This is a genomic window from Marinobacter koreensis, from assembly GCF_023156285.1.
Classification (GTDB): Bacteria; Pseudomonadota; Gammaproteobacteria; order Pseudomonadales; family Oleiphilaceae; genus Marinobacter; species Marinobacter koreensis.
The window spans coordinates 801338-856210 of record NZ_JAKZAJ010000001.1 but is presented as its reverse complement, the minus strand read 5'-3'; the positions used below and the strand labels follow the sequence as shown (position 1 = coordinate 856210).

The window sequence follows — 54873 nt, the reverse complement described above, 5'->3', positions numbered from 1 at the left end:
AGCGCCTTGAGGCCCTCAACGCGGAAGGGCGATTGCTGATTGCGGGCCCTCACCCTGCGATTGACTCTCCGGATCCCGGAGAAGCAGGCTTCACTGGTAGCCTGGTGGTTGCCGAGTTCGACTCCCTGGAGTCGGCTCAGACCTGGGCAGACCAGGATCCCTACGTCGAAGCAGGAGTTTATCAGAACGTCACTGTGAAGCCGTTCAAGCTGGTTTTGCCGTGACCTCTGGAGAATGAGCGTATTGTAATGGTGGCCAGCTTGATTGGCCGGTCATCTGTGACAAAATTGCGGCCTTAAAATCTGATCATCTTTTAATCGTCAAACGCAGGGAACGTAATCCGTGACGCCTTTTCGACTGCTCATTGGTCTGTTACTTATCATCACCAGCATTCAAGCCGCGCAAGCCCGGACAGTCTGGGTGGACGACAAGCTCTACCTCCCGGTGCGTTCTGGAGCGGGAACCCAATACCGCATCATCGAGAACGCATTGCCAAGCGGAACCGCACTGGAGGTCCTCCAGGAGGGCGACAGTTTCACCAAGGTCCGGACGCCCAAAGGCACCGAGGGCTGGGTTTCAAGCCAATATCTGAGCAATACCCCCATTGCTGCGGATCGCCTGAAGCAGGCCAACCGGCAGCTGGAGCAGACCCGAAACGAGCTCTCCCAGGTCAAGGAACAGCTGACCAAGGTAACGGATGAGAGGGACAAGCTCGAGAGTGCTGAATCCAATCTCTCCGACCGGTCCCAGGAGCTCCAGAAGGAACTCACGCGGATCAAGAAAGTGGCCGCAGACTCCATTAATCTGGACCGTAGGAACCGCGAGTTGAGCCAGGAAAACCAGAAGCTCCGAAACGATCTGGAAGTGCTCACCGCTGAAAAGGAACGGCTTGAAGCCAGTAAAGAATCTGACTTCATGCTTCTGGGAGCCGGACTGGTTTTCGGTGGCGTACTCCTGGCCCTGATCATTCCGATGCTCAAACCGACAAGGAAAACCGACAACTGGGCATAAACGATGAAGGACTATTCCGAAAAGCGTGACTTCCACCGCATGCAGGTGAACAGCTCTATCGAGATCACGGACAGCTCCGGGAACACCATTTCCGGAACCTGTCGCGACCTGAGCGCCACCGGCATGCAACTGTTTGTGCAGCAACAGATCGCCATCGGTGAGGAACTGAACACGGTTCTCAAGCCATCCAGCGATCAGTTCCCACCCCTGGAGGCTGTTTGCGAGGTGGTTCGCTGCGAACCGGAGGGGGACGGATTCCTTCTCGGCACGAATATCATCGAAGTTACCCGGTAATAAAAAAGGCGGCCAGTTGGCCGCCTTTTTGTCAGAGCGCGTCAGACCGTGCGGTTACACCAACGGCTTTTCAGAGACCACAATGCCGTTATTATCCGCATAGACGTACTGCCCCGGATAGAAGGTGACGCCATGGAAGGTCACCGGCACATTCAGGTCGCCGATACCCCGCTTTTCGGTCTTCCGGGGAATGGTACCCAGAGCCTGGACGCCCAACTGGGTCTGGCCGATCTCGTCGACATCACGGATGCAACCGTAAATAATCAGGCCTGCCCAGCCATTGCTGGCTGCCTTCTCAGCCAGCATATCCCCAAGAAGCGCGTTACGGCGTGACGCACCGCCGTCGACCACCATGACCCGCCCGTTTCCGGGCTGTCCCACCTGCTCCTTAACGACGGAATTGTCTTCGAAGCACTTGACGGTGACAATCTCACCGCCAAATGCCTTGATACCACCGTAGTTATTGAAGCCAGGCTCAACCACCTGCACTTCCGGAAATTCGTCGCACAGGTCCGGAGTTATGATATCAGCCACTGCGTTACTCTCCATTTTCCTCAAGTGAATTCAGTCGATCTTCTCATCAGCCAGGAAGAACCAGGTATCGAGGACCGAATCCGGGTTCAGAGACACAGAATCAATCCCGTGGTCCATCAGCCACTTCGCCAGATCCGGATGGTCAGACGGTCCCTGGCCACAGATACCGATGTACTTGCCAGCCTTCCGGCACGCCTGAATCGCATTGGAAAGCAGAGCTTTGACCGCTTCATTCCGCTCATCGAACAGGTGGGCAATGATGCCGGAATCCCGATCCAGCCCCAGGGTCAGCTGGGTCAGGTCATTGGAGCCGATGGAGAAGCCATCGAAGTGTTCGAGGAACTGGTCTGCAAGCAACGCATTGGCCGGAAGCTCACACATCATGATAACCCGAAGTCCGTTGTCGCCCCGCTTCAGGCCATTCTCTGCCAGCAGGTTCACCACCTGCTCGGCCTCGCCTACAGTCCGGACGAACGGCACCATCACCTCCACGTTGGTCAGGCCCATGTCGTTACGCACCTTCTTGAGGGCACGACATTCGAGCTCGAAACAATCGCGGAAGGTATCGGAAATGTAGCGAGATGCGCCGCGGAAGCCCAGCATCGGGTTTTCCTCGTCCGGCTCGTACAGGGTTCCGCCGATCAGGTTGGCATACTCGTTGGACTTGAAGTCCGACAGACGCACGATGACCTTCTTCGGTGCAAACGCAGCAGCCAGCGTGGAGATACCTTCCACCAGCTTGTCCACGTAGAAGTCGACGGGCGATGAGTAACCAGCAATCCGCTTTTCGACGGTTTGCTTGATATCCCGCGGCAGTCCGTCGAAGTTGAGCAGCGCTTTCGGGTGAACACCGATCATCCGGTTGATGATGAACTCCAGACGGGCAAGACCAACGCCTTCGTTGGGCAGCGCCTGAAAATCGAAGGCCCGGTCCGGGTTACCCACGTTCATCATGATCTTGAACGGGATGTTCGGCATGGAATCCACGGTGTTTTCACGCAGCTCGAAGTCCAGCGCGCCCTCATAAATCATGCCGGTATCGCCCTCGGCACAGGACACGGTGACCTGCTGGCCATCCTTCAGAATTTCGGTGGCATCACCGCAACCGACAACCGCCGGAATACCCAGCTCACGGGCTATGATGGCCGCGTGGCAGGTCCGGCCACCACGATCGGTGACAATCGCAGAAGCCCGCTTCATAACCGGCTCCCAATCCGGGTCGGTCATGTCCGTCACCAGCACATCACCGGGCTGGACCCGGTCCATTTCATTGATACTGGTAATGATCTTGACCGGGCCGCTGCCGATCTTATGGCCGATACTACGCCCTTCCACCAGGACCTTACCGGTCTCTTTGAGCAGGTAACGTTCCATGACGTTGGCAGAGGCACGGCTCTTCACCGTTTCCGGACGGGCCTGAACGATGTAGATCCGGCCATCATCACCGTCTTTGGCCCACTCGATATCCATCGGACGGTTGTAGTGTTTCTCGATGATCATGGCCTGCTTGGCCAGCTCTTCCACTTCCGCATCGGTAATGGAGAAACGGTCACGATCTTCGTGGGCAACCTTCACGGTCTCGACGAACTCGCCTTCATCCGGATTGGAATGGTAGACCATCTTGATCGCCTTGCTGCCCAGATTCCGGCGCAGCACGGCCGGCCGGCCCGCTTCCAGGGTCGGCTTGTGTACATAGAATTCATCCGGGTTAACGGCACCCTGAACGACGGTTTCACCCAGCCCGTAGGAGGCTGTAATGAACACCACATCCCGGAAACCGGACTCGGTGTCCAGCGTGAACATTACGCCACTGGCGGCCGTTTCACTGCGCACCATTTTCTGGATGCCGGCAGACAGGGCCACAAGCTTGTGATCAAACCCGTGATGCACCCGATAGGAAATGGCGCGATCATTGAACAGTGAGGCAAACACCTCCTTGACCGAACGCCGCACCTGCTGCAGACCAACCACGTTCAGGAACGTCTCCTGCTGGCCGGCAAATGAGGCATCCGGCAGGTCTTCTGCCGTTGCAGATGAACGAACGGCAACCGCCATATGCTCGTTACCGTTTTGCAGCTTGGCGTAAGCCTCTTTGAGCGACTGATCCAGAACTTCGGGGAAATCGGTGTCGATAATCCACTGGCGAATCTGGGAGCCAACGCGGGCCAGCTCGTTCACATCGTTTACATCAAGCTTGTCCAGTGCCTCGTCGATCTTGTCCTTGAGCCCGTCGGTGGCCAGAAATTCGCGGTAGGCATGAGCCGTCGTGGCAAAACCACCAGGTACAGTAACACCGGCATTGGCGAGATTACTGATCATTTCGCCCAGAGAGGCATTCTTTCCGCCGACCCGGTCGACATCCGACATTCCGAGGTGGTCAAACCAGATGATGTAATCTTCCAAAGCACGTCTCCCTTGAGTCTGTGAAGCAAAGAGCATAACCGGTCCAGCGATATTCAGCGGCAAATGCGGGCAATATCCACTGCGGAGTCTCGAACTTGGCGTGTATGATACTTTAACCTGCGGAAATTACCTAGGGACCTTGCGGCCTCACCGGAAAATTTGAACTGGGATACAACAGCATGAAACGCACTGCCTTCTTTATATCCGACGGCACCGGCCTGACCGCGGAAGCGCTCGGGCACGCCCTTCTGGCCCAATTCGAGAAGATTGATTTCGAGCGGGTCACGGTGCCCTACATCGACGATGAAGAGAAAGCCCGGGAAATGGTAACCCGCATCAACAAGGCCGCCGAGATCGACGGCGATCGTCCGCTGGTCTTCGACACCATCGTGGACAGCCAGATCCGGGACATCATATCCCGGGCCGACGGATTCATGGTGGATATCTTCGGGACCTTCCTGAATCCGCTGGAGCAGGAGCTGCAATCGTCTTCGTCCTACAGCGTGGGAAAGAGCCATGCGATCAACCATTCGGGCAGCTATGAACGTCGTATCAATGCGGTGAATTTCGCGCTGGACAACGACGACGGTGCCCGGACCCGGTATTACGACGAGGCGGACCTGATCCTGATCGGTGCCTCGCGCAGCGGCAAAACACCGACCTGTCTCTACCTGGCACTTCAGTACGGCATCAAGGCCGCCAACTATCCGATCACCGAGGAAGATCTGGCCGACCAGCGCATGCCGGGCACCCTGAGACCCCATCGGGAAAAACTCTTCGGCCTGACCATTGACCCGGAACGCCTCGCGGTCATCCGCAACGAACGACGACCCAACTCCCGTTACTCGTCCATCCAGCAGTGCATGCACGAAGTGGAAGAGATCGAATTGATGTATCGACGGGAGCGAATTCCCTACCTGAATACCACGGCCTACTCGGTGGAGGAGATTTCCACCCGGATCATGGTCACCACCGGGCTGAAACGCCACCGCTAGGCCTGACGGACTGGATGAGGCCCCACATCGGGGCCTCGCCATACGCCAACCGGCGTCAGAGTTCCTGAATCGCCAGTCCCAGCGACTCCACCTTGTCACGGTTATCGGTACTGGTCACCACGGCGGTATTCGCCTGTTCCGGCTTCAGCCAGGTACTGGCCACCCGCTTGAGATCGTCCAGCGTCACCGAAAGAACGCGCTCGCGGAAACGGGCTCGCTGTTCAGGTGTGCGACCGAACAGCTTGTTGTGAAACGCGTGGCGGGCCGCTCCAGCGGGTGACCGGGGCCGATCCAGCTGGCCGATAACGCCCAGTATGGATTCTTCCAGTTCCTGATACTCGTGGTCGGTTTCCTGAAGCCAGTCCAGAGCCTTGTCGAAGTCCGCCAGGGTTTCCCCGAGACGGGGATCCCGGTAGGAGAAGAACCGGAACACGCCGTTCACGCTGTCCTGACCCGCGCCACCACCATAGGCACCACCTTTTTCACGAATCGCGCGATGGAGGTAGCCGTTGCGCAGGAAGCCACCCAGCACCGTCAAGGCAGCCGAATCCGGATGATCAACCGGAACCGTCCGATAGGCCTTGGCGCAGAAATTCACCTGCGTCGAGGTGAGCCAGGCTTCGCGGGTCGTGTAGTCCACCGGATCCATTGCCCAGCGTTCGTCACTTCCCGTCTGCTCGCCTTGCCAGCAGGACTTCAGGTCGTCGACCATTGGCCCCAGCTCGTTTTCCTCGCCAATGACCAGGAACTGCCGCTGCTGATTCCGGATCCTGTCGTGCAGCGCAGCCAGCCTGTTGCAGAATGCTTCCAGCTCAGCAGGATCGTTGAGGGCCTCATCAAGGGTCTTGGTTCCCCGGATACCGGCCAGACCACCTAGCCGGTAGGCGAGCCACGCCCCGGCACTCACACCCTGAGAAGCCGCCCCCATGGCCAGGGCATGGCCACTGCCGGTAACCGCCTGGACCCGGCGCGCTCGAATCTGGGCGATGATTTCCCGGACACGGTCATGCTCGTCAAAACGGGCGCTGGTGTAGACGTCATGCAGCAACCGGGTCAGTTGGTTGCGGTTACGTGCGAGCGCCTTGCCGCTGAAGATGATGTATCCGGACACATCCTGGATGTCGTCAATTCGACCCTTGGCGCTGAATGCGGCACTGATGCCACCGGATTCCGCCGAGATACGGTCCTGCATCTGAAGGTAATCCAGGTCACCACATCCCACCTCCGATATCAGCGTGGTGTAGTAAGGCAGAATCAGCAGCTCCTCTTCGGAGAGCGCAGGAACCGGCAGTACAACCTGCTCGTACACCAATCCATTCGTGCCCCGAGCAAAAACGGTCGCGGCAATGTCACCGTCGTAACGGCTCTCCGGTTCGGGCAGCTGCAGCGGCACGTCGGTAAGATCGACCTTGGGCAGGATCGAATCGTCATCCTTGCGCATCTGGCGCTCTTCCAGCGCCCGGGCCCGCTCCACGATCTGCCGGGTTTCTTCCTCAGACAGCGCCGCCTTGCGCTTCGCCAGCGCCTCCCGAATCGCCTGCTGCCGACGGGATTCCAGTTTCTCGTCCGGACGCAGGGTCAGGGTGACCCGATGCGGATTATCCAACAGCTTGCGGCGGACGAGATCCGGCACATACCCCGGGTCCTTGATTTTCTCACGCAGGGTCGCCAGCACCGGCTCAAGATCCAGCAATTCCACCGGATCGCCTCCGTGAACCATCGGGGCGATCGCGCTCATGATCAACTGGAGGCCATACGGGAACTGGTCTCCCGCGATTTCCCGCTGATGCAATTCCAGCTGATGCAGAATGGCTTCCAACCGTTCCTCACTGACACCGTCGTCGGCCACCCGCTGAAGCGTGGTCTCAATAAGGGTTTCCAGCTCCTGGACCTTCTCCGGTTCGCTCCCCTCGATGCCGCAGACAAACGTCATCTCGCGATTGGAATCTTCCAGCCCGCACATGGGCGAAGGTGCGTGCCCGATCTCAGTGGTTTCCAGTGCCCGCATCAGGGGTGAGGCACTGTTCTCCAGCAATACCGCCGACAGGAGCTGCCCTTCCATGTTCTCCAGGAGATCAAAGCTGTGGCCCAGCAACCAGCCCATGACGATATGGGTCTTGTTCGCCGTTCCCTCGCCTTCGTTGACGGCATAGCCCTGTTCGACACGCACGGGAGAGAACATCCGCTTTTCGTCACGGACGGGCAGTTCGATGTCCAGTCGGTCAAAACGTTTCAGCGCCAGTTCTTCGAAGCGCTCGTGATGTTCGTGGGCCGGAATATTGCCGTAGGTACAGAAAATGGCATTACTGGGATGGTAATGATGTCGGTAGAAACGCACCAGATCGTCATAGCTCAGATCAACGATATGGTCCGGTTCACCACCGCTGTTGTAGTGGTAGGTGGTGGTCGGGAACAGGTTGCTGCTCAGGTTCTGCCAGAGCTGGGACGTCGGCGAACTCATGGCGCCTTTCATCTCGTTGTAGACGACACCGCGATAGACCAGATCGGTGGACGGGTCCTCCGGCTTCTCGAATTCCAGTCGGTGACCTTCCTGGGCAAAATCCAGAGGATCGAGTGAGGAGAAAAAGACCGAATCAAGATAGACGGACAACAGGTTGTCGAAATCCTTCCGGTTCATGCTCGCAAACGGGTACGCCGTCCAGTCACTGCTGGTGAACGCGTTCATGAAGGTGTTGAGCGAGCGGCGAATCATCATGAAGAACGGATCGCGCACGGGGAACTTCTCACTGCCGCACAGAGCCGTGTGCTCAAGGATATGCGCCACCCCGGTGGAGTCCATCGGGAAGGTACGCAGAGCCACGAAAAACACGTTTTCGTCATTATCTGCCGCAAGATGCAGGTGTCGCGCCCCCGTTTTTCTATGGCGATATTCCTCGACCTCAAGATTCAGGGTGCCGATCCGGTGACTGCGAAGCTTTTCAAAGGCCGGATGCGTTGCGTTCTCGATCACTGCAGCCATTCAATCTATCCTGTCATTAAACAAATGGAGACTTGTAGGGTAACACGTAGTATCGATTATCATGCACAGTCCAGAAGCGATAAGGCAGTTCCCCGATCCATGACCGAATCCACCTCACAGACCCACCACATTGAAGCACCAGAGGTGGCCGCCTACTGGTCCGAACGCCGCCGTTACCTTGAGCAGATCCGCAGGGTACCGGAGGTCCGTCACCGGTTCTGGCGGGAAGCGGGCATCTACCTTCTGAGACGGCTTCTGTGGTCCTTCGGTTTTTTCCCGGTCTTCATAGCCTTCTGGCTACCTTTTGTCATGGCGAGCTTCAACCCGGTCGCCATGGCTGCCGATCTGATACCCCTGCTGGAAAACTTCGTGAACGCGAATCCAGAAGTCCAGGCCACCACCATCAGTACGCTGGCTATTGCCTGGGCGTCCATTGGTTTCTTCTTCCTGGTGTTCGATTTTGTCCTGACGCCGTTCCGGTCACCCTATGAATATGAAGCCGATGTGTACATGAGATCCTGGGAACAACTCAATCATGACAAGCTTCCGGACAAAGTGTGATTTGGCCAGCATTCTCATAAACTTCAGTCACTTTCTGTTACATAAGGTTGCAAGCACTGGTTAAGATGAAGAGGTAACACACGATTCGGGAATAAAGGATCAAGGGGTTCCTCCATGGTCGATTTCAGACCACTTCTGTTCATCAATGCCCTGGCGCTGATGCTGCTTGTGACCGCCGGCTTCGCGTCGATGCGGGATGAACAGGCAGCCTCCGACCTGCCCGCCCCTTCTGACCAGATAGCACGGGTACAGCCTGCCCCCGAGCCAGAACACAAAGCCGACGCCACCAGTTCCGCCGCCCGAACGCAGACCGTCGCCCCGGAGCAGCCGGACCAGGTGGCAGAACAACCGGCCCGGCCAGCCCCGGAACCGGAGCCTGCACCGGCGCCTGACAAACCCATCGCCGAGCCGTTCAGCATCCCGGATGCGGGTGCCGACAACCAGACCCTCGCCATCGCAGAACCGGCCGACACGCTTCTTCCTGATGCCACCGAAGACCCGGCACCAACCGAACCCGAACCGACAACAGGACTGCTTGTATTGCGATCCAACGTCTATGGCGATCAGGTCACCATCAATGGCAAGGATTATGGAACGACGCGCCTTGATCTTGAGCTGGAACCGGGCACCTACGACGTTGCCATTGCCAAGCCTGGCTATCGTCCGTGGGAGCAGACAGTGACGCTCTCCGCCGGCGACGAGACAACCCTCGTCGGTGAATTGGAGAAATACACCCGGGTCAATTACCAGAATGGCAGTTGGATAGGCGGCGTCAAAACCGGCGATGGCCGATACCAGGGTAACGACGGGCTGCACTACGAGGGACACTTTGTCGACGGCAAATTCGAGGGCAAAGGGGTCGCCGAGTACCCGGACGGCAGTCGTTACGACGGCGACTGGGTCAAGGGCCAGTGGCAGGGCGAAGGCGTGTGGCACGGTGCCGACGGCTCCGAATACACTGGCGAGTTCGTGGCCGGCCAATTTGATGGCAAAGGCACCCTGACCCGGGCCAATGGCGACATTCTGACCGGTCACTGGCAGGGGGGCGAACTGAACGGACAGGGCTCGCTCACCACAGCGGACGGCATGCTCTACGTGGGCGGCTTCCGAAACAACCGCTTCCACGGCCAGGGCACGCTCACCTATCCCAACGGCCGCCATTACGAGGGCGAATTTTCCGACGGTGCCTACAATGGCACAGGCACCGAGATTTTCGCGGACGGCAAGAAGTACGAAGGGCAATTCATCGAGGGCAAGTTCCATGGCAAGGGAACGCTGAGCAATCCCAATGGCAGTTCCATCGAGGCGACCTTCAAAAACGGCGAACCCTACGGACAGGTTCGGCTGACCACGGCGGCGGGAGAGATCTTCACCGCACGCACCACGGAACCCGGCGTGTGTTACCGGGATAAAAGCTATCGGGCGACCCAATGCCCGAAACTGGAGGGCTGGTGACCCCAGGCCCGGTAACCCACGCGTTTGCAGTAACAGGTTGAGGTAGTGACATGGCCATCAAAAATGCGCTTTTGGTCGACGATTCCAAGGTTGCCCGGTTTGCATTGAGCAAACTGCTCGAGGGGCGCGACATGGAGGTCAACATGGCGGGATCGGCAGAGGAAGCACTGGACTTCCTCAACAGCCACGAACGCCCCGACGTGATATTCATGGATCACCTCATGCCCGGCATGAACGGCGTGGAAGCGACCAAAGCCATCAAGGGCAACCCGGACACCGCGGCTATCCCCATCATCATGTGCACGTCAAAGAAATCGTCGTCATTCATGGAAGAGGCCAGAAATTTCGGGGTCTACAACATCCTGACCAAACCGCCCCACACGGAAGGCCTCAGCCTGGTGCTGGACCAGCTTGCCACTGACGTCGAGGAGGGCAATCTTCCAACGGCCGTCATGACCGACTTTGCATCAGAACCGGATACCGACTCCGCCGATCTTGCCACGGATGCGTCTGTGGAGCTGTCGCCGAAAAATGAGACCGACACCATGACCGGACACAATGGGCAGAATGTGGTTCCGCTGACCAGCGATCTGATCGAGCAGATCGCCCGTTCTGCGGTCAAAACCCACATCAACAATCGCCTGCACGAATTGCTGAGTGACCTGTTTGACGAGCAGTACGATCACCTCAAGCGAGCCCTGGACGAAACCCGGAGCAAACAGGAGACGGCTTTCGAAACCAGGCTGGCCGAACTCGGGGAACTCGTGGATCAGCGTACACGGCATCTCAGGGACGAAGTCGCGGCGGAAGTGAACCTGAATGTCGCCCGCGAGCTCGCGGAGCTCACCAAGGAATTCAAACGCAATTCCGGATTTACTCCAGAGCACATGGCCGAACTCAAGGACCACATCACCAGCGTTCAGACCATCGATACCGAGTTTTGGCAGACCCTTCAGTCCGAGGCGATCCAGCAGGCGCACGAAATCTCCCGGGAAACCGCCGAAGACATCGCACAGCGGACCATTGACCAGTTCGTTGCCCAGCAGCGAGCAGCCAACTCCAAAGCCTATACCGTAGGACTTGCCATCAGCCTGGGCGTGTTCAGCGTCGGAATTGCCTGGCTATCGGGGCTGTTTGGTTAAACTGCTGCCGGATCCGACGCCAGTCTTCGTCGGTATCGACATCGTCATGGACCCCCGGCATGTCACAAAGTCCGGCGCGCCACTCAGATAACAGGCGCCCGGCACCACGGTCGCCTTCCAGCCCGAACACCCGGCCCCACAAAGAACGGGGAATAAACGCCGGAACACCGGGATTGCCGCCATAATCGGCCGCCCATGGCAGGCCCGGATTGCGACGGACCCGTTCCGCAAACGCCTGCAATGCCGCCGGATCCAGCAAGGGCTGATCCACCACCAGCACGTAAACACCAATCGGACGCGGCCCGAAGCTTCGCAGACCGGCCTTGAGGGAAGCCGACATCCCCTCCTCCCACTGCCGGCAGACAACCCACCGCGAAGGCTGCGCACCGGACCGAAACCGTACCCGGGGATACCGCGCGCCCACGACAACCCGAACCTCAGGCGTCAGCAGTCGGGCCTGTGCGACGGCAGACGCCATCAGCGTGCCTTCCCGACCCGGCAGACCCAGCAGCGCCTTGGGGCGCCCCAGTCGCGCTGAGGCGCCGGCCGCGAGCACCAGTGCCGGGATCGTGGCAATACAGGGTTTTCTGGTAACGATAGTCGGCCACCCAAATACGTTGAAAAATGAGACAGGAAGGATGCTCACTGCCCAATACCCGGATTTTTGCTAGAATCCGCCCATCAATCAATCACCCCCTGCCGGATTTCCAATGGACCACCTGTTTGTTGACAACCTGACCGTCATCGATTTTGCCTATCTGGACGGCCAACGCGGCCTTGTCGGCGAAAGCTGGATTACCGACGTTGTGCTCGGCGGAGAACTTGATGAGCAAGGCATGGTGTTCGACTTCAGCAACGTCAAGCGCACGATCAAACGCGTTATTGACGAACGGGTAGACCACCGTCTGGTGGTGCCGAGGGAGTACGAGGGTTTTGTTCCGTCGGAAGATCATCCGGATACCTTCTACTGGACCCTGAAAGACGGTCGACGAATCGTTCACCGTTCACCGGAGGAGGCGGTGGTCTGGCTACCGACACGACAGGTTGTCCCCTCCGCCGTTGCCGCTCTGCTCGAGCAGGAATTGATGGCGGTCCTGCCCTCCAATGTCACCTCCGTCTCCATCAACCTTCGGGAAGAGGTGATCGAGGGCGCCTACTACCATTATGTCCACGGCCTGAAGAAGCACCTGGGAAACTGTCAGCGGATTGCCCATGGCCATCGCTCTCCCATCCGGATCGACCGCAATGGTCACCGGGACTACGACCTGGAGCGGCAGTGGGCAAAGCGCTGGCAGGACATCTACGTGGGCTCGGAAGAGGATGTGGTGCAACGGAAGGTAGAGGCCGATGGCACCCACTACGTCACCTTCGAATACGAAGCGAATCAGGGAGAATTCGCTCTGACGCTACCGGAAGACCGGGTTTATATGCTCGACACCGACACCACGGTGGAGTTTATTGCCGCCCACATCGCCAACGCCCTTAAACAGGAGTCTCCCGACGACACCTTCCGGGTGAAAGCCTACGAGGGCGTGGGTAAAGGCGCCATCGCTGAACGGTAACAACGGGAAGCTGGGGTCAGATGAACGTTTCATCTGACCCCGATTTCAGACACAAAAAAACCGCCCGAAGGCGGTTTTTTTGATGGCGTTCCGGCGGACTAACCGAAAAGCCGTATTGGCGTCCCCTAGGGGGTTCGAACCCCTGTTGCCGCCGTGAAAGGGCGGAGTCCTAGGCCACTAGACGAAGGGGACTAGAAATTGGTGGAGCCAAGCGGGATCGAACCGCTGACCTCAACACTGCCAGTGTTGCGCTCTCCCAGCTGAGCTATGGCCCCTCAACGGCTGCGTATATTAAGGATCCGCCGGGGGGGCGTCAACACTTAAAACAGACTTTTTTGCAGTTTTCTGAACATCCCTGTCCAGATCGATCAATTCCTCGCCAAAGCGGTCATTCCGCGTTCAGAGCCGCGTATTCCTTCTCCACTTTCTTGGTTTCTTTCTTGGAGAAACCGCCCAGAACCTGAAGGGCATGGCGCAAACGGGAGCGGGTCATATCCGGCCCGAGCAATGCCATGGAATCCATCACCGACCAGGAGTTTGGCGTTCCGGCAATGGCTACGAAGATGGCGAACATGAAATCGCCCATCTTCAGTTCCATCGCCTTGGCAAGCGCCTTGATGTCGGCAAAGATGTTTTCCTTGCTCCAGTGGCGCTGGGCTTCCAGCCGCCACAGAGTGAACTGCAGCACTCGTTTGATCTGCGCCTCTTCCAGCTTGTTGTGGGCGAAATCATCGGGCGTCAGGTTAAGCATGCCGGAAAACATGAACTGGGCCATGGGCGCCACATCGGAAAATACGTCCGCCCTGCCCTTGATATGCGGCACCAGAGCGGCCAGCGCGTCCTCATTGAACCACCATTGCCGCATCCGCTCCATGAACTGCGCGTCGCTCAGTTCCTCCCGCAGCCACTGGCCATTCAGCCAGCGCAATTTTTCGACATCGAACACCGGGCCACCCAGCGACACGCGCTGGATGTCGAAGTTCTCGATCATCTCATCCAGGGTGAACTTCTCCCGCTCGTCCGGCATGGACCAACCCATCCGCCCCAGGTAATTGGTCACCGCTTCCGGCAGAAACCCCATTCTCTCGTAGAAATTGATACTGGTCGGGTTCTTGCGCTTGGACAACTTGCTCTTGTCCGGGTTACGCAACAATGGCAGATGACACAGTACCGGCATATCCCAACCGAAGTACTGGTACAGGAGCTTGTGCTTGGGTGCGGAATTGATCCACTCCTCACCCCGCAGCACATGGGTAATACCCATCAGGTGATCATCCACGATATTGGCAAGGTGGTAAGTCGGCATGCCATCCGATTTCAGCAGAATCTGGCAGTCCACCTGGCCCCAATCAATTTCTATGGTGCCACGAAGCATGTCATCAATTTCACAGACGCCCTCGTCGGGGACCTTCATCCGGATCACATAGGATTCACCGGCATCAAGACGACGCTTCACTTCTTCCTGGGACAGTTCCAGGTCGCCCTTGATACCGGGGTTAAGGCCATTGGCCTTGCGTTCTTCACGGATCGCATCCAGCTCTTCCGGGGTCCGGAAGCAATAGAACGCGTGCCCCGCCGTGACCAGGTCCTCCGCATACTGACGGTACATATCCTTGCGCTCGGATTGCCGATACGGGCCATGAGGACCACCGACGTCCGGGCCTTCATCCCAGTTGAGCCCCAGCCAACGCAGGGCCTGGAGGATGTCCCGTTCCGACTCGGCCGTACTGCGCACCTGGTCGGTGTCTTCAATCCGCAGAATGAACTGACCGCCGTGCTGGCGCGCAAAACAGAGGTTGAACAGGGCCACGTAGGCGGTACCGACGTGAGGATCTCCGGTCGGGGATGGCGCAATTCGGGTACGTACTGTCATGAAACCTTCCTGAAAACTGAGTGACCGTGGATGAAAGCCGGCATTATAACGATCTGGCCATGTTTTCGCATGACGATATCCGGTGGCAGCCTTTCGCTTTATGTTATATTATAACATTTCAAATTTACCGCTAAGGAACATCCATGCGCCTTTTCCCTGGGCTTCGATTCGTCTGCACGCTGCTGATCAGCCTTGCCGTTGCTGGCCCGACAACCGCCAACGCGGAAACCGTCATCGTCACCTCCATCAAACCACTCGAGCTTCTGGTTCGGGCCGTGGCGACCGATGACACCCGGATCGTCACGCTGGTTCCGCCGGGAGCCAGCCCCCACAGCTACAGCATCCGGCCGTCCCAGCGCCGTGAACTGTCCAGGGCCGATGTCATATTCTGGGTCGGCCCGGACATGGAAACCTTCCTCACGCGCCTGCTGACCGGCCTGGATTTCAGCGACCGAACGGTTGCCCTGGGCCACGGGCCCGACGCCATGGGCGGACACGACACAAAGCACAAAGTTGAACCCAAAGAAGCCGTCGGACACGACCACCAACACGGTAACGGCGAGGACCCCCATATCTGGGTCGATCCCGCTCTGGCCGTCGATATGGCGAGAAAGATCGTTGCGGCGCTCTCCGAGCTACCCGATCAGGATAGTGCGCAACTCGACCGGAACCTGACCCGCTTTGAAAACGCCGTCAAACAGAGAGAAGCGGCGATTTCGGAGCAATTGGAACCGACACACGACATCAGCCTCTTTGCCTACCATTCCGCGCTGACCCGGTTTGCCGACCATTACGGCTTGCACATAGAGGATGTGCTCACACTCAATCCGGAGCTGTCGCCGGGCGCCCGGCATGTGGCAGAGATCCGGAATAAACTTGGCCAGGCCAAACACCCCTGCGTGCTCACCGAACCTCAGTTCAATCGGCAATGGTGGCACACAGCAACAGAGGGAATGGATGTAACCATCAGCACCTGGGACCCCCTGGCGACAGACATCAAACCCACGGCGTCAGGCTACCTCGAATTTCAGCAGTCCATCGCCGACGCCGTGCTCCGCTGCCTACCAGAGCAGACTGAGCATTAAGGGAATGGACACCATGGCCAGCAGTGTCTGGCCGCTGATGATCCCGGCCATCAAGGGCGCATCGCCGCCCAGTTGGCGGGCCAGGATGTAGGCCGATGTGGCCGTGGGCAGAGAGGCAAGAAGCACCGCCACCTGGACCATCAGGCCACTGAGTCCCAGAAGACTCGCCAGACCAAGGGTCATCAGAGGGAAACCCACCAGTTTCAATACCGACGATACCAGGAAAGGACCGGAAGCTCCCCGCAGGGCCGCCAGCTTCAGCCCTGCGCCAACGGTCATCAGGCCCATCGGCAAGGCCAGGTTACTGAGCGGTTCCAGGATGCCCGCCAGCAAGGGGTGAAAGCCGATCTTGAAATAGCTCCAGATAACGCCCACGACCGATCCCACGATCAGGGGGTTGGTCGCAATCGCCCGCAACACCTGACTCAGACGGATGGCCTCCTGCCCCGCAACCAGACTGAACATCAGAATGCACAACAGATTCAGCAGCGGCACCATCACCGCCACGGAGATGGCGGTCAGTGACAGCCCCTCGTCCCCGAGCAACATTCCGCCCGCCGCGAGGCCAACGTAGGAATTGAACCGGATCGCACCCTGGAAAACGGATGAAAACACCGGGCCATTCCAGCGCCAGATCTTCTGGGCGAGCATCAGCGCCACGGTCATCGCAAGCAGCATCGTCGAGATCAGAATCGCGATATCGCCGTATGCCGATGGTGCCAGACGCGCCTGGCCGAGCTTGAAAACCAGCATGGCCGGGAACAGGACGTAATAGGTAAATCTTTCCGCCTGGGGCCAGAAATCGGCACCGGGGAAATTCAGCCGACGCAAGACGTGGCCCAGCATGATAAGGACAAACACAGGCACCAGGGCCTGAACCATTACCGGCATAACAATAAGCTCCAGCGGCAGGTGGCATCACCGGATCCGATCCGAAGAACACTCAGGAAAGTCGTGCAGGATAACAGACGGCCATCATCCCGTCCTGAGCGTCTGTCCGACCGTCCCCACCAAAGCAGAACTTGCGCTGAGGGGAAAAACCGTCAACACTCTGAACAGGTACCCCCGTGGCAGATCGAGAGTTCCATTGACCGACACTCATAACGCCGACGTTTCCAGAAACGGCTCCGGCCCGGAGCCGTCTTCCAGGCCGAGAACCTTGCCAACAGACGCACGCATTTACCGACTGACCCAGATTTACCGGGCGCTCAGCGAGATCAATCAGGCAATCATTCGCATGAGTGATGAGCGGGAACTCTTCCCGTTAGTTTGCCGGATTGCGGTTGAATACGGTGGAGCCAATATGGCCTGGATTGGCGTGGCCGACGAGGAATCGGAACAGATCATTCCGGTACAACACTTTGGCCTGGGTACGGATTATCTCGACACCCTCCGCATATCCACCCGGGACGACTGTCCTGAAGGAAGGGGCCCCTCGGCCACCGCCTACCGGGAAAACCATTCTGTCGTGGTCAACCACTTTGTCGACAACCCGATCACCCGACCCTGGCACGAGCGGGCCCGGCGTTTTGGCTGGGGTAGCAGCGGATGTTTTCCCATTCAACGGAACGGCCTCCCCTACGCCGTTCTATCGGTCTACCAACAGGCAGATGACTTCTTTGACGGCGAGACTATCGCCCTGCTTGAGGAGATGGCCCAGGACATCAGCTTCGCGCTCGACAACTTCGATCGGGAAAGAGAACGCCGCGATACTCTCGAGGCCCTTCGAGCCAAAGAACAGCACTTCCGCGCCTATTTCGAGCGATCCATGCTCGGTATGGCCGCGACGCGCCCGGACCGAAGCTGGCTGGAAGCCAACCAGGCCCTCTGCGACATGCTCGGGTATTCCATGGCGGAGCTGTGTACCAGAACCTGGGAGGAACTCACCTACCCCGAGGACCTGGCTTGCAACAATGAACTGTTCGGTCAACTACTCAACGGCCACCTCAATGAATTCGTCATTGAGAAACGGTTTATCCGTAAATCCGGTGAACTGATCGACGCGCACCTGGCCGTCCGTGCCGTTCGCAACGAGGACGGAAGCCTGGCGTATGCGGTGTCACTTATCGAAGACATCACACCCCGGAAGCAGGCGGAACGGCGAGAGACCATGCGGCGACGCATTCTCGAGCAAGTCGCCCGAGGTGGAAGTCTGGAAGACATCATGCTCCAGGTCACCCGTGAAGCCGAAGCGATCTACCCCGGATCCCGGTGCGCCATCATGCTTGCCGACGAGCAGGGCGAACGGCTGCTGAGCGGCGCCGCCCCAAGCCTGCCGGATTTCTTCAATAAGGCCGTTAACGGTATCCCCATTGGAGAAGGGGTGGGCTCCTGCGGCACTGCCGCTTACACCCGCGACCGGGTGATTGTAGAAGACATCGCCTCGCACCCTTATTGGGAAGACTACAAAGAGCTTGCAGCTGAGGCCGGAGTGGCATCCTGCTGGTCAGAGCCGGTGATTTCCGCATCGGGCGAAGTCCTCGGTACCTTCGGGATCTATCGCCAGGTCCCCGGCCTGCCCGATGATCAGGAGATTGCCCTGATCAAGAGCGCCGCCAATCTGGTTGGTATCGCCATTGAGCGACAACGTGCCGAGAAGGAGCTGCATCTCGCCTCTTCCATCTACAGCCACAGCGCGGAAGCGGTGCTGGTAACCGACGCCGACAATAAAATCGTTGCCCTGAATCCGGCCTTCACCCGAATCACCGGGTACACCCTGGACGATGTTCGCGGCAAAGATCCCTCAGTGCTTCGCTCCGACCGACACGACGAAGACTTCTATCGAGGCATCTGGCGAGACATCCATGAACACGGTGGCTGGCAAGGCGAAATCTGGAACCGTCGGAAAAACGGAGAGAGTTTCCCGGCCTGGCTCACCATCAATGTTGTCCGGAATGAAAGGGATGAAATCCAGCGTTATGTCGCGCTCAGTTCCGACATCAGTAACAAGATTCGCTCCGATGAGCTGATCTGGCGGCAGGCCAATTACGACTTCCTGACCGACCTGCCGAACCGACACATGTTTCAGGACCGGCTGGAACAGGAGCTGAGAAAAGCGCGTCGGCACAAGTCCATGCTGGCACTGCTGTTCGTGGATCTCGACCGATTCAAGGACGTAAACGACACGCTGGGACACACATCCGGTGACCAACTCCTGATTAACGCCGCGGAGCGGATTTCCGGATGCCTCAGGGAATCCGACACCGTTGCACGGATGGGAGGCGACGAATTTACGGTTATCCTGCCGGATATTGGATCCTCCGCCGACGCTGAAAAGGTTGGCTCGCACATCATCACTGCCCTGGCAGAACCCTATGTGATCAACGACCAGACACTCTACCTGTCCGCCAGCATCGGGATCACCTTTTATCCAGAGGATTCAACAGAAGCCGACCAGCTTTTGCGCAATGCGGACCAGGCCATGTATGCAGCCAAGCACGCCGGCAGGAACTGCCTCCGCTACTTTACGAAGTCGTTGCACGACTCCGCGCAGAACCGCCTCACGCTGATCAACGACATGCGTGGCGCCATCGGTAAACAGCAGTTCGAGCTGCACTTCCAGCCCATCGTGGATCTTGTTACCGGCCGGATTGTGAAGGCAGAAGCCCTGATCCGCTGGCACCATCCCGATCGCGGTCTGATCAGTCCGGCGGACTTCATTCCCCTGGCCGAAGAGACCGGACTGATCGTCGACATCGGTGACTGGGCATTCCGGGAAGCCGCAACCTGGACAAAGCGATGGAATGACCGGTTCGACAACGACCTCCAGATCTCTGTCAACACCTCTCCGATCCAGTTCCAGAGCGATGCCTTCAATGTGCCCGCCTGGCTAGCCTACCTGCAAACCCTCGGGCTGGACCAGAAGTACCTGAGCATCGAGATCACCGAGGGACTGCTGATGAATGCCGGAGAGGCGGTCACCGACAAACTGCTTGGATTCCGGGATGCCGGTGTCCAGGTCGCCATTGATGACTTCGGTGTGGGTTACTCGGCCCTCTCCTACCTCAAACGGTTTGATATCGACTACCTGAAAATCGATCAGTCCTTCATTCGAAACCTGGGGACGGCAGAAAACGACCTGGTGCTCTCAGAGGCCATTGTCGTCATGGCGCACAAACTGGGCCTGAAGGTCATCGCCGAAGGAGTAGAAACCGAAGTCCACCGCCGCCTTCTTCTTGATATCGGATGTGACTATGGCCAGGGCTACCTGTTCTCTCGCCCCCTGCCCCCCGAGGCGTTCGAAGGCTTTCTTGGCGAACAGGGCACTACCGGGCGGCCAGGAAGCTCGCAAGCCAACGGGTAAAACTACCGGGGAGTAACCGATTGGTCAGGGACAGCATGCGCGCCCGCTTCCCCGGAATGATCATGAACCGGCGCTGGTCGATACCGCGACGAATCTGTGCAACCGCGTAGTCCACCGGGAGGGTGCCGGCCATCTTCTTCATGGTCGCGGTCTGTTTCGGTCGGTTCTTGCGCTCTTCCTCGATCATGGGCGTCTCCACCTCCGGGGGACACACCACCGACACCGCCACACCGCGGGGTGCCAGCTCGATCCGTAACACCTCCGCCAGGCCCACCACGCCGTACTTGGACGCACAATACGCGGAGTACCCATAACAACCCACCAGCCCCGCCATGGACGCAATCAGCGCCAGCTGAGATCCCGCCCGGAGGTGAGGCAGCGCAGCCGCTGCAACATGGCGGGAGCCCAGCAGGTTGATCTCGATAATCCGGGCGTAAGCCTCATCGTCGGTTGCCTCGAATGGAGCAGCCAGACAAATACCCGCACAATTGACGACCAGATCCGGAGCCTCTGCTGCCGCAGCTTCGGAAAACGCATCACGGACCGACGCAGGATCGCTGACGTCCATCCGAAAGGCTCTCACAGGCCCGCCTCCGGGGATGGCCGAAAGCGCCTCCAGTGCCGCTTCGGTCGGCTGGATATCGAACAGGGTAACCGGGGAGCCGGAACCCACATACTCCCGCGCGAGCTGGAGCCCGATGCCGCTGGCGCCGCCCGTGATGAAGACGTGTTTGGGGGAGTGGTTCATGTAAGCGACGACCTCCGTTCTGGTTTTTATTCCCGTCAGAATAGCGGGTTATGCGCGAACAACCTATGCCTCCACTGACAGAGCGTGATGTGGCCAAACGGTCAATCGGGCGCCAAAGACCCCAGCCAGGCCGCGCCCCTTACCCCACTGGAGTCACCGTGAGCGGCTCTTGCGATGGGTGTGTCGCACTCGCCACCAAACACATAGCGGGGCAGTCTGTCGGGCAGTTCCCGATAGAGCTGCTCAGCGTTGCTCAGGCCTCCGCCCAGTACAATGATGTCCGGGTCCACTATGTTGATCACGGCGGCAAGGCCCCGAGCCAGGTGTTCCAGGTAGTGATCCAGTGTTTCGGCGGCTTTCGGGTCACCGTGTCCGGCGTTTTCAACAATAGTGTGGGCGGGCATTTGCTGCCCGGTGCTCAGTTTGTGGGTCAGGGAAAGTCCGGTTCCGGAAAGAAAGGTTTCGTTGCAGCCGCGACGGCCACAGAAACAGGGGCGCTGTTGGAGCTCGGCTTCCGGTGTCCACGGCAGCGGGTTGTGGCCCCATTCGCCGGCTACTCCATTGGGGCCGGTAAGCAACTGGCCATTCACACTTATACCGGCGCCACAGCCGGTACCGAGTATGGCGGCAAATACGGTGGGGTAGTTCTGCCCTGCTCCATCTGTGCCTTCGGACAAGGCCAGGCAGTTTGCGTCATTAGTGAGGATCACCGGTCGCTGCAGGCGTTCACGCAGGTGTTGCTGCATAGACTTGCCATTCAGCCAGGTCGAGTTGGCGTTTTTAATCAAGCCGGTGTTTCGGGAAACTGTGCCAGGTATACCCACGCCCACGGGTATGCCGGTCGTGCCCGCATGGACTTCGGCTTGCTCGACCAGCTTATGGACAGTGTCCAGGGTTGCCAGATAGTCGCCAACGCTGGTTGGCATGCGTTGGCGGAAATGCTCACGGCTCTGCCGGTCCATAAGGATGACTTCCGTTTTGGTGCCACCCAGGTCAATCCCTATCAGCCAATCGGTTTGCATGCCGCTCTCTTTGTTAGACGGTTTTCGAGAAAATACGGTGTTATCGGCGGAAAGGGAACCCGATCGCTTTGTTCGGTTTCTTTCTGTTAAAAGCACAGGTTATTCATAATGCGCTTAACCATTATCGGAAATCCCAGTTTGCGTTGATTTCCATCAGTGCATACCATCCCGCCCCTTTCAACCGATCAATACCGGGCATACGGCAGTTCTATGGGACTCAGGAACGAGCAACTGCGCTGGCAACTGGCCAAGGGGCTGGTTAGGGCATTACATCTCGAAACTCTGGCAAGCCGGTACAGCCGCACCACGGTGATGGCGGCATTCAATCTGATCAATGGCGGTCTCAGCATTGCGTTGGTGTCGTTTGTGGCGCTTGAAACCCAGGAAGCGTTCATTTTCCCGTCCCTCGGTGCCACCGCGTTCATTCTTTTCTATGTGCCTCTCGCTCAGCCAGCCTCTCCGAGAAACACACTGTGCGGTCATCTGCTCGGAGCACTAATAGGTCTGTTCAGCCTTTACATTTTCGGCCTGCAAGGTCATGCCTCGGCGTTCGCTACGGGTGTCGACCTTCCAAGAGTGGGTGCGGCAGCATTGTCATTGGGCCTGACGAGCTGCCTGATGGTCTTGCTCCGTATCGCCCATCCACCAGCGGGCGCAACGACACTCATTGTGTCGCTGGGGCTGATGCCAGACCCGGCCCAACTGCCGATACTGATGGCCGGCGTTACCCTGCTGCTGGCCCATGCCTTCGTAATGAACCGCCTGGCGGGCATACCCTACCCGCTCTGGCAGACCAGAGCCGACACACCAACGACCGGAATGTTGCGGCAATAGGGTTTGGCGGGCCGGCTTCGCCCAGCCCCTACAGAAAACACCCCACTAACCCTGTTAAACTACTGCGCTCAGATCATCGTACTGACCCGTATTTTCAGCAGATAGGTTATCGAAATGCCCGCAACGCCCACATCGGATGCCGGATCCAAAGCCAACGGCCTGTCACGTCGTTTTTCCGTGGCCCCGATGATGGATTGGGCAAGTGTTTACAAATAACTTTGTAAAAACAATCGGCTACAATCTTCGAAGATTACCGCGTAGCACTATAGGAGTACTGCCAAAAATTTCCTGCCTCTGAACCTGCATGGTTTTACAGTGTTTTACAAAAAACCAAATGCAACTTCGATAGGCTATCGAAAAAAGGAGGTTAGGATGCTAAAAAGGACTGTACTCTCAATCGCTATCATTATTCCCACCATCGCTCAGGCCGCCGTTTACCAATGCAAAGTAAATGGCCAGACCGTATTCTCAGATCACCCCTGCGGATCTGATGCCAAAGAAATTGAGGTGAATGCACCACCAATAAATGGTGGAACCTCTATGCAGACTGAGGCAGGCGACAAATTCGTAAAATCCAGGGAACTGGATCGAGAGATCAAAAGACTGGAGAGAAAAAAGGAAGAGCTCCGAGACGCCATGGACCAAGCGCTAGTTCGCTGGCAAAGACAGAAACGCCGAGCAAATAACAACTTGGCTGGCGCAACATGGGAGCAAAGCCTCGCCCAAGAAGCTGAAGTCTTGAGAGAGCGCTATCAGTCAGAGATTGACGACGTCGACCGCCAGCTAGAAAAAGTCCGAGAAGAGCGAGCCAACCTCTAAACATACTGCGTGCCCGTGGGGAGGTCTGGCGCCTCCCCAATGATCTGCTCCCCCTCTACCCATGCCTTTTTCCCGGCTGCCACCAGCCCGCCCTTGAGCCGCACCTGTTTGCCGTCGCGCCTCGTTGCCAGACTGGTGCCGTCGCTGTTCACGGTGTCGATGGTCACGGTGTAGCGCCCCGCTCGGGGCATCAGGCGCTGGAAGCGCGCCCACGGATTCACGGTTGCCATTAGTAGTGGTGCCTCTCGATCTTGACGGTCTGGGTGACTCGGCCGGTACCGGGCTTGCTGACGGCGATGGTGACGCCGAGGACGTTACCGCGCCAGGTGTTTGAGCTGTCCCGGGTGTCGCGGACCTCGACCAGCATGGCCGGCTCGATCAGCCCGGGTGATCCGCTGGTCGGCAGGACGGTTTCGATGGTTACGATCTCCTGGTTGCCGCCGGCGGCGATCGCGGCCATACCCCGCTCGCGGCACTGGTACGCCTCCACGTTCAGGTCGTCGAAAATGTCCGGGGCGGCCTTGTCTCCGGCGCTTCCCTGCAGGACGACGTCGATGGCCACGCCGTGGGTGATCCCGGAGACAAAGACGGCGTTGTATTCCGGCTGGGGCTCCCACTGGCTGGCGTAGCTGATGGTCATGGTGTCGGCGATCACGGCGTCGACACTCTCGATGGCGAGATCCGGGTATACCCACGGGCCTGACAGCTTGTATCGGTGCCGGATATGCAGCTCGTCGGTTTCCCGATCGGGAACGACGACGGCGCCCTGGGCGGCCGCCAGCTCGGCGATCACCTCCATTGCGGTCTTGTTGTCCCAGCCCCATGCGTCGGCCGGAATCAGGTAATCGGTCAGCCCCTGCTGGCGCGTGACGGAAAAGCCAGTGTACTGGAGCTGTTCGGTCATGGCCTGGGTGACGGTGGTCTGGGTGGTGATCCGGCCTGTCCGCTTGGGAGCGTAGGGCGCCGCCAGCAGCTGCGATCGGGAGACGCCGTTCACGCTGTAGGCTTCCTTAGCGAACTTCTGGTTCAGGCTGTAGCGGTCGATCACGAACCGCCACTGATAGCCGTTGATGGTGGCGATCACCTCGGCGGGGCCTGCTGCCGTCGGCCTTATCTGGTCCATGCTGGCGCGGTTCAGAATCGTGCAGCTCATGGTCCAGGCGAAGCTGTCGGCATCGAGGCCGATGCTCAGGTCGCTGAACTCCAACGGGGTGCCGGTGGTGGCTTCGACAAGGCTGCTGGCGTTCATAATGATGTAAGTCCTCTTGATTTCGGGCTCGGCGGGCGGATTTCCGGCGGGCGTGTCCGGTTCGTTGGCGCTGGGGAACTCCACCTCGGTACCAATCCGCGGCTTTCTGTCCCACGGGTGGATCGTGCGCCCGTCCAGGGCGTCCTTGAGCGACCAGGCCGGCAGGTTGGGGTCGGCGTCCACGCTCCGGGTAGGTGGCTTCACTTCCACGGCGATGGTCGGCGGTACCAGTTCAAAGTCCACCACGGCGGCACCTGGTGGCGAGTAGGGCGCGATCTGGAGGTCCAGCGTCTCGTCTTGCACCAGGTCCACAAGCTGCGGCGGGGGTGCCTGCCAGTTCAGGATGGCGGTGGCGCTTGGGTGTGGGGCACTGACGTTGTGGTCGTCCGGGTCGTTGAATCCCTGCCCCGCTTGCCGGTCCTTGGCCGGTTTGGTGTCCCATGCCTGGTCGCCGTAGCCCTTCTGGTCGTCCCGGGTTGGGATGGTGTTCCACTGGGCCTGTTCCGCGCGCAGATCGAGCGCCGGCGCCTCGATGGCGCTGTAGGGATTCTGCCGGGTATCCTTCGGTGGCACGAAGCTCCAGGGCTCTGCCGCCTGCCGAATACCCAAAGAGCGCCCCTGGTCGCTCCTGTGGCCTCCGCTGCTGCCGTCCTTTGGCGTTCCCTGCTCGTATCCCTGTGCGCGTCCGTCGTAGGCGTTCAGGCTGGCCTGTGCGCTCAGGTAGCCGACCGACACCGCCAGCGGTGGTTTCTTGTAGACGAAACCGCCCGACTCGGCCAGATCGAAGTCCAGTGCCGCCGGATCGGTGACGACGCTGTACTGGCTACCGAGATCGAGGACGATGGCGAGCGGGTCGGTTTCAGGGGCGTAGGTCATATTGCGCCAATTACTGGTGCGCTAGCTTTGTAGGGGTGGTCGCTTGGCAACTTTCCATCTAGCCCCCATTTATGAGCCAGGTAACCTTCCAGTTTCAGGCGATCGTCTAGGGTTGCCGTTTCAGGAAGAGCGACAATCTCAGCAATGAATCCGGACGAATATTCAGTATCTCCGGTTGAAGCAGGCTGCGTTTTAAAAAAGAGGCTTGAGCCTCCGTTAGTGTTTAGGCCGGCATTTACAATCGAGGCCTCTGTGAGCTGAACGCCATTCAGCCTAGCTTGCAGGCCTGTTGATTGCCCGTCGGTGCTGGAAAATTGCAAAAGGTCATACTCACCAACATTAACCGTTTGGTTAAATATTCGGTTCCCTCCCCGTATTCGAATACCCACTTCTCCGGTCATCTGAAATACGTCACCGGTGTTCCCGCTATCAGTACCCATCGTGACCAGCGTGCTTGTGCCCGGGCCTGTTGAGTCACATCTTGCAACCATGAAAATATGCCGGTCGGAGGAGCCACTTACTATTGGGTCGGCGGCGATCATCGACGTGTCTATGCCGTTTCCATAAAGAACAGGTAGAGAATTTAGTTTATTTTCAATAACGACTGCCCCTCTACCCGGCTGTGTTGCGTTAAAGGTAATACCCCGTCCGCTCTTGTCACTCCATGCCTGTACGTATCCGTTTGCAATTGAAATAGTGGATTGGTCCGAAGCGTCTAGCCAAAGAACGGTCGCGATCTCGGCTGGTGTCCAATAAGTGACGGTTGAGGTTACCTCCGGAGCAACTGGCCCATGAACCATAGGCCGATAGAACGGTCTGGTAATCATCGAGGCAGTGCCGTAGAGCTGGGCGGTGTCCTCGTCAACGATCCAGGTCGGCTCGCTGCTGGGGAGCATGCCCGCGCCGGTGCACTCCCAGACGTAGCCGTTCGGTGTGGTCGGGTGCACGCGATCGCCGACTGCGACAGCCATATCCGCCGAAAAGTCCGAGCCGTAGTCGTCGAAAGCCACCACGAAAATGCGCTTGTCATAGCCTGCCAGCAGGTCGATGGTGTACTCGCCCGTGTCCGGGTCGCTGGTGGCGTGCCCGAGGGACTTACTCAGGTTGACGGCTTCGCCTTCGATCTGGTGAACGGTCGGGTTGTATCCGAAGGCGCGCACGGTGCGCTGAGCCGGAGTTCCGTTTATCTGGACGATGCCGGAGACTTTGGAGGATTGGGGCGCTCCGGAACTCAAAAAGGCAGACTTTATATTGTCTACTTCTACTTCCGTCAGCTTACGGTTTAGCAGTGACACGTAACCGATTTGTCCTGAGAATCTCCGCTTACCTACCCCGCTTCCGTATTCACTGCTTGGCCTTCCGATCGTCCAAACCTCTGAACTTGCAGAGATAGTGCATCCGGGTCCTGTCACGCGGGTTAGTCCGGACGCTTCGATATAGCTCTCGGTGGGTGACCAGTGGGCGATAACAAGGCTTGTCACGTCCTTTTCGGCGTCAACGGATATGGAAACTTCGAGTTGGTAATCGTCACCCGCTGAAAGGGTCAGGGTGTACCTTTGGCTGCTATCTGTCTCGAATACTTCAACGCCAACCGGAAAGGCGGTGTATGAGCCTGCCAAAAACTGCTTCTGGCCAACCACCAATCCAGTATTTCCCAGAGCCTGTGGTCTGGCGATGAATATCACCGTACCCGTTGTAATGTTATCGGAGATTGGGGTCGTTATGTGGGTATCTTCGACAGGTCGAAAAGTGGGTGCCAACGGCAGTCCTGCCTTGATCTCCCTGTATGCCCTGCCATCCGGTGGCAGGTTTACATAGGTTCCATGATGACCGTTTCCGGACAGGTCTGCTGCCGTGTCGTCTGCATCGTCCAGGGTATAGAAGGCGAATGGTGATAGACCTAATATCGTTTCTTTCAGAGCCATCAGTCAGCATCCCCTCGGTTCTGAGAGGCAAACTGGTCCTCTTGTTCGGTCGCGCGACCTGCCACGATGGTACGCGCCACCCAGAACGGTGCCTGTCCGCCGTCGGTGTTGAAACGTAAGGTATTGCCGCTCACCCAGCCGCTGCCCCAGCCTGCCGATCGGATGGTGAAATAGGGCGCGCCGGTTGCCGCGTTGGTCGGTGCCAGGTCGGTGCTGATGTTGCCGGTGGCGACAACGCCGACGCTTTCCCCGATCACTTCAAAGCTGGTGCTGCTGGTGAACCGGATGGCCCAGCGCTCCTTAATGGCGCCCTGGTTGGTCACTTCGATGGGGTTGGATACCAGGTTGTACTTGGCGGTGGTGCTGTCGCCGATCAGGTCGTCCGACCAGGTGCCGCTCCACGACTTCTGGTGGAAGGCGTTATAAGCCCGCGCGCGCAGGTCGCCGTAGAGCACGGCGGCGCTGGCGATGGTGTCGCCGGCGGTGTAGTCCTGGGACAGCGGAATGTTCAGGCTGATCTGCCCGCCGATCTGGACGTCCGTGGCCAGCCCCATATCCTCCACGCGGTTGTAGACGGTCAGCGGTTCGGTCACGGCGTTGGCCTCGGCATCGACCAGTGAGAGCGGATCGGCAAAGGCCAGCGTGCCGGCGTCCGTATCCAGGGTGTACTGTGCCGGGGCCAGTCGGTTGCCGTTGGCCCCTTCCACCCAGACCTCGGCCTGGTTCACGCGGCCAAAGTCCACGACCTGACCGGCAGTGGCGGTCTGGATCTGGGTGCTCTGGGTGTTGCTCACCACGACGACGTCGCCCAGATTGAACTGAGGCACGCGCCCGTCGCTGGGCAGGCGGGTGGCATCGAGGCCGACCAGATCGGCGTCCAGGGGAAGGTAGGTGTAGCTGACGGCGCTGTAGCGCACGGTGCTGGGAACTACGGGCGGCATGGTGCCGAGCGTGCCGTCTCCCCATTCGATCACGACCAGGCCGGTCTGGGTATCCACAAAGCCGGATTTGATGTTGGCGCCGGTCAGATTGCCGGAGGTATCGGCGGTCAGCGTGACCTGGTTGCCCTCGATGTCGGTGGCGTTGACGATCAGGCTGCCCTCGCGCAGAGGCGCGCCGGCGGTCCGGAATATGGAGCGGTTGGCCGGGGCCTGATCCAGTGTCGTCAGGCAGGCGATCAGGGTCACGGGCGTGCTGGTTGGCGTGTTCGCCGGGTAATCCTCCAGGGTGACGAGGCCGTTGCTGTAGTCGATGCTGCCGACGGCGGTACCGGTGTCGGTGATCGGCGACCAGTCCTTGACGATCGCGCCGTCCTGATCGCGGTACTCGGTGCCGTTGATCTCAAAGATCACGCTGTTCGGGACGATGTTCCGGCTGCTGGTCGGGGTCAGATCGATGGTCAGGCCCGGGATCGGTCGCGTGGTGCTCTGCACGGCGACCGGGTCGGCCGGGTCGGTCCATTCGATGGTGGCGCTGGTACCGCTGTAGGCTTCGGTCGCGGTGTCGGTACCGCTGTCCCAGAAGGTGCCGCCGTTCAGCCTGGAGTCCTCCTGATAGACCTTATAGGTGTAGGACTGGCGCCCGTTCAGGCTGATGGCGCCCGTGGCGTAGTTGACCGTGCCGAGGATCGGCCCGCCCTTCTGGCGCCGGAGGTTGCCCGCGCCGTCGTCGGTGACGACCACCTGCTCGGTGGTGTACTCGGTGCGGTCGGCCTTGCCGCTGCTGGCCAGGTAGCGCCATTCCTTGGTCTTGCGGGTGACGCTCAGGGTGATCTCGACCGAGCCCTCGCGCATAGCCGCGCTGGGTGCGTAGCTGGAATCGGCGCCGGCGGAGGTGTTCAGGCTGATGCTGTCTGACACCTTGTTGGTGCCCTGCCAGTCCTCGTATTCGATGGTGTAGTCGCCATCGCTGGGGGCCGGCGCCGGGTTCGGGTTTATGAAAATCAGCCCCTTGGAGTAGCTGATGGTACCGGAGCCGTCGCCGGTCAGGTTCCCCGCGCCGTCGTCGGTTAGGGTGTATTGCTGGCCTCCGGTGTTCCAGGTCACAACCACGCTGCCGGCGGCGAGGTTGCGCTTTACGGCCTGGACGCTGCCGTATTCATAGATCGATGCAACGTTGCCCATTGAGGCCTCCTTATGCGGTTACGGTTTCGCCGACTTCAAAGCGGATGGTCGGGCTATCCGGGACGGTGGCGCCGGCCTCGATGACCGTGCCCTGCTTCTCGCCCCAGGCGATGATGATTTCGGTACCGGCGTCCGGCAGGGCGGCCAGGGTAAAGTTGACCGTGCCGGTGGCGTAGTCCACGGTGCCGGTACCATCGCCGGCCAGTTCCCCGCCTCCCAGATCACGCAGCAGATACCAGCTGCCCTGCGCGCGGTATTCGACCGTCAGGGTGCCCTCGGCGGCTTTCGGTTCGGTCTGGTGCACCCACGTGAGGGATCGGGTCTGCTGGTTCACTTCCCGGCTGGTCTGCTTGGTCTGCTGGTTCACGGCGGCCCCCGGCTTGAACGTGAGGGTCGTGCTGTAGTTCTTCGAGCCTCCGGCGTAGAACGCGCGGATCACGCCGTTGACGTAGTCCACGGTGCTGGTTTCCTCGTCGAGGTTGTTGCTGCCTCCGGTGTGCACCAGCTTCCCGCCAAGGTCTTTATATTCGCCGTTGCTGCCGGTGATCTGCAGCGTGCCCGGGACGATGGCGCGGCCTGTGTGATAGATCCCCTCGCCGTTGGGGCCGGTGGTGACGCCCGTGATCCCTGCGATGGTCACGGTGCTGTTGCTTGCAGGACGGATGATGGCGGCCTGTGCGCCGGCTGGCTGGTCGGTGATCGCGTTTTCCGACTGCGCGCTCGGGACCAGTGGCGTGTAGACGTTTTCGACGGTGATGGTCCGATCGCCGACTGAGGCCGGCTGAGCCAGCGGGGAGGCGCCCATGTACTTGGCCGCGTCGGCGACTTGCGTTTTCAGGATCTTGACGCTGTCGTTGAGGTTGCCGGTCGGGTGCGGATCGCTGCCCTGGAAGTCGTAGGCCAGTGGCTGGGCCAGCTCGATCACGTAGGTTTTCAGCTTGAAGTTATAGAAGCCGTAATTCCCGCGATCGATGGTGAATGCCTGTTCCTCGATATCCACGCCGGTCACGCGCACGTACTGGTCGTTTCCGTTGTCCAGATCGGACAGGACGAAAATCTGCCCCGGCTCCGGGTCTTTCTGGTTGTTGGTGAAGGCCAGCGCCTGAATGGCGCGCTGTCCGGCAAGCTGCCGGCCCCAGATCCAGAACGGCGCCTCGCTGCTGGCGACCACGTAGCTCTCGATCCGGTCCTGGGCATCGGTGCGCCGGTCGGTGTGGCTGCCGGTGTCGAACAGGACGACGTGGACGTTCGGGTCTTTGGCCATCTCGCTCAGGATGGTGTGGGCGCCGAGCAGGGTGTCAGTGTTGGCCGCGTTGATGAACAGGTAGAGCTTGCGCAGATTCACGCGGCCGTAGACGCGATCGATCCGGCTGATATCCGGAAAGGTGTTGTTGACCTGACCGCTGACGACGATCCGACCGCTCATGCGGCCGCCGCCGTCGTCGGTGTCGGCCATGACTTCGGATTCGGACAGGACGATCTGGTCGCTGGTAATGGTCACGGGTTGATCTCCATAAGGTTAACGGTGACGGCGTACTGGTGATCGGGGCCGGGGTTGGCCATGCGGCGAATGGGTTCCACCGTCAGAGGCGGCCTTCGAAACATCACGTTGAAAGTGCGACCCCACAAATTCAGGGTGAACTGCTTCGAGGGCACAGACGCCAGGGAATAGAGCTGCTCCAGTTCTGCCCGTGACATCCACGCGCCATCTCTCCCACCGAACAGCGTGATAGGCCTGCCGTCCTGCCTCTCGCCTTCCTGGACAATCAGGCTGCCGGTCTGGCTGTAATCGGTGCTGTGCTCTACGGGCGTCCAGCCAAACTCATCCTGCCACTCAAGATCTGGAGGCAGGTTGATGGTGGTCGTTCCGTCGCTGAGAGTGATCTGCTGGGTCATGAACTACTCCGAAGGCCAGCCTCTTCCAGAATTTGCAGCAGAGCATCGGGATTCGATGTTTGAACCTCTGTCTGCCCTCCGGTAGGCGTTTGCAGGATGATGGTCTGAGAGGCCCGGGACTGGACGCTCTGCTGCTGATTCGTTGTGGTGCTTCGCTGCCGCTCGAATTGCTGCCTTTCGCGCTCTGCTTGCTCTTGCTGGCGCTGACGTTCTGCGGCCTGGCGCTCACGCTCATTCTCAGCTTCGCGACGATTCTGCTGCTCGATCTTGTGGATCTTTTCCAACTGGTCCAGGGCTTTCGAGTAATCGGCGGCAGCGGCGTCTGCACCGGCCTGGCGGGCTTGCTCGAGCTGATCTTGCAGTCGCTTCTTTTCGGCTTCGTATTGGAGGCGCTGAGCCTCCTCGGTATCGCCGGAAATATCAGCCAGACGTTGGCGGAGGCTGTTCAGAGTGGACTCGGCAGAGCTGTTCAGGCTCTCGATCTTGGTGCGAGCAGCGTCGATCGCGGATTGAAGTCCCTGAAGGCGCTCGTTATCGAGAAGGTTGAACTGATTGGTGGCCCGAGCGGCAACACTATCGAGCTGGTCAAGAGAAAGGCTTCCCGAGTTGATACGATCAATGAGGTTTTCCATGGCCATCGCTTGACCATAGAAGGCCTGCTGAGCCTCCAACGATGCCTGCTTTGTCTCGAGTGCCCAGCGAGTAAAACCAGAACCGGTCACCGTCCAGCTTTGTGTCCGAACCCGATCGATACTTTTCGATACCTCACCCAGCTCAACCTTCACACGCTCAAAAGCTTCCTGAGCTGTCTCAGCATCTTTTACGAATTGGTTGCTTCCGATCTTTCGTTCGAAGAGGTTGCGGGCAGCAGTTGAGAGCGCCGATACCGACTCTCTCGCATTTGTCATGACTGTCGAGAAAAAATCCCCAAAGGCAGATTTAAACTTCTTGCCTGCCTCCTCTGCAGACTCGCCAGCTTCATCAGTTTCGTCTTTTACGTCACGAATAGGCTTCGTGACATCACCACCCCCCTCTTGAAGTTGCTGGATTTCAAGCAGGCGCTGACGAACCTCCCTCAACTCATCGCTTACGTCCTCACCAGCCGACGCCGCTGTCAACAGGCTGATCTGCAGCGATTTCAAAGCATCTTCGTCGGATGCAGAATTCAGGGCCTCATTGAAAGAGTCTCGGATCTTGTTACCGGACTCCTCTCCGATCACCCCCAAATCTTTAAGGGCATCCCCAAGCCCCAGAGTAGCGGCCTCTGACTCGAGCGCCTTTATTTCAGCCTTGTCGCCAGTATCGATTATGGCTTGCGCGTAGGCCTGAAATGCATCAGAGATCTCTCGCTGAGTGGCTTTGCCACTGGACTGAATCGTCCGGAAAGCCTCACCAGCCTTGTCTGCAGCCTCATCCAGCTCTTTCTGCGTCGTTACACCAAGATCCTCGTAGGCACTGGCGAGATCTTCAGTCTTCTGAGCAGCAGAATCAGCTTCATCCCCTACCTTTTTTAAAGCCTCCGGCATTGGCTCCAGAGTGCCAACGGTCTCTTTGATGCCTTCGCCAGCTTTCTTCGCGGCCTTTTCCGTATTATCAAAAGCGTTGAAGGCATCTTTCCCGGCCTGCCATGCTTTCTTTCCGTAGTCTACCGTTTGGTCTGCCAAAGCCTGCGTTGTCTGCACTGCGGCATCAGCTTTAGCCTGTAGAGTCCCGTACGCCTCATCGCCCACAACACCTAACGCATTGAGGCCCTTGGCCACTGTAGCCGCAAGATTCAGCATTGTCGTAAGCGCTGAGGAAACAATAGTGGAAGCGCCGGCGGCTACCGCTTGCACGCTTCGAAAGACAGCTGATATTCCATTTCCCAAAAACTGAACGGTATCGACCAGCGCCTGAAAACCCTCACCGATTGATTCCTGGTTATCGAGCAGGCTTTTGAAGAAATCGGTTGCAGCTGTCGTAGCACGTCCGAATAGCTCAACCAGCTTGTCACCAGCACCAGAGCTGTTGAAAAGCTCCAGAACTTTATCTGTGGCCTGGCCAACGGCAGGGGCAAGCTTCGCTCCGATCCTCGTGGTCAGCGCTTGCAGCTTCAGATCGATGCTGTTGTATACGTCGTTAGCTTTGTTGAGCTTATCCAGCTCTGCATCGCTGTATATCGCACCGTCTTTCTGTGCTTCCTCAAAAATCGCCTGTAGGCCGGCAGCGTTGTTTTCGAGGAGCGGCTGCAGCTGACTGGCGTCACTGGCCAGCTTCTCCAGCAGCGCCACCTGTTCGGATTTGGAACCCAGCTCACCAATAGCGGAGCCCAGTTTCAGCAGCTGCTCATCTGGGCTCAGGTTCCTGAATTCCTCGATCTTGAGATTGAGAGTATCCATGACCTGAGCAGCTTCACCGCCACCGGTTCTGGAGAACTCACCCAAGCGCTCGGTTACATTCCGCAGAATGTCGGAGACCTTCTCGCCAGACAGCCCTACCCTCTCACCAGCAATCCGCCACAGCTGGAGCTGCTCACGGTTCACGCCGATCGCGTTGGAGGTATTGGTCAGCTCATCAGCCAGCTTTGCCTGGCCCTTGCTGAAAATGGAGAGCGTGGCGACGGAGGCACCGGCAGCCGCCACAAATCCGGCAACCGCAATACCGGTGGTTTTGAGCCCAGATCCAACCTTTCCAAGGATCGGGTTCAGGCCCTGAAGCCGCTCCCGGAATTTGCCAACCCGGGAACTGGATTTCTGAACGTCATCCCCCAACTCGCGGGAACCACTGGCGGCCGCCTTGGCACTGTCCCGCATCTGGGTGAGCTCAGTGGTAACGCTGCCGATCTCATCATCAACACCGGCGATTTCCCGTTTTATCCGTTGCTGCTCCGACGCCAGATCACGGGTACTGATGCCGGCACCGCTGAGACTTTCACGCAACCCATTCAGCTGCCGCTGGTTTTCCTGCCACGCCTGGTCCGCATCGCGAGCAGCCTTTTTCGCTTTTTCAAATTCGTTGCGCTGGGCCCGCGTCGGCTTCTCGGTCTGGGCCAACGCCTTGCCCAGTTCAGTCGCCCGATCCTTGGCTCTGGCCTGCTGATCGGCCAGGTCTTTGGTCTGGCTTTTCAGGTTGGCGAACTGGCGCACCAGCTTTTGCTGATCCCGCAGCTCAGAAAGCGCTCCGGCCAATCCTTCCAGCTTTTCGCTGGCCTCGCCGGTATCCTGCCCAAGGCCCTTCAACTCCTCGACCAATTGACCGATAGATTTCAGCCCTTCGGTACCGGCCTTGATCAGAAGTTCGACTTCTTGCTTTTGATTGGTCGCCATGAATGCTCCAGACACAAAAAACCCCGCCGAAGCGGGGCACCATTACACCTGTTCGATCAGATCACTTCGCGCCGGGACAGGCGCTCTGCCTGACCTTTATTGAGCGTCACCTCAGCGCCAGCTGGATACTCAATTCCCTTGTGGCGATGCGGTTTCTTCAGGACGGCCTTCACCGCCTCCGGCGTCTTTTCAGCAGCCTTAGTCATGGCGTACTCCAGATTTCATTGATTGGTGAGCGGGCGGCGGTACCGCCCGGTTGGCCAGTGCAGGTTATTCCTGCATCAGGATTTCGTAGGGGCTTCCCTTGCCTTCCGGCGTGGTCATGGTTCCTTCCAGGGTGCCGGTGATGAATTCCCGAGCCATCAGATCCAGCGCCTGGGTGGCACTGAACGAAGCGCTGAAGATAGTCACCGTGGCGTTCTTGCCAGTCACCAGGTTCTTGCCGTCCATGATGATCTGACGCTTTTTGGAGATCTCGGTGGCTCCGAGGATCTTCTGGCCAGAAGTTTCCACGGTATCGAAATCAATGGTTACAGCAGCCGCACCATTGGCATTCAGAGCGCGGATCAAGCCACTGGCAGCCTCAACCTCATAATCAGTGCCACGAGCCAGAACGGTGGTACCGTCTGAATCCAGAGTGACCGTGATGGTTGAAACATCCACGTTCGGGTAAGGCAGTTTTTGCCAGACTCCCTCAGCCAGGGTTACCGCCTCACCAGTCACGGTTTGTACTGAAGAGGTGTAGGCCTCACTGGTACCGGCCAGAGCATCCGCCAGAAGGCCGGATGGCAGCGAGTCAAAGTCCATCGCCATGCGCGGCGCCTCACCGGGCAGGTTCACAGAGTCGAGCACCTGGCCATAGGTGTCACGCTGGAAGCTGGTCCGGTCGACCGATTCCGGCTGCGGCGGCGTCATCTCCAGACGCGAAACGTTGATGGGGCCGGCGAAGTCCGTCGCGACATCATTCACGATGGCCGCCATGTAGACGTTGCCGGCGAAAATCAGGCCTGTGTCTTTGTACATGGGTTATCTCCAGTTCAGGGTGTTGTACGTCAGAATGATCGGCAGGTAGATCGGTATGATCTTTGTGCCGAGGTCAACATCGTCGAGCTGAGCCTCGCCGGCCTCGATCTCGACAGCCAGGCCATCAAACTTGATGCTTTCAGGCCTGAATATGGTGCGGTAGATATCCTGAAGCAGCTCATCCTGACGGGCTCTGACACCCGGCCCGCGCTCCAGATAAGCCACAATTTCTACCGTTCGGGTTTGGTTGGTCGCTGCACGGGCCTGGGTAGCCAGCCGGTCACTCAGGTTTCGAATACCAATGCACGGCAACGCCGTGTGCTCATCGAAATACAGAGCCGGATCGTCCTCCATGACCTCACCCGGGATATCGGTAAAGAATCCATTTCCCGTGCTGATCTCGTTGAGACGGGCGATCAGTAGGTCGACAACTTGGGTTGCTTTCGCTTTCATTTTTTCAGCTCTTCATTGAAGTACTTGATAAAACGACTTCGAAGGTCCTCACCTACCCGGCTGCGATACCGCTCATCCGCCGCAGCCTGAAAATGTAATTTGATGCTGTGGCCAGCGGCGGGCTTGATCCGGTCCTGACCCGCCTTTCTATGGCGAGTTAAAATCCGTCGATTCTTGCTTTTCGGGTTCACAAAGCCCCATACCCGCATCAGCTGCCCGTCCTTTCGGATCCAGACACTGGCACGGGTACCGCTGCTGTCGGTTGTCTTTGTGGTGGTTTTCCAATACCGGAAAGGGATTCGACGGCTGGTTGGGCGTAAAACCGCTTCCGGCTTTTTGTTGGACGCCCGCCGCAACTCAATCTGACCGCCCGCTTTGGCCCGCGATATCCCATCCTTGGAAATCTGCTGAGCCAACTCTCGCTTCGCATCTCGTGCCTGATCATTCAGAGATCGACGTGTAGCCCGCCGTATGGACTGCGGCATCTGCTCTGTCTGTCTGGCAAATTCAGCCAGCTTATCCAGATCCATCTGAATCCGTGGCTGCCGGCGCGGCATCAGGTAGTCCCCATAATGCGAAGAGTCAGGCCGTCGTCACTGCCCTCGACAACACCATCCACCGTGTAGGTAACGCCCCGCGTCGTAATCTGATCCCCCCGCCTGCCCCATGGGTATGGCAGCTGAGGCTGGAACAGCTCGATCTGGTACCGGGGCTCATTCATCGGCCCAACGTAAATATTTTCCCGGGTGAGAAATGCCAGCACCGGAACGTCGACAACATCGCCCTTTTGTCGGTAGACCGCAGCGTGGCCAATGATCCGTCGAGCTGAAACGGCAAGCTCACTGTGGCTCTGACCGGGCTCAACGGATTCGATGATGTACCAGTCGGAACCGCGCTGGATGAGCTGTCCGTGCTCAACATCGGGCCGATAGCGCATGCGAACGAACGTGCTATCAACCGCTCGAATACCCGTAGGCTCTGCCCGCCCAACGCTTCGGGGCTCCTGAAACCCAGCCCAGGCCGTCCCGACAACGGGCCAGGAAGGCTCGCCATCGCCAGTCCTGGCACCGTACAGGGTCACTCGATCCTTCAGCTTGCCGGCCTGCATATCAGCCCATCCTGTGAATGACATAAGGGGCGAGCAACAGGTCCACCCCCAGTGGAAGTTCCGTGGCAATCGTCCCTATCACCACGGCTTCACGGTTTTCATAAAGGTGCCCGATGATCAGCAGGGCCGCTGCTCGAACATCGGCAGGTACCGTTTCGTAACCAATGTCTGCGGTTACCTTGACTGAGGCGCGGTCACGTTTGCTTTCCGGCCATTCCTGTGCCGGGTAAAGCATCGGATAAACACCACGGACATCGAGCAAGAGATCAGCACCAGACAGGGTCTGCTCAACCCCAAGCGGATCCAGGTACACCACTCCCTTAACAGCCCGAACCGGCGTCCACTTCAGTTCGATTCCGCTATCGCCGGAGGGGAGGCTGTCCAGGACCATCTCAGCATCTGCAACATGGTCGAATGCCTGGCCCGTTCTGTTCTCAATCTGCCGAAACGCAGCCGAGATCAGAGACTGAACTAGGCTGTCCTCGGCATCGTGCTCAATGCGGCAATGCGCCTTGGCCTCTTCAAGCGTGATCATTCGGGCAAGTCCTCAGCCGGCCGAAGCCGGCATTGCGTTAGGCTTTCGGTTCCGGTTCCTGATCGGCTTTGGCCGCCGGCAACTTGGTGCCTTTCACAGCAACCTTGCCCTTGATAAGCCGCTCCGCCTCTTTGGCACTGAACCCAGCCACATCGCCGCGACTGTAACGGCTCCAGGGTTTAGTGAAGGTGATCACTACCGGGTCGGTTTGTGAGTCGCCCTGATCCTTGGCGGTTTCGTCTTTCTTGGTTTGTTCAGCCATGACTCATACTCCTGATGAAAGAAAAGAGAGTGGCGGAACTACGCCGCCACGGGATTACCAGGTGACCGCAGTCCCCAGCACCAAGCCTTCCAGATGGCGGAAGCCGATATCGTGCTCAGCCACAACGCGCACCACAGACTGGTTTCGGGAGAATGCGGACACGAGGTTTCCGGCTCCGTCCTTGTAGGTCGCCTCGCGGGAGAAATCGACGCGCATGTTCTCCTGCTCGCCAATCACCACGTCGTTCCAGTCCGCAAAATAGATCTCGGACTCGTTGGTACCGGCGCCAAGGTTGGTCGGAATGGTGGTGGTATGCTTGATCGGATAGCCTTTCAGCATCCCCTGGGCCAGTTCCGGATAGACCTTATTGCCATTCCCATCGCGAAGGCCGAACAGCTTCATATAGCTGCGCGGAGACAGGGCCCAACCGGGCTGAATCAGCAGGCTGTCACTGTTCATCAGCTGCAGAATCAGGCTGTCGAGATAGGCATCAATCGTGGCCAGATCGGCCGTTCCTGACCAGGCAACGGTTTTACCGCCATCGGTCGCTGTTGACTTGAATCCCTTCGGCGTGTTGCTGGTGCCGTCATCCCGGAGGAAAGCCTTATCCTCACGAACCGCCATGGCGTTGATCATGTCGTTCAGGACGATCTGCTCGATACGGAAACCAGCCCGACCGATCAGCTGATTGGACATCGGAACCAGGGTGATCATGGTCTTTGCGGACAGGTTCACGTCGTCGGTGCTGCCCTCGCTGGCCAGAACATCATTACCCTCACCCACGTAGCCTGCAGTCGCACCGGAACTCATGCGAGGCATGGACAGATTCCCGTTCGGCAGCGGTACGTTGCGAGCACCAAGCTGGCGAACGACGGTACGCGGACGCAGCAACTCGATGACCTCATCGTGCATGTTGTCCGGCACCAGAGCCCCGCCAGATCCAGCGCCGGTTTCCATGGCCATTGCGACGTCCATGTCGCCAATCTCGGTACGGGCAAACTTCACGGCATCGGTGAGATTGCCGCCGCCGGCGGCGATGGACATAACCATGCGGGCAGCACTGGCGCCCGGATACTGCTTAAGCTCAGGCTTAACGTGAACCGCAGGGGCATTGTTGGCAGAAGGACGAACCGGCTGGGCTGATGCAGCCTGCATACGCTCAACCTGCTCCGCTCGCTCCATACGCTGAGACAGCTGATCAAACTCTGCCTTCAGTGAATCGAATTCAGCCAGCTGCTCGGCAGTCAGCTCCCCACTTTCCTGCTCAACAGCTGCCAGGGCCTGGACCTTCTGGTTTACTTCCGCTCTCTTGCGGCGGAGTTCTTCGATCAAATCCATGTCGCTTTCCTCTTTCTTCAGGTACAAAAAAGGCGGCCAAATGGCCGCCCGGTTAGCTGCTCCGCCGCGTGGCTAGAGCTGGCATTGGGTATTCAGGGCATGAGCTTGTGCGGAGATCCGCCGGCTCCCGCCCTGTTCGGTTTGCCGGTAGCTTGCTGCAATGGCATTCACCGCGTCCTGAGCGGGCGCGATCTCATCAATCAGCTTCAGGCTGAGCGCCTCTTTCGCGGAAAACACCTTTGCCTCGGTAGCCACCACCGCTTCCACATCCAGGCCGCGATACTCCGCAACCGACGTGGTAAACATTTCGTAGGCCGCGTCCAGCCGACGCCCGATCTCCAGGGTGGCCTGGTCTGTGATTGGCTCATGAGGTGAGGCATCGTTCTTGTGCCCTCCCCGAAAGAAGGTGTTGAACTTGATGCCGGCGGCTTCCTCGGCACGGCTCACATCGTAGGTTTCGATAATCACGCCGATGGACCCAACCATTGACGTAGGGCTGGCGACGATCCGTGAGCAGGCAGAGGCCAGGAAATACCCTGCTGAGCAGGCCGCGAAGTTGATCAGCGCTGTGATCGGCTTTTCAGCAGACACCATGCGGATGTAATCAGCCGCTTCCTTGCATCCGAGCGCAGAGCCACCACCGGTGTGGAAATCCAGAATGATTTCCGCCACCTGGTCGTTATGCCGCACAGATTCAATCTGCGATCGCAGTAGCTCATAAGAAACCAGCTCTTCACAGCTTTCGGTGATTTCGCCCCGGCGCGGTACCAGAATTCCGTGAACCGGAATCACAGCCAGCTGGTTCGCGGTTCGCTCCGGCTGAGCGGCCCGCTGTTCCTCATCCATCAGCGCCAGCGGTGCCATGGACTCAACTGAGCCAGTGTCCTTACCAAGGAGACGAGGCTCCAGAACGGATTTCACAGCGGTGACCAGCGCCGGCGTGGCGAACAGCGGCACGCCAAACACCATGGACGCTACATGCGGATAATTGATCAGACGCGACATAGGATGTCCTCAATCTCTTTCATTTGGTCAGGAGTGGCATTAAGCGCGCTGGCAGAATTGCCAGGCTCAGCCATGTTCAGCGGAGAGAGATAGCGATCGCCGCCCTGAATCGGCGGCATGTTCTCAAGCCGGCGCACATCGTTGGCGGAGAGCCAGCCCCAGTTACGGCCAATTGCATAGGCTTCGTAGCGAGACTTCTGATCCCCTCGCAGTAGCCCGCTCACGTTGAACTCGATGTAGAGGTTGGAGCGCTCAGAAGGCAACAGAAGGTCGCGCATCATTGCGGACTCATGCCGTTTGATCCAGGGCAAAAGCGTGTAGATCACGAACTGGAGACCCATTTGCTCGACATTGTTGAACGTGGCCCGGTCCATCATCTGGATCATGTGCGGCGGGATTTTATACAGCTGGCAGATTGTCACCGAGGAGTGCTTGCGGCTCTCAAGCAGCTGGGCCTTTTCGTTATCCATCGCCAGCTGTTTGTAGGTCATCCCCTCCTGCAGCATTGCCACGCTGAACATATTCCTAATGCCGCTGTGCCGTTCCGCGAACTTGCTCAGCAACCGATCCAGCTTCGCCTGATCCGTGATCGGCGCCGCCTCCCGTGGCCGTTCGATCACGCCTGACATCGTGGTACCGCGAGAGAACACGGCGGAGGCGTGCTCCTCGGTGGCGATCGCAAGGCCGATGGCGTCGGCGTTGGTTTCAATTGGTGAAACACCAACGTAACCATCGAGAGAAAATCCCTTGATGTGATGCACCATTCTTGACGGCAGCACTTCGTTCTCATCAATAAGGTGGTAATAGGGCATGCCATCATTGCCCTTGAGCACCCGAACCTTTGAGCGGCTCACGGGAATGAGCTCGCGAACGTAGCCCGCACCATCGCGATCGATCAGAGCGATGTGATTGCCATCCAGCCCCAGCGCGCCCTGCGCCTGTTCGTAATACTCGAACGCTGTGTCTTTGCGGTTCGGCTGGGAATGAATGACATCGTAGAGCGGATGATCCGTTGCCCTCTCGCGATTCCCGTCACCTGTCCGGCGATACAGCTCGCAAGGTAGCTGGGCCACCGACTCCGCCAGGAGAGTGACGCAACCACGCAAAGCGGTCAGCGCCAGTGCTGTGTCTTTGTTCACCATGGCGCCAGCTGAGCTGGCACGGCCAGACATTGAGGACACCCAGTTACTCCAGTCACGCCCACCGTTTCGGCTGCTGGTCGATCCGCTCTGAAAGAAGCTGGAGAGAAACATCAGTCGTCACCCCGCTGCTGGCGTGTCGCCTGTAAGTCGCGAACCGCCAGTGCCCGGGCGCTCATGAATGACCAGACCAGGCACAGCAACCCGCCCACGATGTAACCGGCCGGCGGGAACACCAGCCAGGAACCAAAGGCCAACAGCAGAGCGCCCGCCAGGCCGACGAGAAACGTAAGAATCGATATCAGCATGTCACGTCCGAAGTGTCGTAAATGGACGGCTGCATCGGATCACCTTCCGAGCGGATCGCCCGCCCGAGAGCCATGATCAGAGCCACAACCGCATCAATCTTGTTTTCAGGGAATTCTTTCCGTGGGTAAATGTTGTCTTTGGCGTCCAGGTGCGCCACGACGTTGGACATCATCCAGGTCAGCACCGGATCACCGTTATGTCGCAACTTTCCTTCCAGCGTCAGCGCCTCCAGCGTTTTCATCGGCTCACTCATGTTGGCTACCGTTTGCCGGTACTCCACCATGGGCAGCCCTTCCTCCTGCATCCGCGTTGCCAGGTACGTGGCCTGCCACGGATCAAAGGCAACGTCCTGAATATCGAACCGGCTGGCAAACTCCCGAAGATCCTCTTCGATAAACGCGAAGTCGGTGACTTGCCCCGGCGTCAGCGTCACCAGACCCTGCCGGGCCCACCCTGCGTAATGCTGGTTTCGCCCCTCATCTGCCGCGTCCTCCGGGATGTAATAGCGACCGAATACTGACCAGCCGTCGTCATCCTCAAACAGCAGGACCAGTGCCGCGACGTCGATCTTGCTGGCCAGGTCCAGACCGATCCAACACTTGCGACCATTGAACTGGTCCAGCGTACGCTCCGGATTGCCGCACTTGTCCCACGCCTGCAAATCCATCCAGGCGGTATCGGCGTTTACCCAAACGTTGAGGTGCTTGGTCAGAAAGTTGTTGGTCGCCGCCGCCATGGTCATGGCCTTGCGCGCTTTCCGCTCGATGTCCTCAGGGTTCACCGAAACATTCCAATTCGGGTTCGCCTTTGCCCAGCTTGATGGCTCAGTCCAGTCGTCGTCCTCGTCGATCGTGTAGATGATTCCGAAGTAACTCTCATCCTGGACGACGCCCTCAAGGATCTTGGTCACATAGGCGCGCTGCTCATAACAGATGCCGGCCCGGTTGAAGCCTGCCGTCGTAATGAGCCAGAGCAGCGGCTGCTTTCGAGCGCCGGTACCGGTTTCGATAACGTCGAAGATCTCTCGCGTCTTGTGAGCGTGGAGCTCGTCGATCAGGCCGCCATGAACGTTCAAGCCGTCGTGGTTGCCGCCTTGGTCCCTACTCAGTGACCGGAACACGCTGTTGGTGTGTTCAACGAAAACCGTGTGCGAGCTGGTCGCCACGCCGAACCGAGCCTGCAATCCCGGCGTGCGATCGACCATCTGCTTGGCGTCTTTCCAGGTAATCTGTGCCTGGTCCCGTGTGGTCGCAGCACTGTATACCTCGGCGCCCGGCTCACCGTCTGCGGTCAGCAGATATAGGCCAACGCCTGAAGTCTCCGAAGACTTTCCCTGCTTGCGGGGCATCTCGTTGTACGCCGTCTTGAATCGGCGGTACCCGTCCTCGTTGATCCAGCCAAACACCGTAGTCAGGCGGAAGATCTGCCAGGGCTGGAGTTCCAGCCGTTTACGCTCCCGGGCCCACTCCCCTTTTACATGCGGCAGCAGCTCGATGAACTGGCAAACCCGGTTCGCCAGAGCTGGCTCCCACCAATAAGGAAAATCCGCCGTCCCTTCCCGATCCAGGTCCCTCAGCTGGCGATGGCACGCAAGCTGGACCCACTTGCAGGCTGGGAGTTCACCACTTACTACCGCGTTGGCGTATTCCAGTGCTATCGCGACGTAATCCCGAGCCATCAGATATTCTCGAATCCGCCGAGATCGAGCTGCCCTTGTGCCGGCGCCTTCACCTTGCTTGCACCGGCTGGCGTGAGTCCGAATTCGTTGGCGCTCTTCATGACCTGATCCCACAGCTTGTTCCGGATCTGGAAATACACCGACTGCACCGCGTAGTCCTGCGGCGTGTGGTCAATCATGTCCTCCAGGCGCTTCAGCTTCTTAGTGATCTCCTCGAACTTACCGACCGAGTCGCAATGCGCCGCAAAGGCCGCCTGGTCCAGCAGGGAAATCAGACCCGCCTTTTCCAGCTGGGGCCCCACCTCAGACCAATACTTCTTGGCAGAACGCGGCAGCCACTTCGGACAATCCGGCAGACCGATCGGCCGTTGCTCGTTCGCACCGTGGCTATCCCGGTCCTTTCGGAAGTTACCTTCAAGAACCTTGAGCTGTGCTGGCTTTGGTCTACGTCCTGCAGTCATAAAAAAAGGGGCACCCTTGCAGATACCCCCCCTACCTCAATTTTGCCATCGAAAAAAATCACGGACGGTGAGCGGTCGACGGTACTCACGCCTGAAAGTTTTGACCCCGCCCCCGGGCCCTCCGCGACTCTTCCTCGGTTTTCAGTTTGTGACAACGCTTGCAAATGCCCTGAAGGTTTTCGTCTGCATCGGTACCGCCTTCAGCCTTCGGTACGATGTGGTCAACTGCCACGGCCGGCATCACTCTGCCCTGCTCCTTGCACGGCTGGCACAGCCCCTTGTCTCTGCGCAGGATGCGTGCCCGAATCCGCTTCCACCAGCCACCATAGCCGCGCTGGGAACTGCTTCCTCTGTCCTGATTCAACCAACCACTGGCCTTGGCCTGGTGATCCTCGCAGTAACCATTACGGTTGGTGGTCACTGCAGAACAGGTACCGGACCGGCATGGCCTTGGTATTGCTTGTGGCACTGGCTTACTCCTCAAGGGCATCCACCAGGCCGTTATGCCTGGTAGCGCAACTGTGATACACGGACGCAACCTCTTTGATCACCAGCACCAACTCCTGCCCCTTACCGTTCCTTAGCTGTGCTGGCACCTCTGGGCACTTCACCAGCAGGCTCTGTTGGTCTGGCCTCAGCATCGCCCCTGAGGGCTGCGTTGAGCAGGCGGACAACATCAGGCTCAGCACACACACGCTGATAAATAGGCTTCTGGATCTCACGAATGACTCCCCGATCAATGATGCGCTCATTGGCCCTGAGCTCACCCAGCCGGCTCTCTACCTTCTGAGCAATACCGGATATGTCGCCCCTGATCTCGGCTGCCAGCTCCTGCCTGTCCTCCATAACAGCAAGCCGCTTGGCATCCTCGAACCAGCCTCGGGCAGTCCACCCGCCAAAGCCGGTACCAGCCAGAACGGCGGCGATAATCAGCAGCTTCACCCTGAATGTCATGACTTCGCCTTGAGGTACTCCACGGCATTGCCGCCGTAGTAGTACAGAAGATTTGCACTGAACACGTAACAAAGGGTCTGGGCCAGCGGCACCATGGGCGCCTGGATAGACCCGAGCAACATGGCGCCCGCAACCAGGTACAGGCCGATGATGCTCATGTAGGCCATCAGCCTGCGGTGAAACCACCACTGGTTGGGGTTCGGATGCTGCCCGTTACTGGCGTTCATACTGGCTTTCGATCAGCCGATCGAGCTTGGCGTTGATCGCCCTAAGGTCTGTCTTGAACTCGTCAAAGCGCTTCTCTGCTCGCTCCTGATCATTCAGGCGCGACTTCTGCAGCATCTGCACCGATGTCTCCACCAACGAGATGCGCTCATCCTGCTTGGACTGATCCCGCGAGATAGACACGGCCAGAACAACCACCGAAAGAATCACCGCAATGGGAATCCCCTTGTCTATGTGCCAGCTTCTGCGATCGCTCATCTCCTCACTCATTGCGGGGCCTCACCCCGCCGCATCAGTTCAGAAAGCTCCACCGCGCGACTACCTACCTGCCGGGCCCATTTGCTGTCCATCATCTCGGCAGCTGCTCTGTCCCAGTCTTTCTCAGCCAGGGCACCCAACATGCGCCGGAACTCCAGCAGCGTTGGCACGCCCATGTTGAATGCCATATTGGCCAGAACCACCTGCCGGATCGGATCCAGGCTCAGGTACAGAGGCATACGCTCCAGCTCCTGCTCCACCTGGTCGATGTCGTTATCCAGCATGAAGCCGGCTTCGTCCTCACTGATCCCGCGATCGTCCAGGTTGCGGCCATAGCCAACGGTGAGCTTTCCAACCGTGTCACGGTATGGCTTCAGCCTGAGGCCCTCATGACGCTCAAGCTGCTTCAGGAGAAGTTGTCTATTCATGATTCCAACCATAAAAAAACCCGGCACCAGGCCGGGTTGAAGGAGTATCAAGAGTGTTTGCTGCGAGTCCTCAGATGCACTTCCTGCACCTTACGGAAAAGAGAGTAGTTTTCTGCATGCAGGATGTCAATATTGTTTATTTGAAATCATCTTATCGTCCGCAAGAGCGCAGTCAATCCACGCCTCAGCACCACCCAACAGATAACGCACCCGCTCCCGGCTTCCCACACCGGACTCCCTGGCAACACGCGCCATGCTGAACCCGTAGGAGTACACCATCACCAGAATATCCGCCATGTCCTTGTCACGCCGCCTCAGGCGGGCAATGGCACGGTCCACGGCCAGGGCCTCCTCATCGGTACATACCGGCATGGCCACAGAGCCAGCAGGCATCAAGTTCACCCGGTTGTAACCCATCCGTAAGCCACTGTCGCTGGTGCGCACCCAGCGGGCCCACTCGGTCAGCCGCTGCTGGGTATCACTCAGCATGGCCACCTCCAAGGATCGACCACACCCGCGCCATACCCTTCCGAGCCGCCTTGCGCCTTGTTTGCTTCACAGAATCCCCTTCAGGCAGTGCCGGCTGGAGGTTCTGGTGAGCAGCGCTTTTTCGGTCCCGAGCCAACCCCAGAATCCGGCCCACATCCGGCCAGTAGAAATCCCCGTCACCCTCGATCAGCTTCGCTTTGGCGCGGCTCAAGGCCGTTTCAAGCTGCTCCCAGCTCAATGCATCCACTTCGCCCGCCCACTCCCTTCGGGCCAGCCTGATGGTTTTCTCATCCGGCCACTGCACGGTGAAGCGATGCCCGTAGATCAGCTGCAGCCGGTTGAAGAACAGAACCGTTTTGCGCTTTTGCTCCTCGCTGAACCGATCACCAGTGCTCGAGTGCGTAGTCTGGATCGGAGAGTTGTCGCTGGACTGCAGATCGTTCGTCACGCCTTGAACGATGCTGTGGATCTGGCGCACTTGTGTCATTGGCACCTCGCTGCTGGTTGTTTTGAAGATCCTGGTTAAGCCTGTCCCGCTCACGGGCGTAGCTTTCCGAGAAGGGCTTGTAGTACTCCGGTCCATCTGGAATGCGACCCAGGTTGGCCTCAGCCGATTTCATGATCTGGCGCATGTCGCCAATGGTGAGCCCCAGCCGCGTCCAGTACTGGTAGAGCACGATCAGCTTCGGGCGAGCTACCCGGTGGTAAGCCCATTGCCTCTCACGGCCAAGGAAGGAACCCCATTCGTCTGGCTGTTGGGGCTGGAAGGTGTCAGGCCACGCCTCATTATCGCGCGCACCCGCGTTAGTAGAGTTAAGTACAGTATAGTTATACAGATGTGTGTTGTTCCTTGTGTCGTTCCCTGTGTTGCTCCCTGTGTCGTTCCTCCCCTGCCCTGCTGGAACTATTTCCTGTTTTTTCGGGAGGTTAACCACTTTCCCGCTATGCGGTTCCTTGTGTTGCTCCCTGTGTTGTTCCTTGTGTTGTTCCTTTTCTGGACGGACTGATCCCACATCCGCCAAAGGCAGTTTAAAAACAAGGCCCCGGCTGCGGCTGGATTCATGGTTCACCACCAGGCCGGCCCGCTCCAGCTCCGCCACTCGAGCCCGCACACGGCCAAGGGATGGGGTCTCCGCGCGCTTGCGCTGGCTCCCCCAATCCGGATCCACGGCGATCAGCTCCGCCAGGGCACGATAGGACAGCTTTCGGACACGACCACCGGCCACGCCCGTTCGGTAGTCCATGTATCGGCGAAATCCCCGCAGATAGATCACCTGAGCCTCGGGCGTGAGCCCCTGCAGGGCTTCGTCTTCAGCATCATTCCACTGTGAACGCATGCTAAACGCCCTTTTGATCAATGCGCTCAAACTCGATCACCCAGACCCACGGATTGACGTGCCATGAGTCGGGCCCGTTGATCGACTCCCAGAGCCTCATGAACTGGTCCCGGGCGAATTGCTTCGTAACCACGCCGTAGGCTCTCGGCGAACCAATCGGACCGGTTACACCCTCGGCAGCGCTGTCCTCTCCGCTGATATCCTGCAGGCGCTCAATTCGAACACTGGTGATCTCCAGCGTGATCCGGCTGGCCCAGCGAGGCATATGAATGGAAGGCTTCCAGCCGCTGCCCTTGATCGGGTGCGTAGCTCTGTAGTGCAAAACATGCTTGTCCTCATCGCCAAGGACTGCAAAGGTCTCGCGCACCCATAACCGATCGCCTGGCTGGCCATAGCGGCAAATCAGCGGGTTACCCACACCGTTCACATATCTCTGGGGCGCAAAAGGTGTCCACATCGCGCCACCCTCCGGTTGCGGCTTTATGATTCGCCGAGTCTGAGTCTTCCGCCCCCCAAGGATCGCCCTGATCATTTCGTCGTTGAAAATAATCGGCTTCTCGTTGCTCATTCCGCTACCTCGATCTTTTCGAGATTGCTGATGGCAGCCTCAAACGGGTCGATTTCTTCCCACGGGAACTCATCAAAGATCGGTATGCGGTGGCTTCGAAACCATTCGCCAACGTTCATTTTCCGAGTACCAGCTTTGGAAGTGCTGGTACAGCCATCAAAAGGCACCTCCTCGGAATTCAGCTCCGTGATCAGATCGGCAGCGCCGGTCTGCCCCAAGTCAGCCCATGACTTGCCTGCAATATCCGCAATGAGCGCCCACTGGCTCATAGCCAGCAAAGCAGAAGAGGCGCGCTCATAGTTGTGGCAAAGCTTACGACCGGTACCGATATGCGTTACCTGGAAGACTCCGAACGGCAGCATGGTTACCGCCAGGCCCGAACAAGCTTTGTGTGTCAGGCCAGGAACGATTCGTAAATCTCCGCCTGGCATAGTGAGCTGAACAGTGATCTCGCTCAGACCATATAGATAATCAGGTTTACTCTGTTGCTCGCCCATTCCTTACCCCATCCAGCCGGTCAGTTACGCAACAGACTGTTGCTCGGTAGCCTCTGGAGACTCGCCGAAAATGTCCGGACGCATGTAGTACCGATCGATAGTTCCGCCCTTTTCCTTGATTGCGGCCTCGATCTTCAGAACGTGACCAGCAGGAACTCGGCGCCATTTAAATAGATTGCTTCTTGTGCAGCCCAGAAGCCGAACCAGCTCAGGCCGCCCGCCGAGCTCACAGGCAATCTCATCAACAATAGGTATAACCATGACAGCTCCAAAAACAGTTTTGCTTATTGGAAATCAACTTGCTTATTCGGAATCAACTTTAAGCGCTCACAGAAGTTGAGGTCAAGCATTACAATGCAGAGCATGACATTAGACCCCCCAAACAACGCCCGTGCCGAAAGGCTGAGAGAAGCGATTGAAGAAGGCCCTCTGCGCGCCTTTGAAATCGCGGAACGACTCCATGCATCAAGAACCTCTGTGCTGAACTGGAAAAAGCGAGGGGCGATCAACGTCGATAATCTGCGCGGATTGGCTGACATCACGGGCTATCGATTCTGGTGGCTTGCCTTTGGCGAAGGCCCGAAGAAAATTGGCGATGAAAAACCAGGCGGGCAACACATAATCCAGTCAGACAACACCGCCCGCCTGTCTCCGGAACACGCTCACTTGATTGATGTGTTAAATCAGGCCAGCCAATCAGGCCTACTGAATGAGACGATGGCACGCTCGCTTGCCAGCTTTCTGCAAGAAATGATCAAAAACAGAACCTTGTTTGACAAATAACAAAAAACCTTTTGAATATGGCGAACAACCTAAAAGCAGCCGCAAGAGCCAAGCGAATTCAAGAAGCTATCGATACGTCAGGCGTCCGGATGAGCAGAATCGCCGACCGGCTGGACGTTGCACGGACATCAGTACTTAACTGGAAGCGCCACGGCGGCATTCAAGCTGAACACATCAAAGGATTGGCTGAGATCACTGGATTCAATTTCTGGTGGCTTGCATTCGGCGAGGGGCCCAAGCTGGGAAACGATAAGGATATTCTCGAGTTCACCATCCAAAAGATGATAGAAACCTCCCCTGAACACGCAGCCCTGCTCCACCGGCAAGCTCAAATGACAGCCTCGGGAGCCTTGACTCGAAAGCTAGCCAAAGCACTCACGCGCACCCTAGAAGCGATACCAGCGAAAGAGCCAACCTAAACCCTGGCCACCCCACCCTAAAGAAAACCCCTCAACACCAGCCAAACCGCCTACACCCTTGTAGGCATATCACGAATCACGCCCCAAAAAACCAGTTTTGCTAATTTTTTAAGACAACTTTGTTGACCACGGGTTACCCGTATTCTAGGATAACAACAAAATTGATCCGGAATAATCAGAAATGGTCACTCTTAAAGGCACAGAATTCGAAATCCAAGACCCTCAGGGCACCCTCACACCGCGTCAGCGGGAAGTGCTGGTCTGGGTAGCGGAAGGCAAAGAGAACGAATCCATTGGCATGATCCTCGGCATCACGCTGGGCACGGTGAAGTTCCACATGATTAGCCTTCTGCGCCACTTCGAAGCCCCCAACCGGCAGCTGCTGATCAGCCGCGCCTGGAAGGCCGGACTGGTCAAAGCCAGGCAGCTGGCCATCGGCGTTCTGATCCTCGGTAACGCCTTGCCAGGTGTCAGCGATCAGCCTGCCACGGTTCGCACCCCGCGCGTTGCCCGGGTGCGAGTCACCAACCGTCGGGATGCCGACGACCACCCCATCGTTATGCCAACCAACCTTGACGATCTCCTCACCGGAGACAGGGAGGCCGCATGATCCCCGAGTACATCACCCTCGCCGAAGCCGCGAAAACGCTGAACCTTGGCCCACGCAAGATGATCCGCACGCTGAAGAGTCGCGGCATTCTGGATCACCAGCGCCTGCCCAACTGGCGCTACACCCAGCGCGGCCTGTTCAAGGTTGAAACCAAGGCGTTCAACCACCCTGTTCGCGGCTTGCAGCACAGCGCCAAAACACTGGTGAGCCCTGCCGGCCTGGAATTCCTGCGCAAAGAGTTCGCAGAGCAGATCGACATTCAGGAGGCCTCGTGAAGCAGATTTCCACGTTTTTCGCACTGATGGCTGAGTTCGGTACCGCCGAGATCCCACTGGAGGAGATCAGCGAGAAGTTCTTCGGCCTGCAGCCGGACATGGCCAAGAAGCGGGCGGCACGTCGCCAGCTGCCGGTGACGGCCTACCGGGGCGGAACCCAGAAAAGCCCGTGGCTGGTCAGCGCGCAGGATCTCGCGGACTACATCGACGAACAACGCACCAAAGCCAAGCGCGAATGGGACCAGGTCAACGCGGCCTGATCACGGACGAGAAGGGAAACACTATGAACTTAAAAACGCTCTGCGACACGCTCCGGCCACTCTTCGATCTCTCCACCGAAGTGATGGAGACCAATTTTCACTACCAGCAACTGCTGGCCGAACGGATACAAAAGGCCGGAAAGCCGCTGGAGCAACTGACCCTTGCCGAGGTGCGCCAACTGGTGGACGCAGTCAGTGACGACTACGAAGCAGCAACAAAACCCAGGGGGATGCAATGAAAACCATTGAGGAAATCGAGCTGCTGAGCTGGAAAGCCATCTGGCTAGCCGTGCAAAACGGCAAGCACCGCTAGGTACAGAGAGCCATCGACGAACACGTCGAACGCTTCCCGACTTCAGAGCAGGATCTGGTACGGCTGCGCACCATTCACATCGTGCGCGACATCCAGCGCCAGCCCCACGAGGTTAAGAGCCGGATTCAACGTGTGTCACGCACCATCCGAACGCTTCAGAACGGCAACTTCAACGCCACCCGCCAGGAGGAATCCCATGCATCTTGATCTGCCGGAGAACACCCGCGTTATCGATCTGATCCGTTTCGCCAATGCCCAGGGCAAACGCCTGGTGTGGAAGCAGGAAGGATTCCGGTACCGAGCTCACCTGGAGGAAGCCGCCAATGACCAGCCACCTGTTGTTACTCGTCTCCGCCCTCGCCTGCGTGTGGTGGATAGCCAGAAAAAGTGAGGACCACATCATGATCACGCTAAAAGCCAGCGCCAACGACATCGAGCGCGCACTGCATGAGCTCCACGAGCTTGCCAGCTCCGGTACCGGAAGCGACGCCCGCCACGCCGGCAACTTCCTGCTGGCGCTATGGGATGGCGAACTCAACCCGCTCAACGTGAGCGAGTTTCAGTACCTGGACCCTAACCGCATGCGCCAGGCACTGCAGCTGTTCACGTTCCTGATGACCACCGGCACCAGTCTGAAGAAGTTCATGAGCGCCGAGGCGATCGACCAGGTGGCGGACAACCTCAGCACGCTGAATTGCCAGAGCTTTATCAGTAGGGATTACGGCAACGGCTCATCTGGAGCCATCGCCAGACCCGCAGCTCAAACGCTGCCCTGAAATCACCAATAACAGACGCAACAGGAGTATCACCATGAGTGCACCCGCACCCACGCACAGAGACACCGACGTTACCCAGTTTTTTGAGGATCTGGACGGCGGCGTATTCATCCAGAAACTGGCCCGCGCCCTCAGCGAGGTAGCAGGCGGCGTTGTCGACAACAACGACAAGGGCAGCATCGATATCAAGCTGAACCTGAAGCGGATCGGCCAGAGCTACCAGGTAAACATCGGCCACACCCTGAAGTACACCGTGCCAACCCTGCGCGGAAAGATCTCCGAGGAGGACACCACCGAAACGCCCATGCACGTGAACACGGGCGGCCGGCTGAGCATCTTTTCGGAGAACCAGAACCAGCTGTTCACCCGCAGAGGTGAGCCTGAAACCAGCCCAAAAAGTGAGGATTGATTGCATGGACAAGCAAGCCCTGGAACACGCCATCAGCATGATTATTTCCGGCATGGCGGCTAAGCACGTCAACGAACAGACAGACGGCTCTGCTGTCTCTCTGCCCGAGAGCGTGAAGGTGGAAGACCTGGAACGCTTCATGCCCACCCGGCGCCGGTACCGCGGCAAAATGACCACAACCCAGATTGATGAGTTCGCGGAGTACACCAACCTCACTGCAGGCGAAGTTCAAGAAAATGGTGCAGAGCCGGGTGTAACCGTTCCCTGCTTTGTAAACCCGGAGAACATGACCGCCAAGGTGCTGTTTGATCTGGGCACCCTTGAGCATCCAGGCCATGCAGATTTCACTGCTCGTCTGGACCTCCCCAAAACCGCCGCCTTCGAGGAGCTGCTGGGCAAGAACGGCCGCGCGCTGGGCCAGAAGGAACTCGCCGAGTGGCTGGAAGACTGGGCACCCCAGCTCAAAGTCACCGCCGAGGACGGCGAACCGCTCAACCTTCCCGGCGCTGTTGCCGCTGTACGCCGAATCACCATTGGCGCCAAGTCCGAAAGCACCAGCGAGGAACGCACCTTCGGAGGCCGCCGCAGCGCCATGAGCGAAGTGGAGGCCCAGAACAAAGACACCCTGCCCGCGTTCATTGAATTCACCTGCGAACCCCATCACGGGCTGGATGATCGGACCTTTCGTCTGCGGGTGAGCCTGATCACTGGCGAAACCCCACGCCTGGTGATGCGCATTGTCCGCCTGGAGCACCACCAGGAGGAAATGGCTAAGGAATTCCGGGAGCACCTGATCCACGCGCTGGACGGCAACCTGGTACAGACGTTCGTTGGCAACTTCCAACCCTGATTGATCGCCCCTGCGGGGGCGCCTTACCCAAGGAACACAAGCAATGAGAAACGAACAAGCAGCTGCCGACGCCGCCTTACAGAGCGCCGAAGCATTCGATAAAAGCAACAAACTGTTGCAGAAGTATACCGGTACCAGCGCCGATGATTGCCGGATCATGATGGAGCTAAACGCAGAGCGATTCCCAGGCACGACGCTCGGGGAGATTGCCCTGATTCTGTTTGCGATGAACCATCAGGGCATCGAAAAGAAAGCTCACCGCCAGGCCCTGGCCAAAGCCGGCCGCAACGCTCTGAACCGTTTGGCGGAGCTGCCGGCATGATCACCGCACGCCTTAACAGGTTGGTCAAAGCCTACAGGCTGGCAAAGAAGCTGGTAGGCGATGCCAACCGGGGCCGCGCCATACCAGGCGCAGCCCTGCGCTGGTGCCACAAGATTCGCCAGGCTATCAAAGCAGAGATGCTGGTGGTGGAGGCAGTGATCAGGCCCTGGAGGCTTTTACAGAACCGACCGCAGATTATTCCTGGAATTATTCCCAGCCCCACACTGGCAAGCGCAGGGCTGGAGCAATGAGAGCATTACGCGCGCTGCAGATTCTCGCCTCTACCAGCTTTGGTTCGAGCGGTCTTGATACCGCGGCGGCCAGGGTTGGTATAGGTCGCAACGCCGGTTCGAGTTACTTTTGGCTCTGCAGGCTCCGCACGCAGGCAAACACCCAAAGCGTTCAACACCTTGTTGATAGTGTCAAAGCGCGGCTTTGCGCCTTCGGAAAGCGCCTTGTAGAGGCTTTCACGCCCCACACCTGCGGCCTCAGCCACCTGAGACATGCCTCTGGCACGGGCCACGTTATTGAGCGCCTTCAGAAGCGCGTCCATATCACCCTCAGCCAGCACTTCAGTCAGATAGCCAGAGATATCTTCATCTGTTTTCAGATGCTCCGCCACATCGAACGGACGGATACCGTATTTTTCCATCGCCGCTTGATTAATAGCCATATCAGTTACCTCTTACTTAGTTGCTCCGTGGAGCTCCGCCGCCATTTGCTTGGCAAGCTTTATGTCTTTCTTCTGGGAGGATTTATCACCACCGTTGAGCAGCAGAAAAATCACATCGTCC

General features: G+C 58.4%; 65 protein-coding genes, 2 tRNA genes and 1 pseudogene (2 of these 68 only partly in view). 25 read left to right on the top strand and 43 right to left on the bottom strand.

Annotation, left to right across the window (positions count from 1 at the left end; genetic code table 11):
* The 3 genes from MLD04_RS04130 to MLD04_RS04120 all read left to right on the top strand — a co-directional run.
* On the top strand, positions 1-224 hold the 3' portion of the coding sequence (locus MLD04_RS04130) for a YciI family protein (protein ID WP_248155401.1). The gene continues 76 nt to the left of window position 1, outside the view; only the last 224 of its 300 coding nucleotides appear in the window; its start codon lies off the left edge, out of view; the stop codon is at positions 222-224.
* A 118-nt stretch (positions 225-342) separates the two neighbouring features.
* Positions 343-1011 (top strand): TIGR04211 family SH3 domain-containing protein, encoded by a 669-nt coding sequence (locus MLD04_RS04125; RefSeq protein WP_248155014.1) that lies wholly within the window; start codon positions 343-345, stop codon positions 1009-1011.
* A 3-nt stretch (positions 1012-1014) separates the two neighbouring features.
* Positions 1015-1305: a PilZ domain-containing protein gene (locus MLD04_RS04120; protein ID WP_248155012.1), complete on the top strand. Its 291-nt coding sequence runs from the start codon at positions 1015-1017 to the stop codon at positions 1303-1305.
* A 54-nt stretch (positions 1306-1359) separates the two neighbouring features.
* Here the strand turns inward: MLD04_RS04120 and rraA are convergent, their stop codons facing one another.
* Together rraA and ppsA are read right to left on the bottom strand one after the other, a co-directional pair.
* Positions 1360-1854 carry a ribonuclease E activity regulator RraA gene (rraA, locus tag MLD04_RS04115; protein ID WP_248155010.1) on the bottom strand — a complete coding sequence of 165 codons (495 nt, stop codon included), beginning with the start codon at positions 1852-1854 and terminating at the stop codon, positions 1360-1362.
* Between the two features lie 15 nt (positions 1855-1869).
* The gene (ppsA, locus tag MLD04_RS04110; RefSeq protein WP_379883366.1) at positions 1870-4278 is read right to left on the bottom strand and encodes a phosphoenolpyruvate synthase; all 2409 of its coding nucleotides are present in this window, start codon (positions 4276-4278) and stop codon (positions 1870-1872) included.
* Between the two features lie 143 nt (positions 4279-4421).
* On the opposite strand from ppsA, the gene ppsR reads away from it, so the two are divergent.
* Positions 4422-5237: a posphoenolpyruvate synthetase regulatory kinase/phosphorylase PpsR gene (gene ppsR / locus MLD04_RS04105; RefSeq protein ID WP_248155006.1), complete on the top strand. Its 816-nt coding sequence runs from the start codon at positions 4422-4424 to the stop codon at positions 5235-5237.
* 55 nt (positions 5238-5292) lie between these two features.
* Here the strand turns inward: ppsR and MLD04_RS04100 are convergent, their stop codons facing one another.
* A complete protein-coding gene (locus MLD04_RS04100; RefSeq protein WP_248155004.1) occupies positions 5293-8217 on the bottom strand; it encodes an insulinase family protein in 2925 nt (974 codons plus the stop codon).
* Between the two features lie 99 nt (positions 8218-8316).
* On the opposite strand from MLD04_RS04100, the gene MLD04_RS04095 reads away from it, so the two are divergent.
* The 3 genes from MLD04_RS04095 (at position 8317) to MLD04_RS04085 (ending at position 11375) form a co-directional block, all read left to right on the top strand.
* A complete protein-coding gene (locus MLD04_RS04095) occupies positions 8317-8778 on the top strand; it encodes a hypothetical protein (RefSeq protein ID WP_248155002.1) in 462 nt (153 codons plus the stop codon).
* 114 nt (positions 8779-8892) lie between these two features.
* Positions 8893-10233, top strand: a complete 1341-nt coding sequence (locus tag MLD04_RS04090) for a PEGA domain-containing protein (RefSeq protein WP_248155000.1) — start codon at positions 8893-8895, stop codon at positions 10231-10233.
* A gap of 50 nt (positions 10234-10283) precedes the next feature.
* A complete protein-coding gene (locus MLD04_RS04085) occupies positions 10284-11375 on the top strand; it encodes a response regulator (protein WP_248154998.1) in 1092 nt (363 codons plus the stop codon).
* Here the strand turns inward: MLD04_RS04085 and MLD04_RS04080 are convergent.
* Positions 11335-12021, bottom strand: a complete 687-nt coding sequence (locus MLD04_RS04080) for a nucleotidyltransferase family protein (protein WP_248154996.1) — start codon at positions 12019-12021, stop codon at positions 11335-11337. The two genes, MLD04_RS04085 and MLD04_RS04080, sit on opposite strands and share 41 nt — an antisense overlap.
* A 64-nt stretch (positions 12022-12085) precedes the next feature.
* Here MLD04_RS04080 and MLD04_RS04075 point away from each other — a divergent pair, with 64 nt between their 5' ends.
* Positions 12086-12937 carry a 6-carboxytetrahydropterin synthase gene (locus tag MLD04_RS04075; RefSeq protein WP_248154994.1) on the top strand — a complete coding sequence of 284 codons (852 nt, stop codon included), beginning with the start codon at positions 12086-12088 and terminating at the stop codon, positions 12935-12937.
* A gap of 116 nt (positions 12938-13053) precedes the next feature.
* On the opposite strand, the gene MLD04_RS04070 is transcribed toward MLD04_RS04075, so the two are convergent.
* The 3 genes from MLD04_RS04070 to gltX all read right to left on the bottom strand — a co-directional run bounded on the left by MLD04_RS04070 (position 13054) and on the right by gltX (position 14810).
* A tRNA-Glu gene (locus MLD04_RS04070) sits at positions 13054-13129 on the bottom strand.
* A 7-nt stretch (positions 13130-13136) separates the two neighbouring features.
* A tRNA-Ala gene (locus tag MLD04_RS04065) sits at positions 13137-13212 on the bottom strand.
* Positions 13213-13325: 113 nt separating this feature from the next.
* Positions 13326-14810, bottom strand: coding sequence for a glutamate--tRNA ligase (gene gltX / locus MLD04_RS04060; RefSeq protein ID WP_248154992.1), 1485 nt, complete (start codon positions 14808-14810; stop codon positions 13326-13328).
* Between the two features lie 143 nt (positions 14811-14953).
* Between gltX and MLD04_RS04055 the strand changes: the two genes are divergently transcribed.
* Positions 14954-15895, top strand: coding sequence for a zinc ABC transporter substrate-binding protein (locus MLD04_RS04055; protein ID WP_248154990.1), 942 nt, complete (start codon positions 14954-14956; stop codon positions 15893-15895).
* Here the strand turns inward: MLD04_RS04055 and MLD04_RS04050 are convergent.
* Positions 15872-16786 carry an AEC family transporter gene (locus tag MLD04_RS04050; RefSeq protein ID WP_248154988.1) on the bottom strand — a complete coding sequence of 305 codons (915 nt, stop codon included), beginning with the start codon at positions 16784-16786 and terminating at the stop codon, positions 15872-15874. The two genes, MLD04_RS04055 and MLD04_RS04050, sit on opposite strands and share 24 nt — an antisense overlap.
* A gap of 196 nt (positions 16787-16982) precedes the next feature.
* On the opposite strand from MLD04_RS04050, the gene MLD04_RS04045 reads away from it, so the two are divergent.
* Positions 16983-20198, top strand: coding sequence for a bifunctional diguanylate cyclase/phosphodiesterase (locus tag MLD04_RS04045; RefSeq protein WP_248154987.1), 3216 nt, complete (start codon positions 16983-16985; stop codon positions 20196-20198).
* On the opposite strand, the gene MLD04_RS04040 is transcribed toward MLD04_RS04045, so the two are convergent.
* Both MLD04_RS04040 and MLD04_RS04035 read right to left on the bottom strand, forming a co-directional pair.
* The gene (locus MLD04_RS04040) at positions 20161-20946 is read right to left on the bottom strand and encodes an SDR family oxidoreductase (protein WP_248154985.1); all 786 of its coding nucleotides are present in this window, start codon (positions 20944-20946) and stop codon (positions 20161-20163) included. The two genes, MLD04_RS04045 and MLD04_RS04040, sit on opposite strands and share 38 nt — an antisense overlap.
* 101 nt (positions 20947-21047) lie before the next feature.
* Positions 21048-21968, bottom strand: a complete 921-nt coding sequence (locus MLD04_RS04035; protein ID WP_248154983.1) for an ROK family protein — start codon at positions 21966-21968, stop codon at positions 21048-21050.
* 210 nt (positions 21969-22178) lie between these two features.
* On the opposite strand from MLD04_RS04035, the gene MLD04_RS04030 reads away from it, so the two are divergent.
* Positions 22179-22802, top strand: coding sequence for an HPP family protein (locus tag MLD04_RS04030; RefSeq protein WP_248154981.1), 624 nt, complete (start codon positions 22179-22181; stop codon positions 22800-22802).
* A 372-nt stretch (positions 22803-23174) separates the two neighbouring features.
* Entirely contained in the window at positions 23175-23621 is a 447-nt protein-coding gene (locus MLD04_RS04025; protein ID WP_248154979.1) for a DUF4124 domain-containing protein, read from the top strand.
* Here MLD04_RS04025 and MLD04_RS04020 read toward each other — a convergent pair.
* Entirely contained in the window at positions 23618-23812 is a 195-nt protein-coding gene (locus tag MLD04_RS04020; RefSeq protein ID WP_248154977.1) for a hypothetical protein, read from the bottom strand. The two genes, MLD04_RS04025 and MLD04_RS04020, sit on opposite strands and share 4 nt — an antisense overlap.
* Before the next feature lie 38 nt (positions 23813-23850).
* A complete protein-coding gene (locus MLD04_RS04015) occupies positions 23851-25479 on the bottom strand; it encodes a hypothetical protein (protein WP_248154976.1) in 1629 nt (542 codons plus the stop codon).
* A 21-nt stretch (positions 25480-25500) separates the two neighbouring features.
* Between MLD04_RS04015 and MLD04_RS04010 the strand changes: the two genes are divergently transcribed.
* Entirely contained in the window at positions 25501-25779 is a 279-nt protein-coding gene (locus MLD04_RS04010) for a hypothetical protein (protein ID WP_248154974.1), read from the top strand.
* On the opposite strand, the gene MLD04_RS04005 is transcribed toward MLD04_RS04010, so the two are convergent.
* The 29 genes from MLD04_RS04005 to MLD04_RS17745 all read right to left on the bottom strand — a co-directional run bounded on the left by MLD04_RS04005 (position 25743) and on the right by MLD04_RS17745 (position 49323).
* Positions 25743-27671: a hypothetical protein gene (locus tag MLD04_RS04005; RefSeq protein WP_248154972.1), complete on the bottom strand. Its 1929-nt coding sequence runs from the start codon at positions 27669-27671 to the stop codon at positions 25743-25745. The genes MLD04_RS04010 and MLD04_RS04005 overlap by 37 nt on opposite strands.
* Complete coding sequence (locus MLD04_RS04000; RefSeq protein WP_248154970.1) at positions 27671-29794, bottom strand: hypothetical protein; 2124 nt, start codon at positions 29792-29794, stop codon at positions 27671-27673. Before MLD04_RS04000 ends, MLD04_RS04005 begins: the two co-directional genes overlap by 1 nt.
* A 10-nt stretch (positions 29795-29804) precedes the next feature.
* A complete protein-coding gene (locus MLD04_RS03995; RefSeq protein WP_248154968.1) occupies positions 29805-31295 on the bottom strand; it encodes a hypothetical protein in 1491 nt (496 codons plus the stop codon).
* A complete protein-coding gene (locus MLD04_RS03990; protein ID WP_248154966.1) occupies positions 31292-31690 on the bottom strand; it encodes a hypothetical protein in 399 nt (132 codons plus the stop codon). The genes MLD04_RS03995 and MLD04_RS03990 overlap by 4 nt, the downstream gene beginning before the upstream one ends.
* The gene (locus MLD04_RS03985; RefSeq protein WP_248154964.1) at positions 31687-34722 is read right to left on the bottom strand and encodes a coiled-coil domain-containing protein; all 3036 of its coding nucleotides are present in this window, start codon (positions 34720-34722) and stop codon (positions 31687-31689) included. The genes MLD04_RS03990 and MLD04_RS03985 overlap by 4 nt, the downstream gene beginning before the upstream one ends.
* Positions 34723-35051: 329 nt before the next feature.
* Positions 35052-35201, bottom strand: coding sequence for a DUF7210 family protein (locus tag MLD04_RS03980; protein WP_158253178.1), 150 nt, complete (start codon positions 35199-35201; stop codon positions 35052-35054).
* A gap of 64 nt (positions 35202-35265) precedes the next feature.
* Positions 35266-36018, bottom strand: coding sequence for a phage tail tube protein (locus tag MLD04_RS03975; protein WP_248154962.1), 753 nt, complete (start codon positions 36016-36018; stop codon positions 35266-35268).
* A gap of 3 nt (positions 36019-36021) precedes the next feature.
* Positions 36022-36471 (bottom strand): hypothetical protein, encoded by a 450-nt coding sequence (locus MLD04_RS03970; RefSeq protein WP_248154960.1) that lies wholly within the window; start codon positions 36469-36471, stop codon positions 36022-36024.
* Complete coding sequence (locus tag MLD04_RS03965) at positions 36468-37028, bottom strand: hypothetical protein (protein ID WP_248154958.1); 561 nt, start codon at positions 37026-37028, stop codon at positions 36468-36470. Before MLD04_RS03965 ends, MLD04_RS03970 begins: the two co-directional genes overlap by 4 nt.
* Entirely contained in the window at positions 37028-37579 is a 552-nt protein-coding gene (locus tag MLD04_RS03960) for a phage head completion protein (protein WP_248154956.1), read from the bottom strand. The genes MLD04_RS03965 and MLD04_RS03960 overlap by 1 nt, the downstream gene beginning before the upstream one ends.
* A gap of 1 nt (position 37580) precedes the next feature.
* Positions 37581-38114: a head-tail connector protein gene (locus MLD04_RS03955; RefSeq protein ID WP_248154954.1), complete on the bottom strand. Its 534-nt coding sequence runs from the start codon at positions 38112-38114 to the stop codon at positions 37581-37583.
* A gap of 37 nt (positions 38115-38151) precedes the next feature.
* Entirely contained in the window at positions 38152-38376 is a 225-nt protein-coding gene (locus MLD04_RS03950; protein WP_248154953.1) for a hypothetical protein, read from the bottom strand.
* A gap of 54 nt (positions 38377-38430) precedes the next feature.
* Complete coding sequence (locus MLD04_RS03945) at positions 38431-39714, bottom strand: phage major capsid protein (protein ID WP_248154952.1); 1284 nt, start codon at positions 39712-39714, stop codon at positions 38431-38433.
* Between the two features lie 72 nt (positions 39715-39786).
* Complete coding sequence (locus MLD04_RS03940) at positions 39787-40719, bottom strand: S49 family peptidase (RefSeq protein WP_248154951.1); 933 nt, start codon at positions 40717-40719, stop codon at positions 39787-39789.
* Positions 40707-41891 (bottom strand): phage portal protein, encoded by a 1185-nt coding sequence (locus MLD04_RS03935; RefSeq protein WP_248154949.1) that lies wholly within the window; start codon positions 41889-41891, stop codon positions 40707-40709. Before MLD04_RS03935 ends, MLD04_RS03940 begins: the two co-directional genes overlap by 13 nt.
* 80 nt (positions 41892-41971) lie before the next feature.
* The gene (locus tag MLD04_RS03930; protein ID WP_248154947.1) at positions 41972-42166 is read right to left on the bottom strand and encodes a hypothetical protein; all 195 of its coding nucleotides are present in this window, start codon (positions 42164-42166) and stop codon (positions 41972-41974) included.
* Positions 42160-43845: a terminase large subunit gene (locus MLD04_RS03925; RefSeq protein WP_248154945.1), complete on the bottom strand. Its 1686-nt coding sequence runs from the start codon at positions 43843-43845 to the stop codon at positions 42160-42162. The genes MLD04_RS03930 and MLD04_RS03925 overlap by 7 nt, the downstream gene beginning before the upstream one ends.
* Positions 43845-44306, bottom strand: a complete 462-nt coding sequence (locus MLD04_RS03920) for a phage terminase small subunit P27 family (protein WP_248154943.1) — start codon at positions 44304-44306, stop codon at positions 43845-43847. The genes MLD04_RS03925 and MLD04_RS03920 overlap by 1 nt, the downstream gene beginning before the upstream one ends.
* An 85-nt stretch (positions 44307-44391) precedes the next feature.
* Complete coding sequence (locus MLD04_RS03915; RefSeq protein ID WP_248154941.1) at positions 44392-44775, bottom strand: HNH endonuclease; 384 nt, start codon at positions 44773-44775, stop codon at positions 44392-44394.
* 101 nt (positions 44776-44876) lie between these two features.
* Positions 44877-45260, bottom strand: coding sequence for a hypothetical protein (locus MLD04_RS03910; protein WP_248154939.1), 384 nt, complete (start codon positions 45258-45260; stop codon positions 44877-44879).
* Complete coding sequence (locus tag MLD04_RS03905) at positions 45257-45487, bottom strand: hypothetical protein (RefSeq protein ID WP_248154937.1); 231 nt, start codon at positions 45485-45487, stop codon at positions 45257-45259. Before MLD04_RS03905 ends, MLD04_RS03910 begins: the two co-directional genes overlap by 4 nt.
* Positions 45474-45743 carry a hypothetical protein gene (locus MLD04_RS03900; RefSeq protein ID WP_248154935.1) on the bottom strand — a complete coding sequence of 90 codons (270 nt, stop codon included), beginning with the start codon at positions 45741-45743 and terminating at the stop codon, positions 45474-45476. Before MLD04_RS03900 ends, MLD04_RS03905 begins: the two co-directional genes overlap by 14 nt.
* Positions 45744-45751: 8 nt before the next feature.
* Entirely contained in the window at positions 45752-46171 is a 420-nt protein-coding gene (locus MLD04_RS03895) for a glycoside hydrolase family protein (protein WP_222464805.1), read from the bottom strand.
* Positions 46172-46297: 126 nt separating this feature from the next.
* Complete coding sequence (locus MLD04_RS03890) at positions 46298-46660, bottom strand: antiterminator Q family protein (protein ID WP_248154933.1); 363 nt, start codon at positions 46658-46660, stop codon at positions 46298-46300.
* Positions 46650-47108, bottom strand: coding sequence for a hypothetical protein (locus MLD04_RS03885; protein ID WP_248154931.1), 459 nt, complete (start codon positions 47106-47108; stop codon positions 46650-46652). The genes MLD04_RS03890 and MLD04_RS03885 overlap by 11 nt, the downstream gene beginning before the upstream one ends.
* The gene (locus tag MLD04_RS03880) at positions 47044-47997 is read right to left on the bottom strand and encodes a hypothetical protein (protein ID WP_248154930.1); all 954 of its coding nucleotides are present in this window, start codon (positions 47995-47997) and stop codon (positions 47044-47046) included. Before MLD04_RS03880 ends, MLD04_RS03885 begins: the two co-directional genes overlap by 65 nt.
* Position 47998: 1 nt before the next feature.
* Positions 47999-48565 carry an ASCH domain-containing protein gene (locus MLD04_RS03875; RefSeq protein WP_248154929.1) on the bottom strand — a complete coding sequence of 189 codons (567 nt, stop codon included), beginning with the start codon at positions 48563-48565 and terminating at the stop codon, positions 47999-48001.
* On the bottom strand, positions 48562-49062 hold the full coding sequence (locus MLD04_RS03870) for a hypothetical protein (RefSeq protein ID WP_248154928.1): 501 nt from the start codon (positions 49060-49062) through the stop codon (positions 48562-48564). The genes MLD04_RS03875 and MLD04_RS03870 overlap by 4 nt, the downstream gene beginning before the upstream one ends.
* A 24-nt stretch (positions 49063-49086) precedes the next feature.
* The gene (locus MLD04_RS17745; RefSeq protein WP_379883357.1) at positions 49087-49323 is read right to left on the bottom strand and encodes a YdaS family helix-turn-helix protein; all 237 of its coding nucleotides are present in this window, start codon (positions 49321-49323) and stop codon (positions 49087-49089) included.
* 93 nt (positions 49324-49416) lie between these two features.
* Here MLD04_RS17745 and MLD04_RS03865 point away from each other — a divergent pair, with 93 nt between their 5' ends.
* The 12 genes from MLD04_RS03865 to MLD04_RS03810 all read left to right on the top strand — a co-directional run bounded on the left by MLD04_RS03865 (position 49417) and on the right by MLD04_RS03810 (position 54330).
* Positions 49417-49845, top strand: a complete 429-nt coding sequence (locus MLD04_RS03865) for a helix-turn-helix domain containing protein (protein WP_248154927.1) — start codon at positions 49417-49419, stop codon at positions 49843-49845.
* A 17-nt stretch (positions 49846-49862) separates the two neighbouring features.
* The gene (locus tag MLD04_RS03860; RefSeq protein WP_282451718.1) at positions 49863-50264 is read left to right on the top strand and encodes a helix-turn-helix domain-containing protein; all 402 of its coding nucleotides are present in this window, start codon (positions 49863-49865) and stop codon (positions 50262-50264) included.
* A 181-nt stretch (positions 50265-50445) separates the two neighbouring features.
* Positions 50446-50874, top strand: a complete 429-nt coding sequence (locus MLD04_RS03855; protein WP_248154925.1) for a LuxR C-terminal-related transcriptional regulator — start codon at positions 50446-50448, stop codon at positions 50872-50874.
* The gene (locus MLD04_RS03850; protein ID WP_222464813.1) at positions 50871-51149 is read left to right on the top strand and encodes a phage antirepressor KilAC domain-containing protein; all 279 of its coding nucleotides are present in this window, start codon (positions 50871-50873) and stop codon (positions 51147-51149) included. Before MLD04_RS03855 ends, MLD04_RS03850 begins: the two co-directional genes overlap by 4 nt.
* Positions 51146-51409 (top strand): pyocin activator PrtN family protein, encoded by a 264-nt coding sequence (locus tag MLD04_RS03845; RefSeq protein WP_248154923.1) that lies wholly within the window; start codon positions 51146-51148, stop codon positions 51407-51409. The genes MLD04_RS03850 and MLD04_RS03845 overlap by 4 nt, the downstream gene beginning before the upstream one ends.
* A gap of 23 nt (positions 51410-51432) precedes the next feature.
* Positions 51433-51648: a hypothetical protein gene (locus MLD04_RS03840; protein WP_248154921.1), complete on the top strand. Its 216-nt coding sequence runs from the start codon at positions 51433-51435 to the stop codon at positions 51646-51648.
* A 270-nt stretch (positions 51649-51918) separates the two neighbouring features.
* Entirely contained in the window at positions 51919-52113 is a 195-nt protein-coding gene (locus MLD04_RS03835) for a hypothetical protein (RefSeq protein ID WP_104320415.1), read from the top strand.
* Positions 52114-52123: 10 nt separating this feature from the next.
* Positions 52124-52498, top strand: a complete 375-nt coding sequence (locus MLD04_RS03830) for a DUF7673 family protein (protein ID WP_248154919.1) — start codon at positions 52124-52126, stop codon at positions 52496-52498.
* A gap of 34 nt (positions 52499-52532) precedes the next feature.
* Complete coding sequence (locus tag MLD04_RS03825) at positions 52533-52907, top strand: hypothetical protein (RefSeq protein WP_104320413.1); 375 nt, start codon at positions 52533-52535, stop codon at positions 52905-52907.
* 4 nt (positions 52908-52911) lie between these two features.
* Positions 52912-53757 (top strand): DUF2303 family protein, encoded by an 846-nt coding sequence (locus tag MLD04_RS03820; protein WP_248154917.1) that lies wholly within the window; start codon positions 52912-52914, stop codon positions 53755-53757.
* Positions 53758-53800: 43 nt separating this feature from the next.
* Positions 53801-54079 carry a hypothetical protein gene (locus MLD04_RS03815; RefSeq protein ID WP_248154915.1) on the top strand — a complete coding sequence of 93 codons (279 nt, stop codon included), beginning with the start codon at positions 53801-53803 and terminating at the stop codon, positions 54077-54079.
* Positions 54076-54330, top strand: coding sequence for a hypothetical protein (locus MLD04_RS03810; RefSeq protein WP_248154913.1), 255 nt, complete (start codon positions 54076-54078; stop codon positions 54328-54330). The genes MLD04_RS03815 and MLD04_RS03810 overlap by 4 nt, the downstream gene beginning before the upstream one ends.
* Before the next feature lie 119 nt (positions 54331-54449).
* On the opposite strand, the pseudogene MLD04_RS03805 reads toward MLD04_RS03810, so the two are convergent.
* Both MLD04_RS03805 and MLD04_RS03800 read right to left on the bottom strand, forming a co-directional pair.
* Positions 54450-54731 (bottom strand): annotated as a pseudogene (locus MLD04_RS03805) (addiction module antidote protein); the annotation flags it as partial.
* A gap of 33 nt (positions 54732-54764) precedes the next feature.
* On the bottom strand, positions 54765-54873 hold the end of the coding sequence (locus MLD04_RS03800) for a type II toxin-antitoxin system RelE/ParE family toxin (protein ID WP_248154912.1). The gene runs 197 nt beyond the window's last position; 109 of the gene's 306 nt are visible here — the last part of the coding sequence; its start codon lies beyond the right edge, outside the window; it ends in the stop codon at positions 54765-54767.

Bases quoted from the DNA above. Each gene is read 5' to 3' on its own strand.
- MLD04_RS03865 (WP_248154927.1), top strand. From the start codon at position 49,417: ATGCAGAGCATGACATTAGACCCCCCAAACAACGCCCGTGCCGAAAGG.
- MLD04_RS04055 (WP_248154990.1), top strand. From the start codon at position 14,954: ATGCGCCTTTTCCCTGGGCTTCGATTCGTCTGCACGCTGCTGATCAGC.
- rraA (WP_248155010.1), bottom strand. From the start codon at position 1,854: ATGGAGAGTAACGCAGTGGCTGATATCATAACTCCGGACCTGTGCGAC.
- MLD04_RS03940 (WP_248154951.1), bottom strand. From the start codon at position 40,719: ATGTCGCGTCTGATCAATTATCCGCATGTAGCGTCCATGGTGTTTGGC.
- MLD04_RS04075 (WP_248154994.1), top strand. From the start codon at position 12,086: ATGGACCACCTGTTTGTTGACAACCTGACCGTCATCGATTTTGCCTAT.
- MLD04_RS03880 (WP_248154930.1), bottom strand. From the start codon at position 47,997: ATGCGTTCACAGTGGAATGATGCTGAAGACGAAGCCCTGCAGGGGCTC.
- MLD04_RS04090 (WP_248155000.1), top strand. From the start codon at position 8,893: ATGGTCGATTTCAGACCACTTCTGTTCATCAATGCCCTGGCGCTGATG.
- MLD04_RS03835 (WP_104320415.1), top strand. From the start codon at position 51,919: ATGCATCTTGATCTGCCGGAGAACACCCGCGTTATCGATCTGATCCGT.
- MLD04_RS03910 (WP_248154939.1), bottom strand. From the start codon at position 45,260: ATGACATTCAGGGTGAAGCTGCTGATTATCGCCGCCGTTCTGGCTGGT.
- MLD04_RS03840 (WP_248154921.1), top strand. From the start codon at position 51,433: ATGAACTTAAAAACGCTCTGCGACACGCTCCGGCCACTCTTCGATCTC.
- MLD04_RS04025 (WP_248154979.1), top strand. From the start codon at position 23,175: ATGCTAAAAAGGACTGTACTCTCAATCGCTATCATTATTCCCACCATC.
- MLD04_RS04100 (WP_248155004.1), bottom strand. From the start codon at position 8,217: ATGGCTGCAGTGATCGAGAACGCAACGCATCCGGCCTTTGAAAAGCTT.
- MLD04_RS03905 (WP_248154937.1), bottom strand. From the start codon at position 45,487: ATGAACGCCAGTAACGGGCAGCATCCGAACCCCAACCAGTGGTGGTTT.
- gltX (WP_248154992.1), bottom strand. From the start codon at position 14,810: ATGACAGTACGTACCCGAATTGCGCCATCCCCGACCGGAGATCCTCAC.
- MLD04_RS03870 (WP_248154928.1), bottom strand. From the start codon at position 49,062: ATGGGCGAGCAACAGAGTAAACCTGATTATCTATATGGTCTGAGCGAG.
- MLD04_RS04000 (WP_248154970.1), bottom strand. From the start codon at position 29,794: ATGGGCAACGTTGCATCGATCTATGAATACGGCAGCGTCCAGGCCGTA.
- MLD04_RS03820 (WP_248154917.1), top strand. From the start codon at position 52,912: ATGGACAAGCAAGCCCTGGAACACGCCATCAGCATGATTATTTCCGGC.
- MLD04_RS03920 (WP_248154943.1), bottom strand. From the start codon at position 44,306: ATGACTGCAGGACGTAGACCAAAGCCAGCACAGCTCAAGGTTCTTGAA.
- ppsA (WP_379883366.1), bottom strand. From the start codon at position 4,278: ATGCTCTTTGCTTCACAGACTCAAGGGAGACGTGCTTTGGAAGATTAC.
- MLD04_RS04040 (WP_248154985.1), bottom strand. From the start codon at position 20,946: ATGAACCACTCCCCCAAACACGTCTTCATCACGGGCGGCGCCAGCGGC.
- MLD04_RS04050 (WP_248154988.1), bottom strand. From the start codon at position 16,786: ATGCCGGTAATGGTTCAGGCCCTGGTGCCTGTGTTTGTCCTTATCATG.
- MLD04_RS03945 (WP_248154952.1), bottom strand. From the start codon at position 39,714: ATGGATTTGATCGAAGAACTCCGCCGCAAGAGAGCGGAAGTAAACCAG.
- MLD04_RS03810 (WP_248154913.1), top strand. From the start codon at position 54,076: ATGATCACCGCACGCCTTAACAGGTTGGTCAAAGCCTACAGGCTGGCA.
- MLD04_RS17745 (WP_379883357.1), bottom strand. From the start codon at position 49,323: ATGGTTATACCTATTGTTGATGAGATTGCCTGTGAGCTCGGCGGGCGG.
- MLD04_RS03965 (WP_248154958.1), bottom strand. From the start codon at position 37,028: ATGCCGCGCCGGCAGCCACGGATTCAGATGGATCTGGATAAGCTGGCT.
- MLD04_RS03850 (WP_222464813.1), top strand. From the start codon at position 50,871: ATGATCCCCGAGTACATCACCCTCGCCGAAGCCGCGAAAACGCTGAAC.
- MLD04_RS03890 (WP_248154933.1), bottom strand. From the start codon at position 46,660: ATGCTGAGTGATACCCAGCAGCGGCTGACCGAGTGGGCCCGCTGGGTG.
- MLD04_RS03860 (WP_282451718.1), top strand. From the start codon at position 49,863: ATGGCGAACAACCTAAAAGCAGCCGCAAGAGCCAAGCGAATTCAAGAA.
- MLD04_RS03825 (WP_104320413.1), top strand. From the start codon at position 52,533: ATGAGTGCACCCGCACCCACGCACAGAGACACCGACGTTACCCAGTTT.
- MLD04_RS03935 (WP_248154949.1), bottom strand. From the start codon at position 41,891: ATGTCTGGCCGTGCCAGCTCAGCTGGCGCCATGGTGAACAAAGACACA.
- MLD04_RS03830 (WP_248154919.1), top strand. From the start codon at position 52,124: ATGATCACGCTAAAAGCCAGCGCCAACGACATCGAGCGCGCACTGCAT.
- MLD04_RS03960 (WP_248154956.1), bottom strand. From the start codon at position 37,579: ATGCAGGCCGGCAAGCTGAAGGATCGAGTGACCCTGTACGGTGCCAGG.
- MLD04_RS03990 (WP_248154966.1), bottom strand. From the start codon at position 31,690: ATGACCCAGCAGATCACTCTCAGCGACGGAACGACCACCATCAACCTG.
- MLD04_RS04030 (WP_248154981.1), top strand. From the start codon at position 22,179: ATGGGACTCAGGAACGAGCAACTGCGCTGGCAACTGGCCAAGGGGCTG.
- MLD04_RS03950 (WP_248154953.1), bottom strand. From the start codon at position 38,376: ATGGCTGAACAAACCAAGAAAGACGAAACCGCCAAGGATCAGGGCGAC.
- MLD04_RS03955 (WP_248154954.1), bottom strand. From the start codon at position 38,114: ATGATCACGCTTGAAGAGGCCAAGGCGCATTGCCGCATTGAGCACGAT.
- MLD04_RS03925 (WP_248154945.1), bottom strand. From the start codon at position 43,845: ATGGCTCGGGATTACGTCGCGATAGCACTGGAATACGCCAACGCGGTA.
- MLD04_RS03900 (WP_248154935.1), bottom strand. From the start codon at position 45,743: ATGAGCGATCGCAGAAGCTGGCACATAGACAAGGGGATTCCCATTGCG.
- MLD04_RS03970 (WP_248154960.1), bottom strand. From the start codon at position 36,471: ATGAAAGCGAAAGCAACCCAAGTTGTCGACCTACTGATCGCCCGTCTC.
- MLD04_RS04020 (WP_248154977.1), bottom strand. From the start codon at position 23,812: ATGCCCCGAGCGGGGCGCTACACCGTGACCATCGACACCGTGAACAGC.
- ppsR (WP_248155006.1), top strand. From the start codon at position 4,422: ATGAAACGCACTGCCTTCTTTATATCCGACGGCACCGGCCTGACCGCG.
- MLD04_RS04095 (WP_248155002.1), top strand. From the start codon at position 8,317: ATGACCGAATCCACCTCACAGACCCACCACATTGAAGCACCAGAGGTG.
- MLD04_RS03975 (WP_248154962.1), bottom strand. From the start codon at position 36,018: ATGTACAAAGACACAGGCCTGATTTTCGCCGGCAACGTCTACATGGCG.
- MLD04_RS04085 (WP_248154998.1), top strand. From the start codon at position 10,284: ATGGCCATCAAAAATGCGCTTTTGGTCGACGATTCCAAGGTTGCCCGG.
- MLD04_RS03930 (WP_248154947.1), bottom strand. From the start codon at position 42,166: ATGCTGATATCGATTCTTACGTTTCTCGTCGGCCTGGCGGGCGCTCTG.
- MLD04_RS03980 (WP_158253178.1), bottom strand. From the start codon at position 35,201: ATGACTAAGGCTGCTGAAAAGACGCCGGAGGCGGTGAAGGCCGTCCTG.
- MLD04_RS03815 (WP_248154915.1), top strand. From the start codon at position 53,801: ATGAGAAACGAACAAGCAGCTGCCGACGCCGCCTTACAGAGCGCCGAA.
- MLD04_RS03855 (WP_248154925.1), top strand. From the start codon at position 50,446: ATGGTCACTCTTAAAGGCACAGAATTCGAAATCCAAGACCCTCAGGGC.
- MLD04_RS03895 (WP_222464805.1), bottom strand. From the start codon at position 46,171: ATGAATAGACAACTTCTCCTGAAGCAGCTTGAGCGTCATGAGGGCCTC.
- MLD04_RS04120 (WP_248155012.1), top strand. From the start codon at position 1,015: ATGAAGGACTATTCCGAAAAGCGTGACTTCCACCGCATGCAGGTGAAC.
- MLD04_RS04005 (WP_248154972.1), bottom strand. From the start codon at position 27,671: ATGGCTCTGAAAGAAACGATATTAGGTCTATCACCATTCGCCTTCTAT.
- MLD04_RS03875 (WP_248154929.1), bottom strand. From the start codon at position 48,565: ATGAGCAACGAGAAGCCGATTATTTTCAACGACGAAATGATCAGGGCG.
- MLD04_RS04035 (WP_248154983.1), bottom strand. From the start codon at position 21,968: ATGCAAACCGATTGGCTGATAGGGATTGACCTGGGTGGCACCAAAACG.